The organism is Thalassospira profundimaris (assembly GCF_003326795.1).
Lineage (GTDB): Bacteria > Pseudomonadota > Alphaproteobacteria > Rhodospirillales > Thalassospiraceae > Thalassospira > Thalassospira profundimaris_C.
This window is the reverse complement of record NZ_JPWI01000012.1, coordinates 114,769-166,253: the sequence shown is the minus strand read 5'-3', so window position 1 is coordinate 166,253 and position 51,485 is coordinate 114,769. Positions and strand designations below refer to the sequence as shown.

Sequence of the window (51,485 nt, the reverse complement as noted above, 5' to 3'; positions counted from 1 at the left end):
CGATGGCTGCGGGGTTTTCTTTTGGCTTCGACAAATCGCAGCTATCCGGGCATTCCCGCCACCTTTGTGACCCGTTCAAGCCCATCATCCCAGTTGGCCTTGCTGCCCGTCATGATGTGCGCATCAGGCACATTGGTGACCGGGGTATCAAGGCTTCCTGCTGGCACTACAACCAGTTTGCCGCCCATCTGTTCGCCTGGAACCGCAGAGCCACACGCCGAACAGAATGATTTCGCATGACGGGTTCCGGGCAAGGTGAAGGATGTAACCTTGTCTTTTCCGGTAAGCCAGCTGAGCTTCGCGCCTTGTGAAAACAGGTTGGCCGCATGCGCGGAACCCGTGTCTTTCTGGCAATATTTACAGTGGCACAGGAAAAAGGCATCAAAAGTGCCTGTTACCTCAAATGTCACCTGCCCGCACAGGCAGCTTCCGCTGTGTTTCTCGCTCATGATTTCCCTGCTTCGATCTGCCCTGCCCAATAGCCACAGGGTTGTTCTTTTCTTGTCGCCAACAACAACCGGTGATCGACATTTTAAGACATCACTTAGTGACTTGGTATCCCCTTCCCCTGCCCGCTATGCGGCAAGAAAGACCGTTCCAGTCATAAGTGTGCTCCGGATTCGTTAAAACGGCGCTGGCGGTCCATACAAACGCTCAGGGCGACGCAATCCTTCCGGTGCGTCGCCCTGAAACATTCATTCAGTCTGCGTGCCTAACCGTCGCGACGCGACGAAGCATAGCGTTCCGACTCTTCATAATATTCGTCGAACCCGATACGATTGCGCAGATCAGCCCAGTTCATCAGCTTGTCATCACGCGGTTGCCCTGCCTTCATGGTCTGCAAGGTTTCAACCATCGCCTTCATCGCTGCTGCCATCAAAGACAGAGGATAAGCCGCGATCTGATACCCGATTTCCTTAAGCTCTGCGGGTGACAGATCCGGGGTTTCTCCACCTTCGACGATATTGGCCATTTTCGGCCCCGGTAGCTCGGCGCAAAGGGTACGCATTTCATCAACAGTCTTCGGCGCTTCGACAAACAGAATGTCGGCCCCCAGTTCCTTGAACTTTGCCGCACGGTCAATTGCCTCGGACAGGCCGTGCTGATGACGGGCATCGGTGCGCGCAAGGATCAGGATATCTGCCCCGGCTTCGCGGGCATCAACGGCGGCACGAATCCGGTCGAACGCCTCGTCACGGCCGACCACTTCCTTGCCCTTGGTATGACCGCAGCGTTTTGGAGCCAGTTGATCCTCGATCATCACCGCGGCACAGCCTGCCTTGGCAAAGCCGGTAACCGTGCGTCTGACATTCATGGCATTGCCATAACCGGTATCGCCATCGCCAATCAGCGGAATCGAGATGGCATCAGTAATGTTGCGGGCCTGGTCAAGAACCTCGCCATAGGACATCAGGCCAAGGTCGGGCGCACCGATCCGGGCCGCAGATGTCGCGAATCCTGACATGAAGGTCAGAGCAAACCCTTCCTGTTCGATCAGCTTGGCAGAAAGCGCATCAAAACAGCATGGCATGGTGATCAGATCGCCGGTGGCCAGCAGCGCACGCAAACGATCCGCAGGTGTCATTATATGTGTCATCAGTCTTTACAGTTTGAACGGAATATAGAGTGCAAGGTCGTGCCAGACATAAAGAATGGCCGCACACAGGAACATCAGCATCAGGAACGGTGCCACACCACTCGCGACCTCACCCAAGCGGGCTTTGGCCACAGACTGGATGACATAAAGATTCAGCCCGACGGGCGGTGTAATCAGGGCACATTCGACCATGATCACCATATAGACGCCAAACCAGATCGGATCGAAACCAAGCGCAAGGGCCGCTGGCAACAGAACCGGCGTCATGATCAGAACCATTGATAATGCTTCGAACACAAGCCCCATCACCAGAAGAACAGCAGTTACAACCAGAATGAAGCCAAGGTCGGTATCTATGCCCTGCGTGATCATCATCGAGATGTCTTGAGGGATTCGATAGAGCGTGATCGCCTTGCCAAAGATTTTTGCCCCGGCAATGATCAGAATGATCGCAACCGTGGTTGCCATACTGTCAAACACTGCCTTTTTAAGCGCATCCCATGTCAGAACCCGCATGATCGGGCCGGTAATGATCAGCGACGCGGCAAATCCGATTGCGGCGGCTTCGGTTGGCGTAAAGGCGCCTGAATAGATCCCCGAAATAATCAGAACCGCAAGAATGACAGACGGCAAAGCCTTAAGCGTTGCACGACGACGTTCTGCCCAGCCCTGTTTGGGTTCGCTTTCCTGTCCGCCCATACGGGCATAGATCATCGAGAAAATAATAAAGAAGACCAGCAACGCGATCCCCGGCCCGATTCCGGCAAGGAACAGCGAGATCACCGATTCTTCGGTCACAAAACCATAAATGATCATCGGAATCGATGGCGGGATCAGAATGCCAAGCGTGCCACCCGCAGCCAGAAGACCATAAACGAACTTCTTGTTGTAGCCGCGATTGATCATTTCCGGAATGGCGACCGTCCCGATGGTCGCAGCGGTCGCAACCGACGAGCCCGAAATAGCCGCAAACACGCCACAAGACAGAATGGTTGCAACCGCAAGCCCGCCCGGCCAATGCCCAACCCAGGCACTCACCGCCGCAAACAGGTCATTGCCGACCCCCGCACGCAGCAGGATGTTCGACATCAACAGAAACAGCGGCACCGCCAGAAGGATAAAGCCATCAAGGGTGGAAAGAACGGCTTGCGGGGCCATCAGTGGCGAAAAGCCGCCCAGCAGCAACATCGCAAGACCAAGGCCGCCAAGGGCAAAGGCAACAGGCACGCGCATCAGCAAAAGCGCGAACATTGCCGCAAGGGTCAGAAGAATGGTCATTCATGTGCCCCTTTCGGAATTTCCTTGCCGCGCAGAAGGCCGACAATTTCAATAACGGACTGCACTGCGAGTAACGCAAATCCAAGTGCCACCGGCAGCTCTGCCACCCAGGCCGGAAGATCAAGCATCGTGCCACTGGTCCGGCCGCGCTCGTAACTTTCGTAGAATATTTCCCAGCCCTTGAAAGTCACCATCACCGAAAAGGCAAGGATGCAGGCCATGGCGGCAATTTCGATGCTACGCTGAACCGGTTCGGAAAACAGGCGGGTGACAGCATCCACCGAAATATGGCGACGTGCTGCCAAGGCCCAGGGCATACCAAGCAACGCGCCCCAGATCAGGCAAAGTTGCGAAAGCTCTGCCGCCCAGATCGTCGGACGGACAAAGAAATAGCGCGCAATGACTTCATAGGTCAGCATGCAGCCAGCCAGCACAAACAGGATGGCCGCGACCCATGCCAGACACAGCATTAATCGATCAAACATCTTAAAAACGAATGCCGTTGCTCAGGTGCAAATGATTGTGCGGCCCGACAACAGTCATCTCCTGATCTCAAAGGGGGCGGAAAATCATCATCGTCCCAACCGGCCGGGCGACACTTGGCCGGAAATATGGCCTTGAAGCCCGGGATCAGGACGATGATGCGATCAGATCAAAGGCGATCATCGGGTCATCACACATCAAACCTGTGATGACCCGCTTGATGATCAGAATTTCTGGGCAGCTTCGAAGACCTGTTTGCCAAGGTCACCGGTATGGGCAAGGAATGCCTCGTAAACCGGTTTGGCAGCTTCGCGCCACGCAGCCATTTCTTCCGCAGTCGGATTGTAAATGGTCATGCCGTTCGCTTTGGCTTCTTCATATGCAGCAGCCTCAATTGCCGTCATGCGATCACGAACATCATTTTCGGCATTCACTGCCGCGGTCGAGATGATGTCACGCTGTGCATCGGTCAGGCCGTTCCAGAAATCGGTATTCACAACCACGATGAATTCAATGTCAGCGTCGTTGGTGGTGGTGACGGTGTCCATGACTTCCCAAAGCTGACGGGATTTGACACCCGACATGCCGGTCATGCCAACATCAACCGTGCCGCGCTGATAAGCGATATACTGCTCGGATCCGGAAATCAGGGTCGGTGCACCGCCAGCTGCAGAGATGAAATCACCCTGCGTTTTGGAGAAGACGCGAACTTTTTGACCTTTAAGGCCATCCGGGCCTTTGATCGGGCCGCCATTCGACAGCATGATCGACCCGCCATAAGCCTGCCACCACAAAACCGTCGCACCGGTTTCAGCAATCGCGGCATCAAGCGGCGCGCGGACCGGAGAATCCGGGGAAACGGCCTTGCGGACCTTTTCTTCGTTATCAAGAAGGAACGGCTGATAGAAAACGTCAACAGCCGGAACATCACCAACATAGCGGGTCAGCGACGCCACACCCATTTCAATGGCACCCGAACCGACAGCAGCGGGCACTTCCTTGTCTTTGTAAAGCTGGGCTGAGTCGTAAATCTGAACTTCGATGTCGCCATTCGATTTCTGCTCGACCTCGTTCTTGAACATCAAAAGGTTCTGGCCAAGGTGGCTTTTCATTGGCAGCTGCAGCGAAATGCGCAGGGTCAGATCAGCCGCGTGCACCGCACCGGAAAAGCCGACAGCCGTCATCAGGGCCGCCGCAAGGGCAAATTTCTTCATAATGAGCTTCCTCCAGGAACTTTTATTCTAATTCTTTATGCCGGACGGCAAAGATGCGCCTATTTTCCGTTGGCATTCAACATCTTTTGCGTTCGACAGTGCTCCTATCAGAAAACCCTTAGTGCAACGCACAAGACCCTGAAGCACGGGAATTAAAAGGAATATCGGGAAAGAATTCAGAAATTTGTCGCAATGCAAAATTGCGAATTCTACCGGCAGCTTACCTGCATCCTTTGGTTCTGGCATGCCAGAACCGGCATATTGGATACAATTTCGGGAATCGCCCGTAGTATCAAAAGGCTAGTCTTTCAAGCGCTTAAACATAATTGTGGTTGCGCTGAGCTTGTCGGAAAACGGATCGCGGGCATAGTCCGGGATCACCCCGGCAGTTTCAAAACCAAGAGACGTATAAAGCCGTTCGGCACTGTCCCCTGTGCGGGTGTCGAGTGTCAGCAAACTGCGTCCCAGCTCCCGGGCACGATCTTCTGCCGCCAGCATCAATTCCCTCGCGATCCCGCGACGCCGGCAATCGGGGCGCACCATCAATTTGCTGATATCGCCACGATGGGCCTGATTGGGCATGGTGTCGCAGTCAAGCTGTACGGTGCCGACAATCCGGTCATCGTCAAGGGCCGCAAAAAGTGTTCGTCTGCCACCGGCCATGGCCGGAAGAGTCCGGTCGCGCCAGAACGCCACGGCTTCGCTGATCGGGAACGGCTCAATAAAGCCGATACTCGCCCCGCCATGAACGCAGGCATGGAGCATTTCGCCAAACTGATCAAGACGAGCCTCAAGCGTGTCTGCATTCAGGCGCACAATCAACGGGGCATCAGTGATTTCAGATTTGGTCATGGTGGCGGACTTCCCGGATGGTCATTCGACAATAAACAGGTGATAGCGGGCACCGGAATGCCTAGGGGTCTGGAACACATTGCCACCGCGCAGCTGATAGCGCAGGCAATCCCCGGCCTCCAGATTGTGGCTCTGGTGATTGACCTCCATGATCAATTGGCCCTCAAGCATCACCAAATGATGTTCCAGCCCGTCACGTGGCGTCCCGGCATATTCGATCCGCGTATCCGCATCGATTTCGACTTCAAGCACCTCGCCCGACAGATTGCGCGATGTGGGTGAAACCAGACGGCGACGATATCCGGTTTCCGGATCGGTCCAGACTTCCTGACGGGCACGTGTGATCAGGGGGATAAAATCCTCTTCGACCATTTGCATCAATCGCGACAGAGTGACACCAAAGGCAACGCAAAGCTTGCCAAGAACACTTGCCGTCGGACTGACCTCGCCATTTTCGATGCGTGACAGACTGGCACGGCTAACGCTGCTGCGTTTTGCCAGCTCATCAAGCGACCATCCCCGTTCCGAGCGCAGGGATGACAGGCGTGCGGCAAGTCGTTTTTCGATGTCGTCCATCTTTCACCTTTAATCTCAGTAACGGGATATTTTTCCATTTACGAGAAATCGTCAAGGTAAAAAACCGGCCCCGCCTTATCAACAGGGGGGCCGGTTCACGCATTGATCCGTCTTGTTTCAATGCATTCAGATTGCCCAATCAGGCATTTGACGCGGGAATGCGGGCGATCACCTTGATTTCGAAATCAAAGCCGGCAAGCCAGTTCACGCCAACTGCCGTCCAGTTCGGATACGGGGCCTTGTCAAAGACAGCCCCTTTTACATCCATGATATCTGTAAACTGGTTTTCCGGATCGGTATGAAAGCTTGTGACATCAATGATGTCCGCAAGACCGCATCCAGCAGCGGCAAGAATGGCCTTGAGGTTTTCAAATGCCAGCGCAACCTGTTTTTTAAAATCGGGCTCAGGCGTGCCGTCTTCACGACTGCCAACCTGACCCGAGACGAAAAGCAAGTCACCGGATCGGATGGCAGGGGAATAACCGTGTGCGTCGTAAAGCGCATGACGGTTTGGCGGAAAGATTGCTTCATTTGCGAGGGTCATGAGGACCTCCTTTTCAGGCAAATTCAGATTGTATGGTGTTTTGATTTCATTTCAGATACGCTGCGTATGTGAAATGAGAGATACTCACATACGCAGCGTATGTCAATTAATATACGTCCCGTATGTCAAATTCGGAGTGCCTGATGGCTGCCAAAACCCGTGCTGAAAAAATGGAAGAAACCCGCGTCAAGCTGATCGCCGCCGGACGCAAGGCCTTTGCCGAAAAGGGATATGCGAGCGCATCAATGGATGAGCTGACCGCAACGGCCGGTCTGACGCGTGGCGCGCTTTATCATAATTTTGGGGACAAGCTCGGATTGCTTGGGGCCGTGGTCGATGAAATAGACTCGGCCATGGCCCAAAAGGCCAAGGACGCGGGTGAAGCAGCAGGCGGCGGCTGGAACGGGCTTATGGCCGAAGGCCGCACCTATATTGAATTGGCACTTGATCCCGAAATACAGCGCATCGTTCTTCGCGATGGTCCGGCATTTCTGGGGGATCCGTCACAGTGGCCAAGCCAAAACCGCTGTTTGCAGGCAACAATCAAAACCCTGAACGAGCTGGCAAAGAACGGCGCAATCAAACCGGTTGATATAGAAGCACTCGCCAGACTGCTGAATGGCGTTGCCCTTAATGCTGCACTTTGGGTCGGGACAAGCGAAGATCCGCAAGACACACTTCACAAGGCCATTGCGGCCTTTGAATGCCTTGCATCAGGCGTATTGGTAAAGCCTGCCTCAGAATGACGTCGGCCTGAAACGGGGCGGGAAATTCGGAGTGGTCACGTCACATTCCACCCCCTGCCCCGTCAAAGGAACGGCAGGCTTATTTGCCGCCCTCAAGATCAAACCCGGCACGCGCCCAGCTTTGAATGCCACCCTTAAGGTTGCTGACCGCGCAATCGACATGGGCCAGAACGGCATTGGCCGCCCCAAACGAGCGTTGCCCCACCGCGCAAACAAAAACCAGATCGGTGTCCTGTTCGTCAGTCAGATCAACAAGGGCGGCAATATCAAAATTCGAGGTCGGCATATTGATAGCGGTTTCGATATGGCCGGTTGCAAATTCATCGGGCTCACGGACATCGATCACGGTCACACTTTCCTGCCCGATCATAAGATCGAGTTCATGCGGTTCGACAAACTTTACGGCACCGTCGGTCATTTCATTTTCCCTGTCTGGCGGTCCTCGCCGCCACTGTTCTGACATTCCTGATCAGGGGCAGTGATAGCGCCGGGCAATCGGCTTGTGCAAATGCAAAATAATTTTGCCTCCGCGCATGACGGGCAAGCTCCTTGCTGACAGCCTGCCTTGGTCACTCAACCGTGATCAATCTGGCGGAAATTCCTTGGATAATACTTATGTCTTACCTTGCGGAACCGATTGCAGCTTCCCAAGTCAATTATAAGAACATTTTACAGTGGCGACGACCATGGTCATCCCGACAGGTTGGCGCCCGTTCAGGTCTTAAGTTGATCGAAAGGGTTGCCGCAACGGGGCCCAAATACCGCAACCCAAAGTAGCAAATATTCAATTGTGAAATGGCAAAGACAACAGCTTCAAACTCTTGGCATCTTCTGCCGCACATTAACCTTAAGCTAAATACAGTTCGTTAGAATATTTACTGTCAGGCAAATGCATCGAAACGACTTTTGCTGACGTACACAGAATCAGGCGGCCGCAATCAGGTCTGCTGCACCGCAAAACACGCAGGACAGGAAACGATAGTTCGACACCAGAGAGATAACGTTTGAAAGGAGACCGCGCCATGGCTGAAGAGAAGGATATCTTCGAGCTGTATGCGGAAGGATATGACGGAAAGCAAGAAACCGAACTGACCATCCGTGACTACCTCAATCTCTGTCGCGAAGATCCAACGGCCTATGCCTCGGCCGCTGAACGCATGATCGCAGCGATTGGCGAGCCGGAACTGATCGACACGTCGACAGATTCCCGTCTTGGCCGAATTTTCCTAAACCGAACCATCAAACGTTACCCTGCTTTTGCCGATTTCTTCGGAATGGAAGAAACGGTCGAACGCATTGTCGGATTCTTTAAATACGCGGCTCAGGGGCTTGAGGAACGCAAACAGGTTCTCTATCTGCTTGGCCCGGTTGGCGGAGGCAAAAGTTCACTGGCCGAACGTCTCAAGGAACTGATGGAACGAGAACCCATCTATGTTTTGAAGGCCGGTGATCAGATCAGCCCGGTTTTCGAAAGCCCGCTTGGCCTGTTCAACCCCGCAAAAATGGGCGATGCCATCGAAGACAAATACGGCATTCCCAAACGTCGCCTCACGGGGCTTATGTCGCCCTGGGCTGTTAAGCGCCTTGACGAATTTGGCGGTGATTTGACCAAATTCTCGGTCGTTAAACTGATCCCGTCACGCCTGCGCCAGATTGCCATCGCCAAAACCGAACCGGGTGATGAAAACAATCAGGATATCTCGTCGCTGGTCGGCAAGGTCGACATCCGCAAGCTTGAATATTACAGCCAAAATGACCCGGATGCGTATAGCTATTCCGGTGGTTTGAACCGCGCCAACCAGGGCATTCTTGAATTCGTCGAGATGTTCAAGGCCCCGATCAAAATGCTGCATCCATTGCTGACTGCAACGCAGGAAAGCAACTATATCGGTACGGAAAACCTCGGCGCGATCCCGTTCCAGGGTCTTATCCTTGCGCACTCAAACGAATCAGAATGGCAGACATTCAAGGCCAACAAGAATAACGAGGCCTTCATCGACCGTATCTCGGTGATCAAGGTGCCCTATTGCCTGCGGGTCACCGAAGAAACCATGATCTATGAGAAGCTGCTTCAGGGATCAGAGCTTGAACAAGGGGCCTGTGCGCCCGGAACGCTTAAGATGCTGGCACAGTTTTCCGTCCTGTCGCGGTTGCAGGAACATGAAAACTCCAACCTTTATTCCAAGATGCGTGTCTATGACGGCGAGACATTGAAAGACGTCGACCCCAAAGCCAAATCCATGCAGGAATACCGCGATACGGCCGGTGTGGATGAAGGCATGGATGGTATTTCAACCCGCTTTGCCTTCAAGGTGCTTTCGGAAACCTTCAACCATGACACCCTTGAGGTCGCAGCCGACCCCGTGCATCTGATGTATGTCCTTGAACAGGCGATCCGGCGTGAACAATATCCGGAAGAACGTGAAAAGGACTATATGGACTTCATCAAGTCCGAACTGGCCCCGCGTTATGCCGAGTTTATCGGGGCGGAAATCCAGAAGGCCTATCTCGAAAGCTATTCCGATTACGGGCAGAACCTGTTTGATCGTTACGTATCCTATGCTGATGCATGGATCGAGGATCAGGACTTCAAGGATCCCGATACGGGTCAGCTTCTTGATCGCAAGATCATTGATCAGGAACTTTCGAAAATCGAAAAACCGGCGGGCATCGCCAATCCGAAGGACTTCCGTAACGAGGTCGTCAAATTTGCCCTGCGTGCACGCGCCAATAACAAGGGCAAAAACCCGGCATGGACGTCTTATGAAAAACTGCGCGATGTCATCGAAAAACGCATGTTCAGTCAGGTCGAAGACCTGCTGCCGGTGATTTCGTTCGGCTCGAAAAAAGACAGCGATACCGAAAAGAAACACAACGAGTTCGTCAAACGCATGATCGATCGGAGCTATACCGAACGTCAGACCCGTCGTCTGGTTGAATGGTATATGCGCGTGAACAAGGCCGGATAAGCCACGCCCTCGGCTTTCCGACCCTGCCGGGCGGTTTCTCCCTTGTCCGCCCGGTCTTTATCCCGTCACAGGATGGGCAAAAACCGGCCCACCCTGTGACGCCCAAGGCCCGGACGACCTGCATCTTGCACCATAAAACCCGTTGCAGGGATGCGCCCCGGTCCATGGACGAGATCGCCAAGGATGTGACTGCCCATGCTTTATATCGTTGACCGCCGCAAGAACCCGACAGGCAAAAGTCTTGGCAACCGACAGCGTTTCATGCGCCGGGCCAAGGCTCAGATCAAAAAAGCTGTCGAAAACACCATCCGGTCGCGTGGCATTACCGATATTACCAGCGGCGATCAGGTCACCATTCCCGGCAAAACCCTTAAGGAACCCGGTTTCCACCATGCCAGACGTGGCGGCAATCGTAACTATGTCCTGCCCGGTAACAAGAAATTCGTTCAGGGCGATCGCATTGCGCGCCCGCAAGGCGGGGATTCCGGGGCTGGCGGATCGCAGGCAAGCCCGGATGGCGATGGCGAGGATGATTTCCAGTTCACACTTACCCGTGACGAGTTCCTTGATATCTTTTTCGAAGACCTCGAACTGCCGGACCTTTTGAAAAAGAGCCTGAAACAGACCACCGCATTTCGCAATGCGCGCGCGGGCTTTTCGGTCGAAGGAACCCCGGCCAATCTCAGCCTTGTGCGCACCATGCGCAATTCACTTGCCCGGCGGATTGGCCTGAGACGCCCCAAAACTGCCGAAGTCCGCGAACTGGAAGAAAAGATTTCCGCCCTTCAGGACAAGGCCGAAAAACGCCCGTCAGGCAAACTGACCAAGGCTGATGAAGATACATTGCATGGATTGCTGGCCGATCTGGAAGAAGCCAAACGCCGCATGAAGGCAATCCCGTTCATTGATCCCATCGACACCCGCTATAATCAGTTTCAGCAAATCCCCGATCCCAACACGCAGGCCGTGATGTTCTGTTTGATGGATGTTTCGGGTTCGATGTCCGAACAGATGAAGGAACTGGCAAAGCGGTTCTTCATGCTGCTGCATCTGTTCCTGCATCGCCGCTATGAACATGTCGAAGTGGTGTTCATTCGCCATACATCGCGCGCGTCCGAGGTGGACGAGGAAACGTTCTTCTATTCGCGCGAAACCGGCGGCACCATCGTTTCCACCGCGCTGGAAGAAATGAAAAAGGTCCTTAAGGATCGCTATCCGACCGATCAATGGAACATCTATGCCGCACAGGCATCCGATGGTGACAACTATTCCAATGACGGGGTGAAATGCACCACCCTGCTGGCCGAAGACCTTCTGCCGAAATGCCAGTATTACGCCTATATCGAAATCACCGACGAACGCGAGGCCGAGATTTTCGCCGCCGCCGAAGGCGAAACCGCGCTTTGGAAGGCCTATGCCCCGCTTGCCAGTCACAATCCGCGCTTTGCACTTAAGCGCGTGACCAAGGCATCCGACATCTTCCCGGTATTTCGGGAACTCTTTGCCAAAAACCGCACGGAGGCCCGGGTATGAGCACCAAAGCCAAAACCGACGACACCCCGGCACCAGATACCAGCAAACTTTTATTCACCAGTGCTGACTGGGATTTTGAAACGCTGAAATCGACCTATGACGCGATCGAGGAAATCGCGCTGAATGAACTCAAACTGGATGTCTATCCCAATCAGGTCGAAGTCATCACATCCGAACAGATGTTGGATGCCTATTCATCGATTGGCATGCCGCTGATGTATCACCACTGGTCATTTGGCAAACGGTTCGTGCGCGATGATGTCATGTATCGCAAGGGTTATCAGGGACTGGCCTATGAGATCGTGATCAATTCCAATCCCTGCATTTCCTACGTGATGGAAGAAAACACCATCGTCATGCAGGCTTTGGTCATCGCCCATGCCGCGTTCGGGCATAACCACTTCTTCAAGAACAACTATCTGTTCAAACAATGGACCGATGCTGAAGGCATTCTGGATTACCTGCAATTTGCCAAGAGCTATATCGCCAAATGCGAGGACCGTTATGGCTTTGATGCGGTCGAGCGGGTTCTTGATGCAGCCCACGCCCTGATGGAACAGGGTGTGAACCGCTATTCGCACCCGGAAAAACCCAATCTTGCGGTCGAGCTTGAACGCGAACGCGAACGGGCGAAATACGAAGACGAGACCTATAACGATCTGTGGCGCACCCTGCCCCAGCCTGATCAGGGCGATCAGGATATGGACGAGCTCAAACGCAAAATGCGGATCGAGGAACGGCGTGCGCAGTTCGGCCTGCCGGAAGAAAACCTTTTATATTTCCTCGAAAAGAACGCGCCGTCCCTGCATGCGTGGGAACGTGAAATCATCCGCATCGTGCGCAATATCGGCCAGTATTTCTATCCGCAGAAACAGACCAAGATGATGAATGAAGGCTGCGCGTGCTACGTACATTACGCGATCATGAACAGCCTGTATGACAAGGGCCTGATTTCCGAGGGTGCTATGATGGAATTCATCGACTATCATTCCCGCGTGGTGTTTCAGGCCGATTTTGACGATCCGCGCTATTCGGGTTTCAACCCCTATGCGCTGGGCTTTGCCATGATGCAGGATATCCACCGCATCTGCATTGACCCGACCGAGGAAGATCGTAAATGGTTCCCCGATATTGCGGGCAATAATGAACCTGTGGAAACGCTCAAGGAAGCCTGGGCGCATTACCGCGATGAAAGCTTCATCTTGCAATTCCTGTCGCCCAAGCTGATGCGTGACATGCGGATGTTCATGATCGACGATCAGAACACCACGCCGCATCTGGAAGTCGCCGCCATTCATGATGACAATGGCTATCGCAAGGTCCGCCGGTCGCTTGCCAGAATGCATGACATTTCTGTGCGCGAACCCGACATGCAGGTTGTCGATGTTGATATTCGCGGCAACCGCCAACTTTATATCCAGCACACCGAGCATGACGGCATCCGTCTTGAAAAATCCGACGCCCAGATGACGCTTGGCTATATCGGGCAGCTTTGGGGATATGGTGTTACCCTTCAGGCGGTCGATTACGAAACCGGCGAAATCCTTCATGAGATGAGTTACACGCCAGAAGATCTGGCCGGTAACTGATATTCGTCTTTCACACAGCTCAACCGAAAAGAGCCGCCCTTGGGCGGCTCTTGGTCATTGAAAACGGCGTCTCTGGATGTGATCACTTCACGGTGGTCAAATCCACACCAAACCATTTCTCCGAAAGCACCTTAAGCGTTCCATCGGTCCGCATGGCATCAACAATCTCGGTAATTTTTGCGGAAAATTCCGGGTCGCCCTTGTCCACTGCAACTGCCAGCGGTTCATAAACAAGCGGTTCGCCCACCATACGGAACGGCATGTTGTTTTCAATCGCCGCCGTTGCGGTCGGAATGTTCGAAAGAACCGCATCGACACGCACCCCATCGCCAAGACGCAAATCGTCAAAGGCCATGCCATCAGACTCATAGGTCTGAATACGACCCGGCGTGACTTCATATTCGAACGGTGGCACACCTTCGACATCCATCACCAGCTTGTGGTTCAGATAGTCTTCATAGGAACAGGCTGCACAAGCGCCAACAACCTTGCCGTCAAGATCCGATGCTTTCTGGTAGGTGGCATTGTCCTTGTGCGCGACGAGGATGGCCGGGGTGTAATAATAGACCGCCGGGAAATCGAGAACTTCGGCGCGGGCCTTGGTCGGGGTCATAGAACCAACTGCAATATCCCAACGACCGGCCCAGTTACCGGCAACCTGTGCTTCCCATGACGGCGTGACAGGTTTGAATTCCGCGCCAAGCCGTTTGGCAATTTCGCGGGCAACTTCAACATCAAAACCGGTCAGCTGGTTATTTTCATCGGTAAAGGCGACTGGCGGGTAACCGTCTGCCGTTGCACCGATCAGTGTTTTGGTTTCCATAACCCGGTCAAGCGTTTCACCGGCATGCGCAGGTACAAGCGGTGCCACAACCATCGCCATTCCTGCCAGAAGCATCTTTGTTGCGTTAAAGTTCATTTCACTTGGCTCACTTTTTGTGTAGTTCTGTCGATCTTGTATACAATTCAATGAAATTTGTCAGCGCCGATGAATATGCCCGTGCCCGAAATGCAACCGACCCCGCCGATGCCCCATAAACCGGGCTGGCCGCTTGGCCTGTTTTCGGGAATATGTGCCACAATCCTTCTTTCAGCGCGCCCCGGCCTGTGGTTCGGCTTCGACAGCTACGGGGCAGATATCGCACTTGCCATCGTGGGCGGCATCATTCTGTGGACGCATTTCAGGCTTTTGCACCGCCTTAACTTCAAGCTGCAAACAACCATCATCTGGGCAGAGCTGCTGGTACTTTTCGCCACCTTCTTTCAAAGCTTCGATCTCAGCTTTGAATTCATCGGGTCGCGCATTCCCTATTTGCTTGGCTTGCAACTTCAGGGGGATTTCATTCAGGGCGCGGTCCTGACCCTGTTCATTTCCCTAATTTCAATTTTCTGCGCCACCCTGCTTGCGCTGTTTGCAGCGCTTGGCAGATTGTCAAAAAGTGGTGTATTTTTTGGTCTTTCGACCTTCTACACCTCGTTCTTTCGCGGAACGCCGCTGTTGCTTCAGGTCATGCTGATCTATCTTGGCCTGCCACAGATCGGGATTGTCCTGTCGGCTGTGCCTGCAGGCATCATTGCGCTGTCGTTATGTTATGGCGCCTATATGGCCGAAATTTTCCGCGCCGGCATCGAAAGTGTCCCCGAAGGTCAGACAGAAGCAGCCCTGTCACTGGGCTTGAAGCCCTGGCAGGTGATGCGTCTGGTTGTTTTGCCACAGGCCTTGCGCCTTGTGATCCCGCCCACCGGCAACCAGTTCATTTCGATGCTGAAAGATTCCTCGCTGGTCTCTATCATGGGTGTTTGGGAGCTGATGTATCTTGCTCGCACCCACGGACGATCCGAATTCAAATATATGGAAATGCTGATTTCGGCAGCCATAATCTATTGGGCTATGTCGGGAATATTTGAGTATATCCAAAGCCGGATCGAGAAAAAACTGGGCAAGGGTGTGCGCATCTAACCCGCTGTTTGATCCGTGATGGTCATCCGGAAATCCGCATCAACTACAGTCGCGGATTTTTCGTTACGCATGCGGAATTCATCTATTGCGGTCAGACGATTATTCCTAATTGGATCAAACTACCGTCTCGCGGGTCGCCTGTTCGCTCTGAAATGGTAGACGAGATATAAACTTAACAAACAAACCCCAACCATTGATTGATAGATTGACCAAAATGGCTAAAATGTTTTTGGTTCGATTTTAAGAATAATTGTTCTAAATCAGCCCGCTGTGACAGCTGCCACAGCGCACAATAGCGAAGGTTTATATCTTCGTACAAGAACCAGCCCTCAAACGCAGGGCCAAGAATAATTCGGGCATGAAGCAAACCGGTTCCCGAATACAGCCGGCTTGTTGAGGGAGACAATAAATGGTCACGCGTCGCGGACTCTTGAAGGGGTCGGCCGCAGCAACCCTTGCTGCTGGCATTGGACCTTTGCCATGGCTGGTATCGCCATCCAGCGCCATGGAAACAGTTACAAGCAAATCACCAGTCGGCATTTCGGATGATCTGGCAAATCCGATGGAAATTCATTCGGTTAATGGCCGCCTGAAAGCCGATTTTTATATGGAGGCAACCGATTACACGTTGCCCAGCGGCCCGACCAAACTTCGCATATTCAATGCATCCCTGCCCGGTCCTACCTTGCGTCTTAAACCGGGCGATACTTTGGAGCTGGCATTTGAAAACCGCATGCCGCCCAACAAGGATGCCCGCAAACCGGTCGTAACCAATGTGCCCAACCGGTTCAACACAACCAATGTCCATTATCACGGTTTCCATGTCAGTCCGCGCGGGAACAGTGACAATGTCTATCTTCAGATTGAACCGGGTCAGAGCTTCAACTATGTCGTTCAGCTACCGGTCGATCATCCTGCCGGTAACTACTGGTATCATCCTCACCGCCATGGATCGGTTTCAGCCCAGATCGCATCGGGTGCAGCGGGCATGGCCATCATCACCGGAACCCTTGATGATGTGCCCGAAATTGCCGATGCCATTGAACGTGTTTTGGTGCTTCAGGCGCCAATCGCCGGAATTGACGGATTGCTTGAAAGCGAAAAGCCGATCTGGCCGCTTGATGCCGAACGTGATTTTCTGGTCAATGGTCAATACCGTCCGAAAATCTATATCCGCGAAGGTGAAGTTCAGCATTGGCGCATCCTTAATGCCGGGGATGCCCAGTTCATACCTTTGCGAGCGGACGGACTAGAAATGCATCTGGTCGGCCTTGATGGCAATCCATTGCCAATGGCCCAACAGACCGATGAATTCACTCTTGCACCGGGCAACCGCGCCAACCTTTTGATCAAGGCACCCAAAACGGGTACCTATGCCCTTAAACGCCCAGCCTTCATGCAGGGTAAGGCAAGCCTGCCTGAAGAACATCTTGCCGATATCATTGTTGTTGCCGCAGACGATCCGCGCATCGCACCGGGCATCAAATTCGGCAAGGAGATTCCAACCGGCGAACTGCCCAAAAATGAAATCCTGACGGATATCAATGCCGATGAAGTCACCGTGAAGCGGAAATTCGTTCTGGGTGTCAAGGATGTCTCGGGCTTCTTTGATAACACCGAATTTACCATCAATGGTCGGGGATTTGATCCGCGCCGTGACGATGTGGTGGCAAAACTGGGCGCGGTCGAAGAATGGACTTTGATCAATACAACGCCCTTCCCCCACCCGCTGCACATTCACGTCAATCCGTTTCAGGTCATCGACATCAACGGCGAACCCGATACCCGCAAACCGTGGATGGATACGATTGCCGTGCCTGCGGCAGGCACCGTTACCTTCCGCACCCGGTTTGTCGATTTCACCGGGCGCTATGTCATGCATTGCCACATCCTGCCCCATGAAGACACCGGCATGATGATCAACGTCAATATCGAGGTATGATGATGCGATCCCTTATTCACCGCACCAAAGGTGCAGCAGCCATCATGATCGCATGCTCGGTCCTTGGCATCACATCGGCCAAAGCCGATGACAGCAAGAAAGCCGAAATGCCGGTGGCAGCGTCACAATGCCTGTCGTGCCATGGCACCAATGGCAACCCGGCACTCAAGGATGTTCCGATCCTTCTCGGCCAGCAGCCGCTTTATCTCGAAAACGCCATTCGCGCCTATCAGGAAGGCCGCCGCACCGGTGGTCAGGCGCTGGTTATGCATGAAATCGTAAAAGATCTGAGCGATGCCGATGTAAAGGCCATCGCAACCTGGTTCGGAGGGACTCAATAATGAAACGCGTTATTCTGCCTGCCCTTGCGGGCCTCATGATGATCACCCCGCTGGCATTTGCCAATGCAGACGAACTGATCTATCTGACCGATGCCAAGGGCACCGAGATTTTCAAGGATGCCGAACTCACTGGTCCTTATTTCGAACTGGCAAGCTATCTTGAAAGCGAACATATCCTGACTTTCTGTGGCCCGGCGAGTATTGCTGCCACCATGAACAGTCTGGGTGTTAAGCGTCCGCAGCCCTATCGCCTTTATCCGTGGGGCTTCTTTACGCAGGAAACGGTTTTCACCCCTGAAAACCAGAAGGTCAAATCCTATGCCATGGTCGAACATGACGGCCTGATCCTGAGCCAGATTGCCACTTTCTTCGAAAATCTTGGCGTGAAGGCCAAATACCACCACGCCAATAATTTCGACGAGGCGTGGCTGCGCGATACCATCAAGGCAACGCTTGCCGATCCGAACAAGCGTCTGGTTGCCAACTATTCACGCAAACCGATCGGCCAGGTCGGTGACGGTCATGTATCGCCGATTGCCGCCTATGACGAAGACACCGACCGTGCACTGGTACTGGATGTCGCCAAGTATAAATATCCGCCCGTCTGGATGACGATTGCTGATCTGCGCACCGCCATGGCAACGATTGACGATGGTTCCAACAAGGCCCGTGGTCTGGTCGTGGTAAGCAAATGAACATTTCGCGCCGCGCCCTGCTGGGATCGATTTCGCTGCTGCCTCTTGCGCCGGTTGCCGCCCGCGCGCAAGGGTTCGGTGGCAATGCAGCCTTTTATGACATCGTCCGTCAGATCGGCGGGATTGCCGATATCTCCGACCATCTGATGGACGCTGCCAATACCGAGTTTGTCGCAACTTACGGTGAACTTGCGCAGCGTAACTTTGTCTATGCCCTGCGCACCGGTTCGGTTTCTGATCGCATCAAACAGGCAAGTCCTGCAATTCAGGAACAGGCCGCCTTCATCGCTCGCCTGCTTTATACCGGCGAAGTCATGCGCGATGGTGCCTATAAGGCGGTTTATTATCCGTGGTGTCTTGGATGGAAGTCCCTGACATTTGCCACCGCACCGGGAACGTGCGGCGGACCGGCCTTTGGTCACTGGGCCCATCATCCGGTTGCGGGGGACATGTGATGGAAGCAACTGTCGTCATTATCGGATCGGGCATGGCAGGATCGCATCTGGCCTTTAGCCTTGTGCAGAAAGGCATTGATGTCATCATGCTTGAGGCTGGGCCTAAACGCAGCCGGGCCGAAAACCTCAAGACCTTCTATGAAAACCCGGTCAAGGGGCCGCAATCACCTTATCCGTCGCAGCCTTATGCGCCACACCCCGAAGACGGGAAATATAACGATTTCTACGTTCAGGGCGGACCCGATCAGTTCATCGGGGCCTATTTGCGCCTGTTTGGCGGGACGACCTGGCACTGGACCGGCTTTGCCGACCGCCTGCGCCCGCATGACTTCAAAATGAAATCGACCTATGGCGTGTCACGTGACTGGCCGATTGATTACGATCTTCTGGTTCCCTATTACGTCGAGGCTGAAAAACGCTGGGGTGTTGCGGGCGATCCGGATTATCCATGGGGTGCTCCGCGCGATGGTGCCCCCTATCAGATGCAGCCGATCCCGATGAGCTATATGGATCAACAGGTCACAAAGGCGCTCGATAAGCTCGGCCTGCATTCTGCACCGTTTTCTCATGCCCGCAATTCCGAGATTTATGACAATCGCCCGGTATGCTGTGGCAACAATACCTGTGTGCCGATCTGCCCGATTGGCGCAAAATATGATGCATCTGTTCATGCCCAGAAGGCCGAGGACCTTGGCGTACGCGTCGAGACAGAAGCCCTTGTGACCTTTATCGAGGTTGGCGCGAACAAGAAAATCACCCGCGTAAAAGTCCGCAAACCGGACGGTTCCGAATTTTGGGTCAGTGGTAAGTATTTTGCTGTCTGCTGCCACGCAATTGAAAACCCGCGTCTTCTTTTGAATTCGGCACAGGAAACAGCCCCCAACGGGGTTGCCAACAGTTCCGATGCGGTTGGCCGCAATCTTTTGACACAGGCCAATCAGGACAGTTGGGGCATTCTTGATGAACCGATTTTCCCCTATCGCGGCCCGCAACAGACAGGTGGTCTGGTGGAACTGCGCGACGGAGCATTCCGGTCGGACTATGCCGCGGTTGGCACCAGCTTCATGAATGATGGCTGGTCGGGTAATTCCGATGCGACCAATCTGGCCAAGGATCTGATCAAGAAAGGCATGTTTGGTCAGGAACTGGCCAAAACCATTAATGACCAGATATCGCGTCATTTGCGTCTTAACAGCTCGGCCGAGGTGCTGGCCAACTGGAACAACCGGGTTGAACTGGCCGATGAAAAGGACAGTTCGGGTATTCCGCGCCCCAAAGTCACTTTCACGTTGGATGACTATACCAAAAAGGGTCTGGCAAACGCGCTTGAGGTCAACCGCAAGATTTTTGCGGCCCTTGGCGTGAATGACATGCAAACCGATACGCCGTATCTGTCGAACGCGATTATTGGCGGCACCACGATCATGGGAAGCGATCCGAAGACCTCGGTCGTATCGCCCGATCTGGCGACCTATGATCACGACAATCTCTATATCATCGGGGCAAGTACCCATGTCACAACCCCGGTCAATGCTCCGTCCTTGACCATCGCGGCACTGGCAATCCGTGCTGCCGATCATATGGCCGACGCATTGACCAAATGACTTCACCACTCAAGCAACTGGTACTGATTGAAACGGCACTTCTGGGCCTTTTCATTCTTCTGGGTAACGGGCTTCGGTCCGTTGCCACCATGACGGTTTCTGTTTCTCAGGGCGAATTTGCCAGCTTCCTGAACATATCGGTCGAACGCACCGACATCCTGATCGAGGTTCTGATTGGCGGGGCGGTCATGGCCCTTGCCATTGCCCCGTTTGTGATCAGCAGCAAGACCGCACGTCGCGTTTGCATTGCGACAGCTTCGCTGGCAAGTGCCTGCTATGCCGCCGTCGGTTTGACCATGCATTGGGACCCGGCACTTTCGGTCCGCGAGATCATTATTCTTGCAAGCTTCTGTCTGGGCGGCTTTGCCATTTCGTTTTTCGCCCCGCTGGCACAGCTTGCCATCAGTCAGGCGAAAACCGACCGGGAAAAGTCCCTGCTGACAACAATCTGGACTGCGGCCCAGCCGATTGCCTTCTTGATCGCCCCACAGCTTGTCAAATATGTCGCCTTTGATGTGGGAACCGGAAACTATTTCCTGATCCTTGCGGTATTACCCATGCTGTTCCTTGTCATCATGCCCGTCGTGATGAAGGCGGCAGATCATCATGCGCCAGACGAAACCACGCCAAAGCCCAAGACAAACTGGAAACCGGTTATCCTGTTTCTGCTTGTAGTGATTTCGTTCGAAGCCTGGACAACAGCCAACAGCTTTGCCGGTGTCGAGAGCATGCTGGGTCTTGGCCTCATGGCTGTATTCCTTGCCTTTGCCATCTGTCTTTATCTCGGCGCACGTTCATGGATCCCGCGCGATGCCAATCTGCCCTCGGATGCAATTTTCCTGCTGGCGGTTTTGTTCATTCTCGAAATCCCGACCACCGGCGTCTATGACACCGCTTATCTTGTCCGGCATCTGTGCACGTCATCACTGATTGATGACCGCGCCACACTCGGTGCTGCAAGTCAGGTATTGATGGTTTTTGGGGCCGGGGCCTTGATTGCACGCAATCCGCATTGGCGGGAACGGCTTTGGCTGATTGCCATTCCCTGTCTGATCATCTCGTCGATTGCGACAATCTTCTATCCTTATCCGGCAACCGATGCGCTTCTGTTTTATTGGACCAAGATGCTTTCGAGCATCGGCATAGGGATTGCCACCACGCTTGTCGTCAGTGCCGTGATTGCATCGGCGAATGGTAACAAGCTGATCACCCTGGCTCCGGCCTTTGTGATCATGTTCGGAACCGAAGTCGGGATCGAACTTCTGGAAATCACCTTCCAGGTTTCAAAGCTTGCCGGACTTGATGTCACCAAAGCCTATCAGATGGTGTTTGTCGTACAGGTCGCTGCCGTGTTGCTGGCAACGGTTCTATTGATCTGGCGGCACTTAGCGCCCATGACCAGACCGGCGGCTGCCGCCTGATACATCTTGGTATTGGTTCATTTCGGTCGATGATTATGGCCGGGCTTGGCGGAAAAAGTCGCCACCCGGTCATTTTCCCCTTGACCAAATGTTATGATATAACATAACAAACATTAACTCATCCCTCCTGCAATGAACCGGATTGAACACATGCCCTCCTTCCCCCTTGCGCTTCGTCGTTTCCTTTTGGCTGCCCCGCTGATTGCGGCCGCCCCGATGGCAATGACCTATATCCCGTCTGCTGCGGCTCATGGCGATGACGCGCCAAAGGTTGTGACATCCATCAAACCGATCCACGCCATCACCAGCGCCATCATGAAAGATATTGGCGAGCCGCTTCTTCTTCTTGATGGTGCATCCTCTCCGCATTCCTATTCCCTGCGCCCAAGCGAGGCCCGAGCACTGAGCGAGGCCGATCTGGTGGTTTATGTTTCCCACAGCCTTGAAGGTTTCCTTGAAAAACCGCTTGAGACTCTTTCAAAGAACGGCCACCAGCTTGAACTGATTGCGACCGAGGGCCTTGCCCTTCGCAAGATGCGTGAAGGCGGCACGTGGGAAAATCATGGTCATGACGATCATGACGATCACGACGAAGATCACGGCCATTACGACGATCATGATCACGATGAACATGCACATGATGAAGGCCACGATCACGATCAGGATCACGATGCGCACGGTGAAGAAGATCACCATCATGAACATGGTGGTATTGATCCGCATATCTGGATGGATCCAGCCAATGGTGCAAGCATTGCAACGGCAATCACAGATGAACTTGCCGAAATCGATCCAGAGCATGCCGATGACTATCGCGCCAATCTGAAAACGTTACTTGCAAGCCTGACGTCACTTGGCAATGATCTACGCCAACAGATCGCCCCGATCCAGAGCAAGCCCTATGTCGTGTTTCATGATGCCTATCAGTATCTCGAAACCGGATTTGGCTTGAATGCGGTCGGGTCGATCACGGTATCGCCTGATCAGAAGCCCGGAGCCAAGCGCCTGCATGAAATCGAAGACAAAATCCGTGACACCGGTGCCGTCTGCATCTTTGCCGAACCGCAATTCCGCCCGGCAGTTGTGCAGGCCGTTGTTTCCGATACCGGTATTCGCAGCGGAACCCTTGACCCGCTTGGCGCGGAAATTGCTGCCGGACCCGATGCCTATCAGGAAATCCTTCGTCAGAATGTCGGCGCCCTTGTCGACTGCCTTGGCAACGCTTCGTAAATCCTGCGCGACAGTGCTGGTTGCCGGCTTCGCTTTGCTGGCAACCAGCGTTTCGGCGTTTGCCCATCCCCATGTCTGGATTGATGCCAGCGCCGAATTCCTGTTCGAGAATGACCAGATCACAGGCATTCGCATTCATTGGGTGTTTGATGATCTGTTCAGCATGACGCTGATGGACGAGTTCGACCAGAACCACGACACGCGGTTCTTTGGCGATGAAAACACCAATCTGCGCGATAATGCCTTTGCCGCACTGGCAGAAGTTTCCTGGCTGACACATCTGCGCCGCAATGAAGAGCTGGTGCCATTTTCCGGCGCATCGGACTTCAAGGCAGATGTTACCGATGACCGGCGTGTCAGCTATGACTTCAAGCTGGATCTTGAAAGCCCGCTTGATCCGAAAAAGGACACAATCAGCCTGTCTGTCTATGACGCTGAATATTATATTGATGTCGCTTTCACACAGGTCGACCCTATCCTGTTTTCCGGGGTCAAGAATCTCTCCTGCCATTTCGAGATGAGCGAAGATGAAAAGAATCGCATCTATTTTGACCTTGTTGCGCCGATCCGCGCCGATCTTGTTTGCGCGGGCAAGGTGGCAGATGGCGGCAATGCTGGCAGCCTTGCTCCTGGTGATTTCGTTCGGGTCGATTAATCCGGCCAATGCGCAGTCGGCCAATCTTCTGGGTCGCGGCAGCAATGATAGCACCAACACAGCTCAAAACCCGTCATCTCCCGCCCAAGATGAAAGCCTGATTTCCCTGCCCGGCTGGCTGTCTGATCTTGTTGGTCAGACAATTGTCATTCAGACCAAACTCAACCGCGAAATCACCGCCACCCTGCGTGATGCCAAATCTGATCGCAGTATCTGGCCGGGACTGATGATCATTGCCCTTTCCTTTGCCTATGGCGTGTTTCATGCCGCGGGCCCCGGTCATGGCAAGATGATTACCACCACCTATTTCCTGTCACGCGATGCCGGATGGAGACAGGGGGTTGCCATGGGCAGTCTTATCGCAGGCGTACAGGCGATAACCGCCATCGTGCTGGTTGGTGGCTTGACCCTGATCCTTAATCTTGGCCCGGCGGCAATCACCCAAAACGGTCTGGTCCTTGAGGCTGTTTCATATGCCCTGATTGCGGGTCTTGGCGCGTTGATGTGCCTGCGCATTCTGCAGGGACGGGATGATTGCTGTGATCACGGCGGACACACCCACCATGACCATCATCACCACACGCATGACCATGGTCATGACCACAATCACGCGCATGATCTCGCACATGAACATCAGCACGATCATCAAGACACCGGGCACCATCATGCCCACAGCACCGCTGCACCAGCTCAAACGCGCTGGCAGATGATTGCAAGCGGGATCGTTGTTGGCCTGCGCCCCTGCACGGGCTCTATACTTGTGCTGCTCTTTACGATGGCAAACGGGATGTTTCTGATCGGCATCGGGTCGGCCTTCGCCATGGCCCTTGGCGTTGCCCTTACCATCAGCCTGATCGGACTTGCCGCCATTGGCATCCGGACCGGAACCCGGCATCTGTTTCATCTTTCTGACGGGGCAGCGGGGATCATCCGGCGCGCAGTCGGCTTTGGCGGGGCTTTGATGATCACATTGTTCGGGGTGATGCTGTTGCTGGCATCAGCAAGGCAACTGGGCTGGATTTAAACGATAACAGCCCGCACGGTTGACACCATGCGGGCTGCTGGCATTCCTGAACGGATGCGTTACCGGGCGCTGACAACCTTCATCACCAGTTTGCCGTCCGGCTTGATCGGACCATCTTCCTTCGCACCGAGGGTATATTCAAACACACCGGTTTGCATGCCACCGGCCTCGGAATGCACCATCAGCATCAGCATCTCGCCGGATTTGACCGGCTCCTGCAGAATGGCCGCGACGTCCATATTCTCGCCCTTCTTGATCGGGGCATACCCCACAACCGGTCCCGGCTTCATGTCGCTATCGGTGCGGTGAACAACCAGCCAGCCATTTTCACCAGCCATGATTTTTGACGCGGTGACGGTGCCGCCCGACATGTCCTGATCCATGGCATCGACCATCGGCCCCATCGCAAATGCTGCCGAACTTCCGGCAAAAACAACCCCGGCACCAAGCAGCATGGCACCAGCAAAACCCGTCGCCTTACGTTTGAACGTCATGTGAAGTCTCCTTTGCTTTTGAATGTGAACACGCCTTTTGCGGTTCGCTCGTCTGGTGCGTTGATCGCACACACAGAAGCTACGCAGACAATTCAATCGGGTTTCAAAAAGGTGATTTTTAATGCGCGACCGGGATCAGATGTCCGTGAATGGCCGGTCCGGTCGGAAGTCCGGTCGGCGATCCTCCGGCCGGTTCAAGACTGATCCCGAAGGTCGCCTTGCGCAGCATCGCCGGGTCGAACTGACCAAGTTGCTTGGTGGTCGGGTTTGCAACATTTTCCAGAAGTCCAAGCGATTGTGGCTGTGGCCCGGTTTCATCGGTAACGATCCACAGCTGATAGGTTTTGCCCTCGGGAACGGTTGCCTCGACCGGACGAATGGTGACCTCGCGGGTATCAAGATCGACACTCATGACAAAGGCCGGCTGGGTGTCATCACGATGGAACACGGCGACAAACTTGCCATCGGCAACGGGCAACACCGGATCGGATGTGAACACCGTTATCAGAAGCCCGGCTGCTATCGCAGCAGAACCCAAAGCACCGAGACGCCAGATCGCAAGTTTGCGTTTAAGAGCCGCGAAATCGGCAATCCCCGGCACAGTTCGGGCAATCTCAATCCCCTCTGCATCAATCCGGCTTCGAATATTCGCAAACAAATTTGCCGAGGGTGCGACAGCTTCGTAATGGGTGTTAAGTGGTGACAACCGGCTTTCCCAAGCAATAATTGCCGCCTCAAGATCAGGTTCATTGCCCCGGCGCGCATTCACGGCATCGCGTTGCCGGGCGTCAAGCGTCCCGAGCACATATTCCGCCGCCAGCATGTCCTTGTCTTCGTGATCGGTCATGATCCGAGGCATTCCTTTAATTGTCGCAAGCTGCGATGCAGCCAGGTCTTGATCGTTCCCACTGGCTGGGCAAACCGTTCAGCAAGTTCGGCACGTGACCAGCCTTCAAGATAAGCCAGTTTGACCATTTGCTGACGATCATCTTCCAAGCCGCCCAGACAATGTTCAAGTCGGCGGACTTCACCGGCCCGCGCGACTTCTTCAAAAACGGTATCTGTCGAGGCAAGTGTATCAACATCCACTTCGTCAATGTCGGCTTCCGGACGCTGGCGCCTGACAATATCAATTGCCCGATTGCGGGCAATCGTCGCCATCCATGTGATCACCGATGCCCGTCCCGATTCAAAGTCGCCCGCCTTCTGCCAGATGCGGACATAAATATCCTGAAGAGCATCCTCGCTTTGGGCGCGGTTTCTCAAGATACGCAGAACGATGCCAAAAAGTTTCGCGGAGGTCGCATGATAAAGCTGCTCGAAAGCATCCCTGTCGCCATTGAACGACAGCTTAAGGAGGTTTTCCAGATCCCGGGTTGTCGTCATAACCACCCCCTGCAACATGCGATAGACCGGATCTCAACGCATGATCAAAGACAAACCGGGACAAAATCCCGGAACTGCATTCTCTTACGCTGATTTGCAGGAACCTGATCAATTCAGGCGGGAACAAACCCGATCTTCAGGATTTAAAATCTGCCGGGATGTTTTCGGTTGCCCTGATGAGAGCATCCATCACCATACGAACGCCGGGCGATCTGCGCATATCGGGATGTACCACAAGCCAGACCGGCTTGCTGACTTCACCCAGTTTGTCGTCAAAGATCATCTCAAGGCGATCATCAGAATCGGCCATATAGCGCGGCAACAATCCAAGGCCGTGCCCCGCAGCCACAAAGGCAAGGACTGTTTGCGTATCATCGGCCTTTACGCGCATGGGAAGCTTGGCATCAATCGTTTCCCAGACCCAGCCTTGCTGATAATCGCCAAAGGTATTGCGCCCGTCACTGCAAAATTCCCAATCCTTGCGGGCGACCCGGCTCGTATAGCCCTTGGCAGCGTAAATGGCAAAACGCAGATTTGTCAGCTTGCGCGCGATCAGGCCACTTTGGTCGGGCGTTGCCATGCGGACCGCCACATCGGCCTCACGCCGGGCCAGATTGGCAATCACGCTGGATCCCAGAATTTCATATTCGAGATTTTTCTGATCGCGCAGCAATTCGGCCAGGCGCGGCGCAAACAATAGCCTTCCAGCCGCTGGCGGCACCGCAATCCGGACCACACCATGTGCGGTTTCATCCCCGCGTGCCTGACGTTCAAAGGCCAGAACATCTTCCTCGATGCGGCCAGCCACGGGGACAAGGTTTTCCCCGGCATCGGTCAATTGCCAGCCGGTAGCCAAACGGTCGAAAAGACGGGCACCAAGATCGGCTTCAAGGGCCTCGATCCGTCGGGCGACGGTTGTGTGATCCTTCCCCAGACGGCGTGCTGCCCCGGAAAGGGTACCAGCCTGCGCAACAGCGACAAAAAACCGCAAGTCGTTCCAGTTCATTTATCACCCCTTACAAGCAGTCAATCGAACAATCTCACGCATGACCGCCCTTCCCTATCGCCCGGAGAGCATCAGAACAACTGCGCAAATTTGCACAACTATAGCGCATTTTATCGGAGTTCCATCGCGTTTTTGCGCATGCCATTGTCACTTCATCAAAACAGCCCACACGATCAAGGAGCGTCAGAATGGCTATTTCAAACCAGATCGATTGCAATCCCGTCGTTGGTTGCGTTTCGACAAAATCCGTGCCCGAGATGACGGCGCAATGCCACACATCCCCGTCCTCGCGCCCCAACACCACCAAGGGTATTGGCGCTATCATCCGGAGCATTCTTGATGCCGTCATATCATCCTACAAACGCCATCAGAGCCGGGCGGACCTGAACCGTCTGAGCGACGATCAACTGCGCGATATCGGTTTGGAACGCGAACATGATGGCCATATCATCCAGTCGCGTTTCTAAGCAGATCAAAGCGGCCAAAGGTCCGATCTCTTGCAATCCTCTGGCAATCGACACGCTTTGATAACCGTCATCATGCCGATAGGGGTATCGACATGATGACATGTGCCTCCCTCAGGCATGAAAAGGCTCCCGTTCTGCGGGGGCCTTTTACCTGTTTGATCCGGATGACTAGACCTGAAATTCTTCGGATATTTCGTCAGCGGCCTTGATCAGCGCATCCATCACAAGCCGCACCCCCGGCGATCTGCGCATATCAGGATGAACCACCATCCAGCCGGTTTCACGGCTTTTACCGTCAATATCGGCGTGGATCAGTTCAAGTTGTTCGTCCCTGTCGCCAAGATATCTGGGCAAAACACCAACACCGTGGCCCGCAGCAATAAACTGGCGAACTGTTTCGGTATCATCTGCGCGAAACCGGCATGGTAATTCCCGTCCCAGAACATGGCGTACCCATTCCTTTTTCGAGGCACCATAAGCGGTATCCTCATAGCCACAAAATTCCCAGTCACGGCTGGGAACCCGGTCGCGATACCCCACCGCGCCATAAAGCCCGACACCAAGTTCCACCAGTTTTCGGGTGATCAATCCCGGTTCGCGCGGGGTGACCATGCGTACGGCAATATCGGCTTCGCGCCGGGCAAGGTTAACGATATTGGCCGCCCCGATGATTTCAAATTCCAGACCCTTATGCGCTGTTAGCAGCCGGGCAAGACGCGGGGCAAACAACACACGCCCTGCAACCGGCGGCACCGATATGCGCACCACCCCGTGGGCAGCTTCATCGCCTTTGGCCTGTCGTTCAAAGGCAAGAGCCTCTTCCTCGACCCGCTCGGCAACCGGGACAAGGTTCTGTCCCGCTGTTGTCAGTTGCCAGCCGCGCGGCAGCCGGTCAAACAGTTTGGTTCCAACATCAAGCTCAAGGGCCTCGATCCGGCGGGCAACGGTCGTATGTTCCTTGCGCAACCGGCGTGCCGCCCCGGAAAGACTGCCCTCGTCGGCAAGAACAAGGAAATAGCGCAGATCATTCCAGTTCATCTTTGCACCTTATCTGTCATCGGCTTTTAAGTTCTGGTTATTTTTGCACATTAAATCTGCAAAACAACCGAATTCCTGTTTTATTTTGCATATGACAGGATCGAACCATCAAAGACGCAACTCAACCAGAAATATCAGGAGGCCATCATGGCTCATCAGATTTCTGCACATTCTGCCCGGTTCGATATTGCAACAGACCCCATTGCCAAACGGATGCCGTTCGGCGCGCTGTTCAACCGGATTGTCAAATATTCAGTTGAAGCCCGCAAACGCAAGAACCAGCGCGAAGTTCTCAGCACCCTGAGCGATGCACAGCTTCTTGATGTCGGTCTGGAACGCAAATTTGATGGTGAACGCTGGTATGTTGACCGGATTTCAAAAGAGCTCCCCGCCCGCAAAATCCGCTAACCGCCTCGCGGCCACCAGCAAAAAAGGGACCCGAACGGGTCCCTTTTTTATTTGCATGAGGATTTGTTATCTTACCCGCGCAGGGCATTGACCCGGTCGGTTGCTTCCTGTGCCAGTCGGGTGATGGTTGCCCAGTCACCGGCCTTGACCGCATCCTTGGGCGCGACCCACGAACCGCCCACCGTAATGATGTTTGGCAGGGCAAGATAATCGGCCAGATTGGACAGCGACACACCACCGGTCGGGCAGAATTTAACCTGTGGCAGCGGACCTGAAATCGCCTTGAGCATCGAAACACCGCCCTGCTGTTCTGCCGGGAAGAACTTCAATGTGTCATAGCCATGATCCATCAGGTTCATGATTTCGGACGGCGTCCCGGCACCGGGAAGCAACGGACATCCGGTATCCGCAGCAGCCTTGAGCAAGCTTTCCGTATGGCCCGGCGAAACAGCAAAGGCACAACCGATTTCGGCCATGCGTTCCATCTGTTTGGCATTGACCACAGTTCCGGCACCGGTGATGGCATCGGGGACTTCGGCGATGATGCGTTTGATGCTTTCCTCGGCTGCGTCGGAACGCAAGGTGATTTCAAGCACCGGCAGACCACCGGCAACCAGTGCCTTGGCGAGCGGCACGGCATCGTTAACATCTTCGATCACCAGAACCGGCACCACCGGGGCTTTGGACAGAATTTCACGCGATGAAAGGCTCATAAACTATTCCTCCAGTTTCCCGGTCAGGCCGTCAAAATCTTGGCGCAACCGAGCAGGGCCGGGTATTTCGCCGTCATCAGGCGCACCGGCACATCATTCATCAAATCATGGAAACGGCCCTTGGCGATCATGCGCTCTTTCAGGCCGCTTTGTTTCATATAGTCGGCAATGCGCGGGCCGATGCCGCCACCGATAAAGACCCCGTCAAAGGCACCAAGCGTCAGGACTAGATCCCCTGCAACCCCGCCCATGAACAGGCAGAACCGTTCCAGTACCTTAAGGCAAAGCGGGTCACCATCCTTAAGCGCACCATCGACAACCTCGGCTGCGGTTTTGGGGACCACCGTAACACCATCAATCGCCGCCAATGCACGATACAGGTTTTCAATCCCCATGCCCGACAGGATACGTTCGGCCGACACACGGCCCAGTTCCCGGGTCAGGAATTTGACGATCTCATAATCAAGATCGTCAACCGCAGGCAGGGACACATGTCCGCCTTCGCCCTGAATTGGCAACCAGTGCCCTTCATGGGGCAGCAATCCCGACACACCAAGCCCGGTTCCGGCCCCGATCACTGCCAATGGCAATCCCGGGCGTCCGGGGCCATCAAACAGCGTGATCAGGTCTTCGTCGCCCAGATACGGTACCGACATGGCAAGACCGGTGAAATCATTGACCACAACAAGGCGGTCCAGATTGAATTCGGCCTTGAGTGCCTCTTTGGAAAACACCCACGGGTTATTGGTGAACTTGATCGTGTCGGCCATGGCAGGGCATGCCACCGCGACAGCAAATTCACGCAAATCCGAACAGTCGGTCTTGACCATAAAGTCCCGCATGGCATCGCCGATGGTCGCATATTCGCGCACCGGCAATGTCATCGGTGTATGGGGATTGCCGGCCTCGTCCAGCCAGGCAAAGCGGGCATTGGTCCCGCCGATATCACCAACCAGCATCATTACGCGACTTCAGCCTCCCCCGGGAAGGCGGCACTGGCACCCAATTCTGCCAGACCAACATGTTCGCGGAACACACCGAACATTTCACGGCCAAAGCCGTCCTGATGTTCGGCCTTGTTGTCAAAGGTCGCGAAATCACGCTTTGCCAATTCGGCCTCGGTCACGTTCAAAAGCAACTCGCCGGTTTCAGCATCCAGACGAATGATGTCGCCGTCTTTCACCTTGGCAATCGGGCCATTCATCATGGCTTCGGGCGTCACATGAATGGCAGCCGGAACCTTGCCCGATGCACCAGACATACGGCCATCGGTAACCAGAGCCACCTTGTAGCCAAGATCCTGAAGCACGCCCAGCGGCGGGGTCAGTTTATGCAGTTCAGGCATACCATTGGCTTTCGGTCCCTGGAAACGCACAACACAAACCACGTCACGATGCAGTTTGCCTTCCTTGAAGGCATCCATCATGGCTTCCTGGGATGTGAACACCGCTGCCGGAGCCTCGATCACGCGGTTTTCCGGCTTAACAGCAGATACCTTGATCACGGAACGGCCAAGATTGCCCGAAAGCATACGCAGACCGCCATCGGCACTGAATGCCTTTTCGGTCGGACGCAGGATTTCTTCATCATGGCTGTTTGCCGGGGCATCTCGCCATACAAGCTTGCCATTATCAAGATACGGCTCGGTCCCGTATGCGGCCATGCCACCGTTATGGATGGTTTCGAGATCCGGATGCAGGATGCCGTTTTTCAGAAGATCGGAAATCACAAAGCCCATGCCACCCGCAGCGTGGAAATGGTTCACATCGGCCTGACCGTTCGGATAAACACGGCACAGAAGCGGCACAATACGTGACAGTTCGTCAAAATCGTCCCAGCGCAGTTCGATACCGGCCGCCCGCGCCATGGCGGGCAGATGCAGGGTATGGTTGGTCGAACCACCGGTCGCAAGCAGACCGACGATGCCGTTCACAAAGGCCTTTTCGTCAAGAATCTTGCCAATCGGGCGGTAATCGTTGCCAAGCTTGGTGATCTGAAGGGCGCGACGTGCGGCCTCTTCGGTAAGCGCATCACGCAGTTCGGTATTCGGATTGACAAATGCCGCACCGGGAAGATGCAAGCCCATGACTTCCATCAGCATCTGGTTGGAGTTTGCCGTACCATAGAAAGTACAGGTGCCCGGGCTGTGATAGGATGCGGTTTCGGCCTCCAACAGTTCCTTGCGACCAACCTTGCCCTGAGCATAAAGCTGACGAATGCGGGCCTTTTCATTGTTGGGCAAACCCGACGGCATCGGACCGGCCGGGACAAAAACCGCCGGAATATGGCCATAGGAAAGCGCACCCATAACAAGACCCGGAACGATCTTGTCGCAAACACCAAGATACAGCGCACCGTCAAAGACGTCATGAGACAGGGAAACCGCCGTCGACATCGCGATCACGTCGCGCGAGAACAGGCTAAGTTCCATGCCCGGACGGCCCTGTGTCACGCCGTCACACATGGCAGGAACGCCACCGGCAACCTGTGCGGTTGCGCCAGCTTCAAACACGGCCTTTTTGATCAGGTCCGGATAGACACCAAGCGGCTGATGGGCCGAAAGCATGTCATTATAGGACGTCACGATCCCAAGATTGGCACCCTCGTCCCCATTGATGCGGGCCTTTTCAGCTGCACCACAGCCTGCCGAGGCATGGGCAAGGTTACCACAAGACAGCGAAGAGCGATGCGGGCGATCAGAAGCTGCTGCTTCGATCTTGGCAAGATAGGCTTCGCGGGTTGGTTTGGAACGCTCGACAATGCGTTTTGTAATCTGTTCTATTTCACGTTTCATGGGGCTCAGCCTTTCGGGTTCTCGGCGCTCCACCACAGATCGACGGGGACGTCAGTCTGCTGCAAAATTGCGCGAACTGGCATCTCTTCGATATCTGTGCCGTTTTTCGCGGTTTCAAAGGTCGACCATTTGGACTGTCCGGTAATATGGATACCAATATACCGGGCGTTAAGGATGGCGGGTAAAGTCATGCTGATGCGCGGGACCGGGGATACGGTCGGGCGTGCCGCAGCGACCACCTCGCCATGTTCGGGATAAAGCCCCTTGCGCAGGGCTTCGGGCGTTGAGGACGGGAAAAGTGATGCGGTATGACCGTCGTCCCCCATCCCCAAAAAGACAATATCAAGCGGCCAGTGCATTTCGGTGCGCAGACGGGCGCTAACCGTTGCAATTGCGTCTTCGGGGTTGCTGTCGGATGTTTTCAGCGACACAAAGCGCGCATTCTGGGCTTCGTTGATAAACAGGTTATCGCGCACCAGCTTCTCATTGGACTGGTCATCGTCAAGCCCCACCCAGCGATCATCGCCAAGGGTGACGGTTACCTTTGACCAGTCAAGGCGCGCGGTTGAAAGGGTCTGGAAAAGCGGCTTGGGGAACCGGCCACCGGCAACAGCAATGCTGGCATGGCCACGGGTGGCAATGGCAAATTCCAGCCGCTCGATGGTTTCCTTGACCATTGCCGCAAGCATGTCATCGCCGCTTTTGAAAATGCGTTCGTTAATCATGTTCTCTTCCCGAATTGGGGTCATGGGGAATATGTGGCACCCCGGCATCAAAGCCGGGGCAACATCATTCCTAGAACCCGGCTTCTTCGTTCCAGGTCCGTCCATCACGTTCAATCAGCGCAATGGCTGCTGACGGGCCCCACGTTCCAGAAGTGTAGCCTTTGGGCGTAACATGGTTGTTCTGCCAGGCTTCCTGAATGGCATCGACCCACTGCCAGGCGATGTCCTGTTCGTCACGACGCACAAACAGCGTGTTGTTGCCATCAATCGCATCAAGCAACAGACGCTCATAGGCATCCGGGCTTCGGCCACCAAAGGCCTCGGCGAATGACAGGTTAAGCGCCGTCGGGCGCAAACGCACAAGCCCCGGCCCCGGGTTCTTGTTATTCAGAACCAGATGGATACCGTCATCAGGCTGCAGGCGCAGAACCAGCTTGTTGGCCTGATAGTTGGTCATGGATTTTGCCAGCGGGAAAATCTGGTGGGGCACGTCGCGGAACTGGATCACGATTTCCGAATGACGTTTCGGAAGACGTTTCCCCGTACGCAGATAGAACGGAACCCCGGCCCAGCGCCAGTTATTGAGCTCTGCCCGGATTGCGACAAAGGTTTCGGTGGTGCTATCGACATTGGCACCTTCTTCTTCAAGGTAGCCCGGCACTTCCTTGCCACCGACAGCGCCCTTGCGATACTGACCGCGCACGGTTGCGGTATCGATATTGGCATCCGTGATCGGTTGCAGGGCCTTAAGAACCTTGACCTTTTCATCGCGCACCGCGTCCTGATCAAGGACATAGGGCGGCTCCATCGCAACAAGGCACAGCAACTGCAACATATGGTTCTGGACCATGTCGCGCATCGCACCGGCATCGTCATAATAGGACCAGCGCCCTTCGACACCGACTTCCTCGCCCACTGTGATCTGAACGTGATCGATATGTGCACTGTTCCAGAGCGGTTCGAACATCGCATTGGCAAAGCGCAGAATCATCAGGTTCTGCACCGTTTCCTTGCCAAGATAATGATCGATACGGAAAATCTGGTTCTCGTCAAAGACATCACCGATCTGGCCGTTGATTTCACGGCAGCTTTCAAGATCGTGGCCCAGCGGCTTTTCAAGCACGACACGGGAATTCGGTGTGACCAGACCAACCTTTTTCAGGTTAAAGGCCATATCGGCAAACAACGCCGGGCTGGTCGAGAAATAATAGACACGGTCACGATCAGGCTGATCGGACAGTTTATCATACAGAAGCTTGAAGCCAGCCTCGTCATCGGCAGAGACCTGCACATAGCCGATGCGGCTTGCGAATTTGGTCCAGATTTTGGCGTCAAACTCGCCCTTGGGGATGAATTTTTTCCCGGCTTCTTCCAGTTTGGAGCGGAATTCCTCGTCGCTATGTTCGCTGCGCGAAGCGCCAAAGATGCGGGTTTCATCATCGAAACGCCCGGTACGTTCCATTTCATAGAGTGCGGGGAACAGTTTCCGTAACGCCAAATCTCCGGTCCCACCGAAAATCACGATATCAGCGATACGATGCTTAAGCCTTTGTCTCATTCTGCCCTTAGCCTTCCAACGTTTCCTTCCCGTCGCCAAGGTGGGACCCCGGATCAGATGATCCTGGCAGGCTACCGGGACACGGCATTTGCCGTGATAACAACATCGGGTTTTCCCGATGCGGCTTGTGCTTTCGCCCTTCTGCACAGATATGGACAGGCCATAAATGATGCAAAGCGGGCATATTCGGGATGGTAAACATGATGCATTTCTGCGTCTGAAACATTTCCGGCGGGCAAGCACCCATGGCAATGTTTGAATGTCTGACCTTCCCGACCGTTCCAGACAGCGCTGCTGTGTCCTGATCAGCAAGGCTGCGAAGTGGCGGCTTTAGGCGCACTGTTACACGATCTCTGGGGGCAAGACCACTGCGATCAAACGCAAAACCGGCGCCTTTACCGGAATCTGGTTGAACCGTAACAATTTGTTGCGAAACACGTCCCACAACAGCCGAAATCAAATCCAACAATACAACCTTACAGCACGCAGATGTAAGAAGAAAAAATCAACTATTTGAGTCATTAAAAAATCGGTCACAGGGTTTAGATCTATGCCGCCGTAACCACCACGTAAATGACCGCCCAGATTGCGCAGATCCAAGAGGAGATTAGGCAGCCTGCAGCTACAAACTTCACCCGGTTATTGAGCCAGTAGTAGAATTCTACACGCGACTCATATTTGAGCGCTGATGGCTCGGATGTGTTCACCAACGCAAAGTATTCTTTGGCAACCTTGGGATCAGCATAAATCTGACGCTCCATCACAATCTGGCACATCCACCGGCACCCCAGAAAACATGCACCACCGATACCGGCCAGGCCAATTGCCAGACTGAATACCAGAGATATCTCCTGTGTTACCAATCTCTGCGTGGCTGCATTTGCGAGCAATCCCAAAGTAGCGCCCGAGGCAATGATGCCAACTCCAAGAAATTTCATATACTGCTCCCACAGGAAGCAAAGCTTATCTGAGTAGAACTCGACTTGCGCTTCGGTCAGTTTACTGTCCTTGCCCATACACCACCTCCAGTTTGAGACGCACCGTTTTAAATTTCTAAAGTATGCATAAAGGCATAACAAATTCATAGCGCCCGGGTAAGGCCAGTGTTCCCTTTTCAAGCCGGATATCCCGCCAACCGTTTCAGAAACATGAGGACTCGCGTAGAAGCGCAGTTTTCTGCGCCCTCTGTTCAACCCGAGTCTCAACAATCCAAGCAGATGTTCTCATTCACCCGCCAAAATGAGAACATTTAAGATCGACATAAAATCGTTTATTTTCAATAATATAAAGACAACCACCCCAATTTGTTCCAACTTTGTTCTTGCTGGAACAAAATCAGAACAGTATGTTTTCCCCAGACAGATTGAGGAGGACATCCCATGCACAAATTGATCGAAAACCCGACCCGCCTGAATGAGCTTTGCAGCACCGTTGCGATTGTCGGCAGTACAGGTTTCTTCCTGTTCGTGATCGCCTTGGGCATGGCACAGAGCCTTCGCGGTCTTGTCTGAAAAGTTCCCTATTGAAATCGACTTGAAATCTGTGAGGCCCGGACCTTAAGCCACCGTCGCTTTAGTCCATCACGGGCATCTGGCCGGCAGGCAACCCCGCACCCAAACCCTGTCCCGCCTGTCGGCCAGAGCTTCCCCAATGCCCGACTTCCCTTTTGGGCCTCAGTTACCGCCTATAATGTACTCCGCACGACTTGGCGCTGCCATTCCCTTGGCAGCGCCTTTTCTTTTGGTGACACACAGCATTGGCGAAGGATCCGGAAAGCAAAACCGGATCGACACCGGATCGACAGACGAGTCTTTTGGCGCTTCGACCTTGCGGGTTTGACAGCGGCGCTGACGACCATTTCAAGCTTAAAACACTTATTGCAACGCAACAACTTACGCTGCATTGCAAAATTTAACTCGACAGAACGCCCAAATTTCGTTTGAATCAACGCAGAAAACGATAATTTGGACTTTCATCATACTTTATGGCTATTGCAAGTAAGCTTAACTATCGTAGGCTTTGAAGCAATTATGGGATTTCTGTTGCCAGGATATTCGCACCCTTTGCGATCTATCGGACACGCACCAGTCAAAACGGATGCTGCGCACAGAAGCCCGAAAAGACCAAATCGCATATCGCAGAACAACTGCCTTGCGACAAGAAACAGGATGAAAGCCGTAACCAGGTCGGTGGCGATGCCCAATGGTCCGTCACCCGGGAGTGAGAATAAATGCTGTATCACCTTTACGAATTGCAGCACGCCACAATAAGCCCGCTTCGCATGGCAGCCGATGCCAGCAAAAAGTGGCTGCGCAATCCGGCAAACCCGTTGTCCTATACCCATCAGGGTCGGGCAGCCGCCGCAGCATGTGACGTGTTCACCCATTTCACCCACCGTTATGGCAAGCCGGAATTCGGTTTGGAAAGCACGGTCATTGATGGCGAAACGGTTCCGATCACCGAAGAAATCGTCCACAGCGAAGCTTTTTGCGACCTGCTGCATTTCAAGCGCGAAACCGACCATCTCAAGACCCAGCCCGATGACCCGCGCGTGCTTCTTGTCGCGCCGCTTTCCGGGCATTTTTCAACGCTTCTGCGCGGCACGGTCGAGGCATTGCTTCCCGATCATGATGTTTACATCACTGACTGGATTGATGCGCGCACGGTTCCGGTCCATCAGGGCCACTTCGATCTTGATAGCTATATTGATTACCTGATGCGCTTCCTGCGCAAGCTTGGCCCGAACACCCATATGATCGCGGTGTGTCAGCCCTCTGTGCCGGTTGTTGCCGCCGCCTCCCTGATGGCTGCCGGTAACGAGAAATGCCAGCCTGCATCAATGACGCTGATGGGTGGCCCGATCGATACCCGCGAAAACCCGACCGAGGTCAATAATTTCGCCAAGCAGCACAGCCTTGACTGGTTTGAACACCACGTGCTTTCGCATGTGCCCCTGCCCCATGCCGGTGTCATGCGCCGTGTCTATCCAGGCTTCATGCAGCTGGCCGGTTTCATGAGCATGAACTGGGACCGCCATGTATCGGCCCATCACGACATGTTCCTGCATCTGGTTGAAGGCGACGGCGAAAGCGCTGATGCAAAGCGGTCTTTCTATCAGGAATATCTGGCAGTCATGGATATGACGGCGGAATTCTATCTGCAGACGCTTAAAGTCGTGTTCCATGAACACAGCCTGCCCGAAGGCACCATGCGCTGGCAGGGTGTCCCGGTTGATCCGTCTGCGATTACCAAAACTGCCCTTCTGACCGTCGAAGGCGAGCGCGACGATATTACCGGCATGGGCCAGACCCGCGCGGCACACAAGCTGTGCAGCAACCTGCCCGACAGCATGCGTATGCATCACCTGCAACAGGGTGTCGGCCATTACGGCGTCTTTAACGGTCGTCGCTGGCGCGAACAGATCAGCCCGCGCATCAAGGATTTCATCCGCCGTCACGATCATGAGGGCAAAGGCGCGCGCAGCGCACCCAATGTTACCCATATCAACGCGGCTGAATAATCGCGCATCAGCCAGACCAATGATCAAAAGCCGCCCCTTAAAACGGGCGGCTTTTTTGTTTGGTGCTCTCCAGATTTCCCCCCTGATATGTAATGCCTGACAACAGCCCCAAAGCCCTTCTAAAAAAGCCACCAAAAGCTTGATGCTTATGCGAGAATGCCGTGTTTGATCATCCCGCTTGACCGTGCCGGAGCCTCCTTGATGGAAATTCTGTCCTCTGCTTTCATCTATCTTGTAGCTGCCGTGATTGCTGTGCCGATTGCCCAGCGTCTGGGTCTGGGCTCCGTCCTTGGATATCTGATTGCCGGTGTGATGATCGGCCCGGTTCTGGGTATCGTTGGCGCCGAAGCCGCCGACCTGCAACACTTTGCCGAGTTTGGTGTTGTAATGATGCTGTTTCTTGTCGGTCTGGAATTGCGTCCGGCGATGTTGTGGTCGATGCGCGGACAACTGATTGGCCTTGGTGGTCTTCAGGTACTGGCAACCACCGGCCTGATTGCCGCGGCCTGCATGGTGTTCGGGCTGGACTGGCAGCAATCTGTTGCCATCGGCATGATCCTTGCCCTGTCATCGACGGCGATTGTTCTGCAAACACTTGGTGAAAAAGGCTGGCTTGGCACGGTAGGTGGCAAGAGTTCTTTTGCGGTTTTGCTGACACAGGATGTTGCCGTGATCCCGATGCTGGCAATCATCCCCCTGCTTGCGGTGACAGCACACGGATCAGGTATCGCCCATGATACCGGGCATGGCGGCATATTGCTTGATCTGGTGCCGGACTGGGCGCAACCCGTTGTGATTATCGGTGCGATTGCCTCGATCGTCATTGGTGGACGCTATCTGATCCAGCCGATCTTTCGCTTTATTGCCAAATCACACTTGCGCGAAATCTTTACTGCGGCGGCCTTGTTGCTGGTGGTTGGCACCGCACTTTTAATGAATGCAATCGGCCTTAGCCCCGCACTTGGTACTTTCCTTGCCGGTGTCGTACTGTCTGACAGTGAATATCGCCACGAACTTGAAAGCGACATTGAACCATTCAAGGGACTGTTGCTTGGCCTGTTTTTCCTGACGGTTGGTGCCGGCATTGATTTCAATCTGTTCTTTGATCAACCCGGCACCCTGATCGGTATTGCCCTTGGCATCATGGCGGCGAAGTCTGTTGTGCTGTTTGCGATTGCAACGGTTGTCCGCATGTGTGGTGCGGACCGGATGCTGTTCTCGCTTGGTCTGGCACAGGCCGGGGAATTTGCCTTTGTACTATTTGGCATGGCCTATGGTGTCGGGGTATTGCCATCCGAACTTGCCCAGAAAATGACACTTGCCGTCGCCCTGACAATGTTTCTGACCCCGGTTGCCTTTATCATTCACGAGCGTTTTCTTGCGCCGCGTCTGGTCAATACCGGTACACGCGAGGCCGATAAAATCGAAGCCCCTGGCGATATCGTTGTCGCGGGTATCGGCCGTTTTGGCCAGATCATCACCCGTCTTCTGGGCACCAATGGCTACAATGTCGTGGTTCTTGATCACGATCCCGAACTGATTGAACGGCTTGGCCGGGTCGGGTTCCGCGCCTATTTCGGGGATGCAACACGCCCCGATCTTTTGCACACCACCGGTATTGCCAATGCCAAGCTGTTTGTGGCCGCAATCGATGGCCGTGACAACCTGACCGAACTGGTGACCCACGTCGCCAAGCATTATCCAAATGTGCGCATTCTGGCCCGCGCCCTTGACCGCCATCATGTCTATGAGCTTGAAAATGCCGGGGCCCATTGCGTCCAGCGTGAAACGTTTGAAAGTGCGCTTAATCTTGGACGCGATGCCCTTGTCGAGCTTGGCCTGTCGCCAGCACGCGCAGATCGCAAGAAAACGGCTTTCCGTAAACATGATTTCGAAACGCTTGAAAAACTGCGCACCCGCTGGAACGAACATGGCGTTGACAAAGGCTATATCGACACCTTGCGCGCCCAGAACGAGACATTGTTTGAAATCATGCGCGACGAGCGCGGGGAACCTGAAGAAGCCCCTGATCCACAAGCACAGCAGCACTGATCACGCGAAAACGGGTCGGGCACCTGAAGCCATAAACGCATAATCGAAGGTCCACACAAAGCTTTACCGGCTTATATTGAACCATGCCTGAGACGGGCGCGTATCAAGTCGCGCAACAAGCCAAAGGCAACCCATGTCAGAACAGAACACCTTGTCACTTGAGACATTCCCCGAAAACCAGATCGCCATCGTCACCGGTGCGACCGGGGGGATTGGCAGGGCATTTGTGACCCATTTGAAAGCATCCGGGCACTTTGCCCGTGTTCTGGAATATGGACGGAAAACCGAACCGGGTCTTGATTTCGAGAATGTGGAAACCGTTGCCCGCTGTGCCGAGGATGCCAGGCGACAATCGGCTGATCTGGGATGTGATATCGTTCTGATCATTGATGCGACCGGCTATCTGCATGACGAGGTGTTTCAGCCCGAAAAGTCCCTGCGCCAGATTAATGCCGACTACATGGCCAAGCAGTTTCAGATCAATGCCATTGGTCCGGCCTTGCTGATGAAGCATTTCTGCCCGCTTTTAGCACGCAACGGAAAGTCGGTTTTCGCAACCCTTTCAGCCAAGGTTGGCAGTATTGGCGATAACCGGATGGGCGGATGGTACGGATATCGTGCGGCCAAGGCCGCCCTGAACCAGCTCGTCAAGTGTAGCGCCATTGAACTGGCCCGGAGCAAACGTGATGCGGTCTGTATTGCCCTGCATCCCGGCACGGTTGATACCGGACTTTCCGGTCCATTTGCAAAATCGGGCCTGAATGTTCAAAGCCCCGAGCAGGCTAGTGCAAACATGCTGGCCGTGATTAACAACCTTGCTGCTGACAAGTCGGGTGGTTTCTTTGCCTATGACGGACAGGAACTGCCCTGGTAGGCACGCGCCTATTCGAACAATCCGGTCAAAAGCGCATGCTGAAGCAAGATGATTGTCTTGGCATCGCGGATCCGCCCATCAGTGATCATCGGAAGAACATCGTCATAGCTGACTTCAAGAACGTGGATGTCTTCACCCTCGTCCCTTAGGCCACCGCCGTCTCCTTCGCGGTGATTGCGCGTGACCTCGGCAACGAACAGATGCAGACGCTCAGTCACGGAGCCCGGGCTCATGAAAAGGTCAAAGACCTTTTCCGGCTTGCCGATACGATATCCTGTTTCTTCCTCGACCTCTGCAATGACGGCGGCAGCGGGATCGCGATCATCAAGCAGGCCAGCCGGCACTTCAATCAGCATGCCGTCCGAATTGCCATTCACAAAAGACGGCAACCGGAATTGCCGGGTCAGGATCACTGTCCTGTCCGCACGGTTATAAAGAAGAATGCCCGCCCCGTTGCCGCGCTCATAGGCTTCGCGCGTCTGGTGCTGCCACGTCCCGTCGGATCGTTTCAGGTCAAAACTGACGCGATAAAGGTGATACCAGTTGTCAGACAGACATTCGATATCATCAATACGCACATGGTCCTGGTCGGGGATCAACCAGCCTTTGGGCAGATCTGACATGGTGTCTCCGGCTTTTGCGAACTAGCGGTTCAAAAATGCAGACAGGGTCAAAAGAACCGCATCGGGCTTTTCGGCATGTACCCAGTGGCCCGCCCCCTTGATGCTGGTAAAGGCGGCCTTGGGAAACAGCGATTTGATATGATCGCGATCCTTGGGATCGACATAGTGGGAATTCGCACCCGAGATAAACAGAACATCACCGTCATAGGAACCGGCTACCTCGCCCTCGGGCCAGCCAATAATGTCAGCAAGATGGGCGGCCATGGCATCAATATTGACCTGCCATGACATTTTGCCGGTATCCTTGTCTGTCGTGACATTCTGGGCGAGAAACTGACGGATACCCTTTTCCGAGACACCCGATGAAAGGGCATCTTCGACCTCGGCACGGCGGGTCACCGCATCAAAATCGACACCGCGCATTGCACTGATATAACCGGTGTAATCGTGTTCGTAGCGAACCGGGGCGATATCGACGATCACCAGATCAGCCACCAGACCGGAATCTTTCGACAGCGACAGCACCATCGATGCCTTCCCCCCCATCGAATGCCCGACCAGATGAACCGGTTTATCAGAAACATCGCGGATCAGTTCGGCAAGGTCGGATGCCATCACGGGATAGGTCATTTCCATATCCCAGTCTGACCGGCCATGGTTGCGCAAATCCGCAGTCACCACGTGGTATTTTTCCGCCAGACGCCGGGCAATCGCGGTCCAGTTCCGGGCCTGCCCGAACAGACCATGGACAATTACAATGGTTCCATTGTCGCGATTTTCTTCACCAAAGGCATAATGAGCGAGTTTCATAAGAACCAGTTTCTCCGGAATTCAGGCGGGATATTCCCCCTTAATAACCGGCTCGGCTCCGAAGGTGAAGCATACATACGAAAACACCCCCGCATGGGAGGATTGCGGAGGTGTTTTTCAAGATACCAGACGGAACTGGCACCGGAATTCTTTGGAGGGCGAACTTATGCGCCAGCCGGTACGCCGCCATGCGGCTTACGGTTTGCACCGAACAGTGCAGCAACCTTGCGAACGACTGCCAGAAACATGCTGCGCATTGCAGCCGCACGGAGATGTTCTGCTTCGCGCTGCAGGGCAACCAGGTCATAATCACGATACATTTTCATGTCCGTTTCCTTTCAAAAGCATCCCGCGCATATCGCGTCTGGGTTTTGCGTTACATTCTCTGAAAACCGGTGTACGCCTGTTTTTACATTCCCACGAGAAGAGATTCCTCACTCCACCCATGCACGTTATGCATAACGTGAAACATTACCGCCACAATTACCGCATGCGCATAACGCATGAATGTATCATGACAAATAACAGCTTCGATTTGCTGGATATTTTCAAAAAGCCTCTGCTTCAACCGGACATCAGAACTGGATTAATTAGAGATTTCTGCCCTGTTCAGAGCCTCGTTTCCATAAACCAGTAGAAGAAACCATGCGAAAAACAGCTTTGGCCACCGCGATTTTTTTGCCAAATACGTTAAAATCATCCGGTTTTTTCGCCGGAGTCCGACCAAACAATTTTGCATGGCTTTGCCAAAAGCAAAAAACGGCAAAAGCCAGGAAGGCAATTGCCGTTTTCCGATCTGTGATTTGAGCGGTATTTGGGGTCGCGTCAGTCCACACTAACCAATCGCGTAATTGAGGTATTTGGGTTCAAGATATTCCTCAAGCCCCCAATGACCGCCTTCGCGGCCCTGCCCGCTTTCCTTTACCCCGCCAAAAGGCGCGCCTTCATGGCTGGTGGTGCCGTCATTGATCCCGACAACACCGGTCTCAAGACGATCAGCAATCCGCTGAACCCGGCCGATATCACGGCTATAAAGATAGGATGACAGGCCGGTGCGCACCCGGTTGGCAAGTTCGATCACCTCATCCTCGGTCGAGAAACGGTAAATCGGGGCGACCGGGGCAAACAGCTCCTCGTCAAAACAGTCAGCATCATGGGGAACATCCGTCATCACCAGCGGACGGACGAAATGTCCTTCGCCCGGCATCTCTGCGCCATAAATCAGTGTCGCCCCGGCTTTCTGGGCATTCTCGACCAAACGTTTGACCTTGGCCACCGCCTGACGATTGATCAGCGGGCCGATATCCGTTCCGGGCACGAAGCCGTTGCCGATGGTCTGTGCGTTGCTTGCTGCAATGAACTTTGAAACGAATGCCTCATAGACACTGTCCTGGACAAAGATGCGGTTGGCACAAACGCAGGTCTGGCCGCTATTGCGGAATTTCGAAATCATCGCCCCGGCAACCGCGGCATCAATATCGGCATCATCCATAACGATAAAGGGTGCATTGCCACCAAGCTCAAGCGACAGCTTTTTCATGGTGGGCGCACATTGCACCATCAGCCGTTTGCCAACTTCGGTCGACCCGGTAAAGGACAACATCCGGACGCGTTCATCGCCTGTCAGAGCCTCGGCAATCGGTTGGGGAAGCCCCGTCACCACGTTAAAGACCCCGGCAGGGAAACCCGCCTGCTCGGCAAGCTTTGCTGCGGCCAATGCCGAAAGCGGCGTATCTTCGGCCGGTTTGACAATAACGGTACAGCCTGCTGCCAGGGCAGGCGCACATTTGCGCACAACCATGGTCAGCGGAAAGTTCCATGGCGTGATTGCCGCCACCACGCCCACCGGATGCTTTTGCACCACGACACGGCGGTCGCGCTGGGTGGCTGGCATGGTCTGACCATAGGCGCGCTTGGCTTCTTCGCCATACCATTCGGCATAGGCAATTGCCCCGATCACTTCGCGCAGGGCCTGATCATAGGGTTTACCCTGCTCAAGCGTGATAAGGGCAGCCAGGTCTTCCTGATGGGTTTCAAGCAGATCGCGCCAGCGTCGCACGATGACAGCGCGGTCCTTGGCCAACAGGCGCGACCAGCCCGGAAAGGCATCATGGGCGGCATCGATTGCACGGCGCGCCTCGGACGTACGCATGAACGGAACCGCCCCGATGACATCGCCCCGCGCAGGGTCAATGACGTCAAGGACCTCCTTGCTGTCGGCATCCTGCCAGACACCATTGATATAGGCACGTTTCAGGTCCCAGTCGCGGATAAGACTGCGCGCACGCGCACGGCCTTCGCGGATGGCAGTTTCATTGGCGGTCGAAGCATCATGTGGGGCAGCGGTCGACATATCTGGTAGTTCCTTTGACGCATGTGTCGAAAAAATCTTTCTACTCACGCGCTTGTGATTCCGGTTTTAGGGGCGCAACTGGGACACTAAGCTGAGCGACAGGCATGAAGCAACAAGATGCTTCCAAGAGAGAAAAGAAACAAACGCCTGTTTCGCGATCAGAGAGACCACGCAAACGACAATAGAGAGAAGCCATGAAGCACCTTGTTACTGCAGGACTGTTCGGCGCGATGATCGCCGCGGGCAGCATCATGCCGATCAATGCCAACGCTGACGAGATGATGGATAATGGTGCCGTACAAAACCGCCAGATGTTGATGGACGGGATTGGCGGCGCTATGGGAACACTTGGATGTTACCTTAAGGGACAATGTGATCTTCCTGATCCGGTCTTGCGCAATCTTGCCAATGGCATTGCCTTTGCCGCAGCAAGTGCCCCGGCCGCCTTCGAACCCCAAACAACGGGTGCGACGGTAAAAACCACCGCGACCGAGAAAGTCTGGACCGACTGGGATGATTTTTCCGGTCGTTTCCCGGAACTCAGGGAAGCAGCCCTTGCCGTGGCGGCTGTTGCCGGTGACAAGTCGGCAATGGGTGCAGCGATGGGCGATCTTGGCAAGACCTGCAAAGGATGCCACGACACCTATCGGTCGAAATAATCATATCTGTCTCGCCCTTACCCCGGGGCAAGTGTCCCTGATCCGGCTTTTTCTCCCCCCTGCTGATAGCTCAGCACACCAAAACCCGGATCGGGGGCATATAATCAAAAAGGCCACTAGCGCATCGCACTGGTGGCCTTTGATTTTCATGCTGTGACACGAACAGTTCTAGCCGCGCGCAACCGTAACCATCCCCCAGACGATCAACCCGCAAACAATCAGGATCGCAATTCCGACAACCGGGGACGCAAAGCGGATTTGTGCAAATCTGGCTGCCATCTCTACCGGCACCGTTCGCACACCTGTTACCATCGCACCGATCAGGTTTTCACGCTTTGCCACCAGGTAGAACAGGGCTGCAAAGACATGCAGCCCGACCATTACGTAAATCAGATTGATATTGGTGCGATGGATCCAGTTCATGATGCGTGCAACATCGGAACTGACATGAGCAACAAGCGGCCCGTCAAAGAACAGGAAGGTGTCTTCGCTGGCAAAAAGACCGCTGATCGCCTGAATAGCGACCAGAACGATCAGAACCACAACCATCCAGCCCCCGGCCGGATTATGCCCGGCATAGGTCAGTTCAGCCATCGAGCCAGTCGGGATTTTAACCGCATATCCGATGACCTTGTCCGGTCCCTTTATAAAAGACCCGAACCGCGCGTTCGAACTTCCGACAAATCCCCAGATGATGCGAAACAGAACAAGTGCCAGCACGCTGTATCCGGCAATGGCGTGGATATCGATCATCAGTTGCCGGTTGGTCCACCATGCGGTGACAATGGCCACAACCAGTGCCCAGTGGAACAGGCGCACCGGGAAGTCCCAGAGTTTGACTTTCTTTTGATCTGACATCTGATGGCTCATCTGGTCCCTCCTGGCGTAACGAAATTCTGGTCCGGTCTGTTGCACAACTTAAACTGATAATGCCCTGCCATTTCTTTAAGACCAGATCAATTTGCGGGTATCACATTCAGAAAACGTGAATATTTCGCAACAAACCCATTCTTCAATTGAAAATCATTATCATAAGCAGTATCACTTGGACTGAAAGCATCTGGATCGGGGCGAAGATCGGGGACCAGATTTCTTCGTTTGCAAAGATTCACTCGCCTTTTGATCCGCAGGGCACTGCCCTTGGCTCACTTTCAGGGATAGATGGGAACTCCTATGAAAATCGCAAAAATTCTCGGGACGGCCGCTTTGGTTTCGACCCTTGGCGTGCAGGCCTATGCCGCACCGGGCGCCAAAGACGTTCTGACAACCTATGCCGATATCGCACATGCCGGTTACGAAGACTCACTGATCACGGCCAAGAAGTTACAATCCGCAATTGATGCACTGATCGCGCAACCCTCGGCCGAGACCTTTGGCGCGGCAAAGTCTGCATGGCTTGCTGCACGGGTGCCATATCAGCAGACCGAAGTTTATCGTTTTGGCAATGCCATCGTCGATGACTGGGAAGGCAAGGTAAATGCATGGCCGCTTGACGAAGGTCTGATCGACTATGTCGAAACCGGCCTTTACGGCGAAGAAAGTGAAGAAAACCCGGCCTATACCGCTAATGTCATCGCAAATCCGAGCCTGAACATTTCAGGCACGACCATTGATGCATCAATCATTGATGCCGCCCTTCTTGAAGACTTGCATGAAATCGACGATGTCGAATCAAACGTTGCGACCGGCTATCATGCGATTGAATTCCTGCTTTGGGGTCAAGACCTTAACGGGACCGATGCCGGTGCCGGTGCACGTGAATGGACCGACTATGCAGGCGGTGATGCGTGCACCAACGATAATTGCGACCGCCGTGGCGCATATCTCAAAGCGGCGGGCGAGCTTCTGGTATCCGATCTGGAATGGATCACCGAACAGTGGGCCGATGGTGGCGAAGCACGCGAAACCGTTCTTGAAGGTGATGGTGTTCCGGGCCTGACTGCGATTGTGACCGGTATGGGGTCGCTGTCTTATGGCGAACTGGGCGGCGAGCGCACCAAGCTTGGTCTGCTGCTTCATGATCCGGAAGAAGAGCATGATTGCTTCTCGGACAACACCCACAACAGCCACTTCTATGACGCACTTGGCATTCAGAACGTTTATCTTGGCCGTTACACGCGCGTTGACGGTTCGGTCGTTGAAGGTCCGGCACTTTCCGATCTGGTAGCCGCCAAGGACGCCGCTCTTGATACCGAACTGCGCGGCAAGCTTGCGACGTCGGTTCTGGCAGGCAAAGCCATGGTTACCCGTGCACAGGGTGGTGAACATTTCGATCAGCTGATCGCCATGGGCAATGACGACGGCAACGCTGTTGTTCAGACCTTTGTTGATGCACTGGTTGATCAGACCAAATCGATTGAACAGATCATTGCTGCTGTTGGCATTGACGGCATTGAATTCGAAGGCTCTGACAGCCTTGATAATCCGTCTGCAGTCAACTGAGCCTGATGACTCGACACCTGCCTTGATGGCACTGAACGGCGGGGGATTCAGTCTCCCGCCGTTTTGCTTTTACAATAATCATAAGACCAAAATCGTCATGAAACGTTTCGTTCCTGCCCTGCGCCATCTTGCCTTGTCCGGTCTTGCCGTGATGACGGTTAGTGCCCTGAACCCGACAGCCTTTGCCCAACAGGTTGATGACCCTGCCTTTCCGGGGGGCAATACCAGTTGGTCAAATGCCGACGGGCGGAATGTCTTCACCCATTATTCAGCCAACATGACCTTTGAAAAGCGGCTTGATTTCAAGCTTGGCGAGGCCCTTTTTCAAAGGCTTTGGGTCACCGCGCCGACACGCACCAAAACCGCAGACGGTCTTGGCCCCCTTTTCAATTCGCGGGCCTGCAATGGATGTCATATCCGCAATGGTCGCGGCCATCCGGTTGATGACAACAATCCCGAAGAAGGCGCAACATCCATGTTGCTGCGCCTTTCAATCCCGCCGCAAACAGCCGGTCAGCTACGCGATCACCTTGATGGCAAGATCGCAGCCATTCCCGACCCGGTCTATGGCGGCCAGTTTCAGGATTTCTCGGTCGCGGGCATCAATGCCGAAGGACGCGTGAAGGTCAGTTATGAAAATATCGATGTCACCCTGTCTGATGGAGACGTCATTACACTACAAAAGCCCGATTATCAGATGACCGATCTGGCTTATGGACCGCTTCATCCTGATGTGATGGTTTCGCCACGCCTTGCCCCGCCGATGATCGGGCTTGGATTGCTCGAAGCCATTCCTGACGAGTTGCTGCTTGCGCGCGCTGATCCACAAGACGCTGATGGCGACGGGATTTCCGGCCGGGTCAATCATGTCTGGGATATTGCCAAGGGACAACTTGCCATCGGGCGGTTTGGCTGGAAGGCAGGAATGCCAAGCCTTGACCAGCAAAACCAGAATGCGTTCCAGTTTGATGTCGGATTATCCACCCCGCTTTATCCCGCTGGATCAGGCGATTGTACCAGCGCCCAAACGGCTTGCCTGAACGCACCGAACGGCAATGATCCGGAATTTGAAAATCTTGAAGCCCATTCGCAGGTCACTGACCTTGTGCTTTATTACACCCGAAACCTTGCCCCGCCGGTGCGCACCAATGCCGACGATGCGGATGTCGTGGCCGGGCAGAAGATTTTTGACTCCATCGGCTGTGCATCCTGTCATACGCCCCGTTACCAGCTTCCGGAACGCACGGATATGACGGAGCAATCCGGTCAGGTGATCTGGCCCTATAGCGACTTGCTTCTGCATGACATGGGAGAAGGCCTTGCAGATCATCGGCCCGAAGCCCAGGCATCAGGCCGCGAATGGCGGACACCACCGCTTTGGGGACTGGGGCTGGCCAAACAGATCGATCCACGTGCCGGTTTCCTTCATGACGGCCGGGCACGAACCATCCTTGAGGCCGTCCTGTGGCATGGCGGCGAAGCGGAGCCTGCGCGCCATTCTGTCACAATGCTGCCACCATCCGAGCGCAGGAAACTGCTTGCGTTTCTAAAGTCGCTTTAAGCCTGTATAAGTGTTTCAAATCCCGTGAATATTCGGAAAAGACATATGCCGCAAAAATCGTTCTGGCGTATCACGCTGCTTTCAGTCACGACCGTACTGGTTACCGGTTTTGGTGCTCCTCCTGCCCATGCCGATATCCCCGAAAGGAAATACAGTGCCGTATTGTCGCATCTTCTGAATACGGTGATGCCGCCCAAGCTTGATGAATTTCATGACGCGGCATCAGAGCTGACCAAATCCATCAAGGATTTCTGTGCCGATCCGGATGCAGATGATCTCAAAGACGTTCAGAACGAATTCAATAGTGCGATGGATATCTGGCAGGAAATCCAGCCCTGGCGCATGGGGCCACTGGTTGCCAATGGCCGGGATCAGCATATCGAATATTGGCCCGACAAACATGGTACTGCTGCACGGCAATTCCGGAAACTGCTGTTTAGCAAACCGGCAAGCTATACCGATCCGGCCCAGCTTGCCGAAGCAAGTGCGGCCCTTCAGGGGTTCCCCGCACTTGAGGAAGTCCTGTTTGATGACAAGAATGCCGACCATCTGAGCAAGGGTGACGAAGACGGTGTCTTCCTGTGTCAGTACGGCTCAGCCATTGCCACCAATCTTCAGACCATCACCGGCGAGCTGCTTGACGAATGGCCGGAATTTGCCGAAGCCATGAGCACAGCAGGCCCCGACAGCATAGATTACCCGACGGCGAAATTTGCCGCGACCGATCTTTATCGTGCCCTTCACGAAGGCTTGCTGATTATCTCGGCCCAGAAGCTTGGCCGTCCGCTGGGCGAAAATGAACAGGATGCCAAGGCCAGCCGTGGCGAAAGCGAAGTCGCCAAGCGGTCCTTGCGCAACATTGTCCATAACCTGACTGGGCTATTTGCCATTTATGACGGCAAATGGGGCGGTGTCGGCACCGAGGGTGCGGGTATGGCATCGCTGATCGACAACAGCCTTCTGGATCGGTCCTTCCGCCTGAACTGGCAAACCGTCATTGACGCGGCAAATAACCTGCCGCCGTCAATCGATGAACTGCTAGCGCAGCCAGATGGCTATGCCAAGCTTTCCGAGTTCAAATCGCAGATCGATTTCCTGATTACGCTGGTCGAGAACGACATTGGCGGCACCACCCAGCTTGGTGGCGGTTTCAATGCGCTTGATGGCGACTGAGCAATCAAAGCGGAGCTCTCATAACCGGAGAAGAAAATGAGACATCAACGTCGCGAGTTTTTGAAACTCATGGGTGTTGGCGGGGCATTTACCCTTTTGCCGCTTGATATCGCGCGCGCGG

The 51,485-nt window shown here is 54.3% G+C and carries 52 protein-coding genes (1 of these 52 running past the window's edge); 25 read left to right on the top strand and 27 right to left on the bottom strand.

The window, feature by feature from the left end:
• Positions 1–41: 41 nt before the first annotated feature.
• The 8 genes from TH30_RS17375 to TH30_RS17340 form a co-directional block, all read right to left on the bottom strand.
• Positions 42–449 (bottom strand): GFA family protein, encoded by a 408-nt coding sequence (locus TH30_RS17375; protein WP_114099349.1) that lies wholly within the window; start codon positions 447–449, stop codon positions 42–44.
• A 263-nt stretch (positions 450–712) separates the two neighbouring features.
• Entirely contained in the window at positions 713–1,585 is an 873-nt protein-coding gene (locus TH30_RS17370) for an isocitrate lyase/PEP mutase family protein (protein WP_181850367.1), read from the bottom strand.
• An 18-nt stretch (positions 1,586–1,603) separates the two neighbouring features.
• On the bottom strand, positions 1,604–2,875 hold the full coding sequence (locus tag TH30_RS17365) for a TRAP transporter large permease (protein ID WP_114099348.1): 1,272 nt from the start codon (positions 2,873–2,875) through the stop codon (positions 1,604–1,606).
• Positions 2,872–3,360, bottom strand: a complete 489-nt coding sequence (locus TH30_RS17360) for a TRAP transporter small permease (protein WP_114099347.1) — start codon at positions 3,358–3,360, stop codon at positions 2,872–2,874. The genes TH30_RS17365 and TH30_RS17360 overlap by 4 nt, the downstream gene beginning before the upstream one ends.
• A 222-nt stretch (positions 3,361–3,582) precedes the next feature.
• Positions 3,583–4,572 carry a TRAP transporter substrate-binding protein gene (locus tag TH30_RS17355; protein WP_114099346.1) on the bottom strand — a complete coding sequence of 330 codons (990 nt, stop codon included), beginning with the start codon at positions 4,570–4,572 and terminating at the stop codon, positions 3,583–3,585.
• Between the two features lie 300 nt (positions 4,573–4,872).
• Entirely contained in the window at positions 4,873–5,424 is a 552-nt protein-coding gene (locus TH30_RS17350) for a GNAT family N-acetyltransferase (RefSeq protein WP_114099345.1), read from the bottom strand.
• Between the two features lie 21 nt (positions 5,425–5,445).
• Positions 5,446–6,000, bottom strand: a complete 555-nt coding sequence (locus TH30_RS17345) for a helix-turn-helix domain-containing protein (RefSeq protein WP_114099344.1) — start codon at positions 5,998–6,000, stop codon at positions 5,446–5,448.
• Positions 6,001–6,139: 139 nt separating this feature from the next.
• Entirely contained in the window at positions 6,140–6,544 is a 405-nt protein-coding gene (locus tag TH30_RS17340; RefSeq protein WP_114099343.1) for a RidA family protein, read from the bottom strand.
• 143 nt (positions 6,545–6,687) lie between these two features.
• Between TH30_RS17340 and TH30_RS17335 the strand changes: the two genes are divergently transcribed.
• Entirely contained in the window at positions 6,688–7,290 is a 603-nt protein-coding gene (locus tag TH30_RS17335) for a TetR/AcrR family transcriptional regulator (protein WP_114099342.1), read from the top strand.
• Between the two features lie 79 nt (positions 7,291–7,369).
• Here TH30_RS17335 and TH30_RS17330 read toward each other — a convergent pair whose 3' ends face one another.
• Positions 7,370–7,708: a rhodanese-like domain-containing protein gene (locus TH30_RS17330; protein WP_114099341.1), complete on the bottom strand. Its 339-nt coding sequence runs from the start codon at positions 7,706–7,708 to the stop codon at positions 7,370–7,372.
• Between the two features lie 604 nt (positions 7,709–8,312).
• Between TH30_RS17330 and TH30_RS17325 the strand changes: the two genes are divergently transcribed.
• From TH30_RS17325 to TH30_RS17315, 3 genes are all read left to right on the top strand, one after another.
• Positions 8,313–10,259: a PrkA family serine protein kinase gene (locus TH30_RS17325; protein ID WP_114099340.1), complete on the top strand. Its 1,947-nt coding sequence runs from the start codon at positions 8,313–8,315 to the stop codon at positions 10,257–10,259.
• A 195-nt stretch (positions 10,260–10,454) separates the two neighbouring features.
• Positions 10,455–11,792, top strand: a complete 1,338-nt coding sequence (locus TH30_RS17320; protein ID WP_114099339.1) for a YeaH/YhbH family protein — start codon at positions 10,455–10,457, stop codon at positions 11,790–11,792.
• Positions 11,789–13,381 carry a SpoVR family protein gene (locus tag TH30_RS17315; RefSeq protein WP_114099338.1) on the top strand — a complete coding sequence of 531 codons (1,593 nt, stop codon included), beginning with the start codon at positions 11,789–11,791 and terminating at the stop codon, positions 13,379–13,381. The genes TH30_RS17320 and TH30_RS17315 overlap by 4 nt, the downstream gene beginning before the upstream one ends.
• Positions 13,382–13,463: 82 nt before the next feature.
• Here the strand turns inward: TH30_RS17315 and TH30_RS17310 are convergent, their stop codons facing one another.
• Entirely contained in the window at positions 13,464–14,300 is an 837-nt protein-coding gene (locus tag TH30_RS17310; RefSeq protein WP_114099337.1) for a transporter substrate-binding domain-containing protein, read from the bottom strand.
• A gap of 90 nt (positions 14,301–14,390) precedes the next feature.
• On the opposite strand from TH30_RS17310, the gene TH30_RS17305 reads away from it, so the two are divergent.
• From TH30_RS17305 to TH30_RS17260, 10 genes are all read left to right on the top strand, one after another.
• Positions 14,391–15,341, top strand: coding sequence for an amino acid ABC transporter permease (locus tag TH30_RS17305; RefSeq protein WP_258548775.1), 951 nt, complete (start codon positions 14,391–14,393; stop codon positions 15,339–15,341).
• 409 nt (positions 15,342–15,750) lie between these two features.
• On the top strand, positions 15,751–17,283 hold the full coding sequence (locus TH30_RS17300) for a multicopper oxidase family protein (protein ID WP_114099335.1): 1,533 nt from the start codon (positions 15,751–15,753) through the stop codon (positions 17,281–17,283).
• Positions 17,284–17,285: 2 nt separating this feature from the next.
• Positions 17,286–17,624, top strand: coding sequence for a c-type cytochrome (locus TH30_RS17295; RefSeq protein ID WP_258548773.1), 339 nt, complete (start codon positions 17,286–17,288; stop codon positions 17,622–17,624).
• Positions 17,624–18,319: a phytochelatin synthase family protein gene (locus TH30_RS17290; RefSeq protein ID WP_114099333.1), complete on the top strand. Its 696-nt coding sequence runs from the start codon at positions 17,624–17,626 to the stop codon at positions 18,317–18,319. Before TH30_RS17295 ends, TH30_RS17290 begins: the two co-directional genes overlap by 1 nt.
• A complete protein-coding gene (locus TH30_RS17285; protein WP_114099332.1) occupies positions 18,316–18,774 on the top strand; it encodes a hypothetical protein in 459 nt (152 codons plus the stop codon). The genes TH30_RS17290 and TH30_RS17285 overlap by 4 nt, the downstream gene beginning before the upstream one ends.
• Positions 18,774–20,378, top strand: a complete 1,605-nt coding sequence (locus tag TH30_RS17280; protein WP_114099331.1) for a GMC family oxidoreductase — start codon at positions 18,774–18,776, stop codon at positions 20,376–20,378. Before TH30_RS17285 ends, TH30_RS17280 begins: the two co-directional genes overlap by 1 nt.
• Entirely contained in the window at positions 20,375–21,799 is a 1,425-nt protein-coding gene (locus TH30_RS17275) for a hypothetical protein (RefSeq protein ID WP_114099330.1), read from the top strand. The genes TH30_RS17280 and TH30_RS17275 overlap by 4 nt, the downstream gene beginning before the upstream one ends.
• Before the next feature lie 150 nt (positions 21,800–21,949).
• On the top strand, positions 21,950–23,029 hold the full coding sequence (locus TH30_RS17270) for a zinc ABC transporter substrate-binding protein (protein ID WP_114099371.1): 1,080 nt from the start codon (positions 21,950–21,952) through the stop codon (positions 23,027–23,029).
• Complete coding sequence (locus TH30_RS17265) at positions 22,989–23,684, top strand: DUF1007 family protein (protein ID WP_114099329.1); 696 nt, start codon at positions 22,989–22,991, stop codon at positions 23,682–23,684. The genes TH30_RS17270 and TH30_RS17265 overlap by 41 nt, the downstream gene beginning before the upstream one ends.
• Positions 23,632–24,708 (top strand): nickel/cobalt transporter, encoded by a 1,077-nt coding sequence (locus tag TH30_RS17260; protein WP_258548772.1) that lies wholly within the window; start codon positions 23,632–23,634, stop codon positions 24,706–24,708. The genes TH30_RS17265 and TH30_RS17260 overlap by 53 nt, the downstream gene beginning before the upstream one ends.
• A 59-nt stretch (positions 24,709–24,767) precedes the next feature.
• Here the strand turns inward: TH30_RS17260 and TH30_RS17255 are convergent, their stop codons facing one another.
• The 4 genes from TH30_RS17255 to TH30_RS17240 form a co-directional block, all read right to left on the bottom strand.
• Positions 24,768–25,202: a DUF7282 domain-containing protein gene (locus tag TH30_RS17255; protein WP_114099328.1), complete on the bottom strand. Its 435-nt coding sequence runs from the start codon at positions 25,200–25,202 to the stop codon at positions 24,768–24,770.
• A 118-nt stretch (positions 25,203–25,320) separates the two neighbouring features.
• Positions 25,321–26,049 (bottom strand): anti-sigma factor, encoded by a 729-nt coding sequence (locus TH30_RS17250; protein WP_114099327.1) that lies wholly within the window; start codon positions 26,047–26,049, stop codon positions 25,321–25,323.
• Positions 26,046–26,588, bottom strand: a complete 543-nt coding sequence (locus TH30_RS17245; RefSeq protein ID WP_114099369.1) for a sigma-70 family RNA polymerase sigma factor — start codon at positions 26,586–26,588, stop codon at positions 26,046–26,048. Before TH30_RS17245 ends, TH30_RS17250 begins: the two co-directional genes overlap by 4 nt.
• A gap of 136 nt (positions 26,589–26,724) precedes the next feature.
• Positions 26,725–27,594, bottom strand: coding sequence for a LysR family transcriptional regulator (locus TH30_RS17240; protein WP_114099326.1), 870 nt, complete (start codon positions 27,592–27,594; stop codon positions 26,725–26,727).
• A gap of 188 nt (positions 27,595–27,782) precedes the next feature.
• On the opposite strand from TH30_RS17240, the gene TH30_RS17235 reads away from it, so the two are divergent.
• Positions 27,783–28,061, top strand: a complete 279-nt coding sequence (locus TH30_RS17235) for a DUF1127 domain-containing protein (RefSeq protein ID WP_220150334.1) — start codon at positions 27,783–27,785, stop codon at positions 28,059–28,061.
• Positions 28,062–28,229: 168 nt separating this feature from the next.
• Here TH30_RS17235 and TH30_RS17230 read toward each other — a convergent pair whose 3' ends face one another.
• Positions 28,230–29,099, bottom strand: coding sequence for a LysR family transcriptional regulator (locus TH30_RS17230; protein WP_114099325.1), 870 nt, complete (start codon positions 29,097–29,099; stop codon positions 28,230–28,232).
• A gap of 147 nt (positions 29,100–29,246) precedes the next feature.
• On the opposite strand from TH30_RS17230, the gene TH30_RS17225 reads away from it, so the two are divergent.
• Positions 29,247–29,507 (top strand): DUF1127 domain-containing protein, encoded by a 261-nt coding sequence (locus TH30_RS17225; protein WP_114099324.1) that lies wholly within the window; start codon positions 29,247–29,249, stop codon positions 29,505–29,507.
• A 71-nt stretch (positions 29,508–29,578) separates the two neighbouring features.
• On the opposite strand, the gene TH30_RS17220 is transcribed toward TH30_RS17225, so the two are convergent.
• From TH30_RS17220 to TH30_RS17190, 6 genes are all read right to left on the bottom strand, one after another.
• Positions 29,579–30,220 carry a bifunctional 4-hydroxy-2-oxoglutarate aldolase/2-dehydro-3-deoxy-phosphogluconate aldolase gene (locus TH30_RS17220; protein WP_114099323.1) on the bottom strand — a complete coding sequence of 214 codons (642 nt, stop codon included), beginning with the start codon at positions 30,218–30,220 and terminating at the stop codon, positions 29,579–29,581.
• A 23-nt stretch (positions 30,221–30,243) separates the two neighbouring features.
• Positions 30,244–31,182, bottom strand: a complete 939-nt coding sequence (glk, locus tag TH30_RS17215; RefSeq protein ID WP_114099322.1) for a glucokinase — start codon at positions 31,180–31,182, stop codon at positions 30,244–30,246.
• The gene (edd, locus tag TH30_RS17210) at positions 31,182–33,014 is read right to left on the bottom strand and encodes a phosphogluconate dehydratase (RefSeq protein ID WP_114099321.1); all 1,833 of its coding nucleotides are present in this window, start codon (positions 33,012–33,014) and stop codon (positions 31,182–31,184) included. The genes glk and edd overlap by 1 nt, the downstream gene beginning before the upstream one ends.
• A 5-nt stretch (positions 33,015–33,019) precedes the next feature.
• Positions 33,020–33,739 carry a 6-phosphogluconolactonase gene (pgl, locus tag TH30_RS17205; protein ID WP_114099320.1) on the bottom strand — a complete coding sequence of 240 codons (720 nt, stop codon included), beginning with the start codon at positions 33,737–33,739 and terminating at the stop codon, positions 33,020–33,022.
• 70 nt (positions 33,740–33,809) lie between these two features.
• Positions 33,810–35,297: a glucose-6-phosphate dehydrogenase gene (zwf, locus tag TH30_RS17200; RefSeq protein ID WP_114099319.1), complete on the bottom strand. Its 1,488-nt coding sequence runs from the start codon at positions 35,295–35,297 to the stop codon at positions 33,810–33,812.
• Positions 35,298–35,845: 548 nt separating this feature from the next.
• Positions 35,846–36,313, bottom strand: a complete 468-nt coding sequence (locus tag TH30_RS17190; RefSeq protein WP_114099317.1) for a hypothetical protein — start codon at positions 36,311–36,313, stop codon at positions 35,846–35,848.
• A 363-nt stretch (positions 36,314–36,676) separates the two neighbouring features.
• On the opposite strand from TH30_RS17190, the gene TH30_RS22575 reads away from it, so the two are divergent.
• From TH30_RS22575 to TH30_RS17175, 4 genes are all read left to right on the top strand, one after another.
• On the top strand, positions 36,677–36,808 hold the full coding sequence (locus TH30_RS22575; RefSeq protein ID WP_255355705.1) for a hypothetical protein: 132 nt from the start codon (positions 36,677–36,679) through the stop codon (positions 36,806–36,808).
• A 719-nt stretch (positions 36,809–37,527) separates the two neighbouring features.
• Positions 37,528–38,817 carry a polyhydroxyalkanoate depolymerase gene (locus tag TH30_RS17185; RefSeq protein ID WP_114099316.1) on the top strand — a complete coding sequence of 430 codons (1,290 nt, stop codon included), beginning with the start codon at positions 37,528–37,530 and terminating at the stop codon, positions 38,815–38,817.
• 201 nt (positions 38,818–39,018) lie between these two features.
• On the top strand, positions 39,019–40,869 hold the full coding sequence (locus TH30_RS17180) for a monovalent cation:proton antiporter-2 (CPA2) family protein (RefSeq protein WP_114099367.1): 1,851 nt from the start codon (positions 39,019–39,021) through the stop codon (positions 40,867–40,869).
• A 133-nt stretch (positions 40,870–41,002) separates the two neighbouring features.
• Entirely contained in the window at positions 41,003–41,743 is a 741-nt protein-coding gene (locus tag TH30_RS17175; RefSeq protein WP_114099315.1) for an SDR family NAD(P)-dependent oxidoreductase, read from the top strand.
• Between the two features lie 8 nt (positions 41,744–41,751).
• Here the strand turns inward: TH30_RS17175 and TH30_RS17170 are convergent, their stop codons facing one another.
• The 5 genes from TH30_RS17170 to TH30_RS17155 form a co-directional block, all read right to left on the bottom strand.
• The gene (locus tag TH30_RS17170; protein ID WP_114099314.1) at positions 41,752–42,366 is read right to left on the bottom strand and encodes an NUDIX domain-containing protein; all 615 of its coding nucleotides are present in this window, start codon (positions 42,364–42,366) and stop codon (positions 41,752–41,754) included.
• A 21-nt stretch (positions 42,367–42,387) separates the two neighbouring features.
• On the bottom strand, positions 42,388–43,176 hold the full coding sequence (locus tag TH30_RS17165; RefSeq protein WP_114099313.1) for an alpha/beta fold hydrolase: 789 nt from the start codon (positions 43,174–43,176) through the stop codon (positions 42,388–42,390).
• A 164-nt stretch (positions 43,177–43,340) separates the two neighbouring features.
• Positions 43,341–43,502: an RSP_7527 family protein gene (locus tag TH30_RS22160; protein WP_181850366.1), complete on the bottom strand. Its 162-nt coding sequence runs from the start codon at positions 43,500–43,502 to the stop codon at positions 43,341–43,343.
• A 264-nt stretch (positions 43,503–43,766) separates the two neighbouring features.
• Positions 43,767–44,012, bottom strand: coding sequence for a hypothetical protein (locus tag TH30_RS17160; RefSeq protein WP_114099312.1), 246 nt, complete (start codon positions 44,010–44,012; stop codon positions 43,767–43,769).
• A complete protein-coding gene (locus TH30_RS17155; protein WP_114099311.1) occupies positions 44,012–45,529 on the bottom strand; it encodes an NAD-dependent succinate-semialdehyde dehydrogenase in 1,518 nt (505 codons plus the stop codon). Before TH30_RS17155 ends, TH30_RS17160 begins: the two co-directional genes overlap by 1 nt.
• A 194-nt stretch (positions 45,530–45,723) precedes the next feature.
• Here TH30_RS17155 and TH30_RS17150 point away from each other — a divergent pair, with 194 nt between their 5' ends.
• Positions 45,724–46,188: a c-type cytochrome gene (locus tag TH30_RS17150; RefSeq protein WP_114099310.1), complete on the top strand. Its 465-nt coding sequence runs from the start codon at positions 45,724–45,726 to the stop codon at positions 46,186–46,188.
• Between the two features lie 168 nt (positions 46,189–46,356).
• On the opposite strand, the gene TH30_RS17145 is transcribed toward TH30_RS17150, so the two are convergent.
• The gene (locus TH30_RS17145) at positions 46,357–47,058 is read right to left on the bottom strand and encodes a cytochrome b/b6 domain-containing protein (protein ID WP_114099309.1); all 702 of its coding nucleotides are present in this window, start codon (positions 47,056–47,058) and stop codon (positions 46,357–46,359) included.
• 303 nt (positions 47,059–47,361) lie between these two features.
• Here TH30_RS17145 and TH30_RS17140 point away from each other — a divergent pair, with 303 nt between their 5' ends.
• The 4 genes from TH30_RS17140 to TH30_RS17125 form a co-directional block, all read left to right on the top strand.
• Complete coding sequence (locus TH30_RS17140; RefSeq protein ID WP_114099308.1) at positions 47,362–48,630, top strand: imelysin family protein; 1,269 nt, start codon at positions 47,362–47,364, stop codon at positions 48,628–48,630.
• A gap of 97 nt (positions 48,631–48,727) precedes the next feature.
• Entirely contained in the window at positions 48,728–50,191 is a 1,464-nt protein-coding gene (locus TH30_RS17135) for a di-heme oxidoreductase family protein (protein WP_258548771.1), read from the top strand.
• 45 nt (positions 50,192–50,236) lie between these two features.
• On the top strand, positions 50,237–51,364 hold the full coding sequence (locus tag TH30_RS17130) for an imelysin family protein (protein ID WP_114099307.1): 1,128 nt from the start codon (positions 50,237–50,239) through the stop codon (positions 51,362–51,364).
• Positions 51,365–51,400: 36 nt separating this feature from the next.
• Positions 51,401–51,485, top strand: partial view of a DUF1513 domain-containing protein gene (locus tag TH30_RS17125; protein ID WP_114099306.1) — the 5' portion only. Its footprint extends 1,055 nt past the window's final position; only the first 85 of its 1,140 coding nucleotides appear in the window; its start codon is at positions 51,401–51,403; its stop codon lies off the right edge, out of view.

Excerpts from the sequence above, each read along its gene's own strand:
- TH30_RS17185 (WP_114099316.1), top strand. The coding sequence starts at position 37,528 with ATGCTGTATCACCTTTACGAATTGCAGCACGCCACAATAAGCCCGCTT.
- TH30_RS17305 (WP_258548775.1), top strand. The coding sequence starts at position 14,391 with ATGCAACCGACCCCGCCGATGCCCCATAAACCGGGCTGGCCGCTTGGC.
- TH30_RS17140 (WP_114099308.1), top strand. The coding sequence starts at position 47,362 with ATGAAAATCGCAAAAATTCTCGGGACGGCCGCTTTGGTTTCGACCCTT.
- TH30_RS17290 (WP_114099333.1), top strand. The coding sequence starts at position 17,624 with ATGAAACGCGTTATTCTGCCTGCCCTTGCGGGCCTCATGATGATCACC.
- TH30_RS22160 (WP_181850366.1), bottom strand. The coding sequence starts at position 43,502 with ATGAAAATGTATCGTGATTATGACCTGGTTGCCCTGCAGCGCGAAGCA.
- TH30_RS17250 (WP_114099327.1), bottom strand. The coding sequence starts at position 26,049 with ATGACCGATCACGAAGACAAGGACATGCTGGCGGCGGAATATGTGCTC.
- TH30_RS17360 (WP_114099347.1), bottom strand. The coding sequence starts at position 3,360 with ATGTTTGATCGATTAATGCTGTGTCTGGCATGGGTCGCGGCCATCCTG.
- TH30_RS17330 (WP_114099341.1), bottom strand. The coding sequence starts at position 7,708 with ATGACCGACGGTGCCGTAAAGTTTGTCGAACCGCATGAACTCGATCTT.
- TH30_RS17245 (WP_114099369.1), bottom strand. The coding sequence starts at position 26,588 with ATGACGACAACCCGGGATCTGGAAAACCTCCTTAAGCTGTCGTTCAAT.
- TH30_RS17145 (WP_114099309.1), bottom strand. The coding sequence starts at position 47,058 with ATGAGCCATCAGATGTCAGATCAAAAGAAAGTCAAACTCTGGGACTTC.
- TH30_RS17335 (WP_114099342.1), top strand. The coding sequence starts at position 6,688 with ATGGCTGCCAAAACCCGTGCTGAAAAAATGGAAGAAACCCGCGTCAAG.
- TH30_RS17235 (WP_220150334.1), top strand. The coding sequence starts at position 27,783 with ATGGCTATTTCAAACCAGATCGATTGCAATCCCGTCGTTGGTTGCGTT.
- TH30_RS17190 (WP_114099317.1), bottom strand. The coding sequence starts at position 36,313 with ATGGGCAAGGACAGTAAACTGACCGAAGCGCAAGTCGAGTTCTACTCA.
- TH30_RS17230 (WP_114099325.1), bottom strand. The coding sequence starts at position 29,099 with ATGAACTGGAATGATCTGCGCTATTTCCTTGTTCTTGCCGACGAGGGC.
- TH30_RS22575 (WP_255355705.1), top strand. The coding sequence starts at position 36,677 with ATGCACAAATTGATCGAAAACCCGACCCGCCTGAATGAGCTTTGCAGC.
- pgl (WP_114099320.1), bottom strand. The coding sequence starts at position 33,739 with ATGATTAACGAACGCATTTTCAAAAGCGGCGATGACATGCTTGCGGCA.
- TH30_RS17355 (WP_114099346.1), bottom strand. The coding sequence starts at position 4,572 with ATGAAGAAATTTGCCCTTGCGGCGGCCCTGATGACGGCTGTCGGCTTT.
- TH30_RS17175 (WP_114099315.1), top strand. The coding sequence starts at position 41,003 with ATGTCAGAACAGAACACCTTGTCACTTGAGACATTCCCCGAAAACCAG.
- TH30_RS17240 (WP_114099326.1), bottom strand. The coding sequence starts at position 27,594 with ATGAACTGGAACGACTTGCGGTTTTTTGTCGCTGTTGCGCAGGCTGGT.
- TH30_RS17165 (WP_114099313.1), bottom strand. The coding sequence starts at position 43,176 with ATGAAACTCGCTCATTATGCCTTTGGTGAAGAAAATCGCGACAATGGA.
- TH30_RS17370 (WP_181850367.1), bottom strand. The coding sequence starts at position 1,585 with ATGACACCTGCGGATCGTTTGCGTGCGCTGCTGGCCACCGGCGATCTG.
- TH30_RS17275 (WP_114099330.1), top strand. The coding sequence starts at position 20,375 with ATGACTTCACCACTCAAGCAACTGGTACTGATTGAAACGGCACTTCTG.
- TH30_RS17220 (WP_114099323.1), bottom strand. The coding sequence starts at position 30,220 with ATGAGCCTTTCATCGCGTGAAATTCTGTCCAAAGCCCCGGTGGTGCCG.
- TH30_RS17130 (WP_114099307.1), top strand. The coding sequence starts at position 50,237 with ATGCCGCAAAAATCGTTCTGGCGTATCACGCTGCTTTCAGTCACGACC.
- TH30_RS17280 (WP_114099331.1), top strand. The coding sequence starts at position 18,774 with ATGGAAGCAACTGTCGTCATTATCGGATCGGGCATGGCAGGATCGCAT.
- TH30_RS17150 (WP_114099310.1), top strand. The coding sequence starts at position 45,724 with ATGAAGCACCTTGTTACTGCAGGACTGTTCGGCGCGATGATCGCCGCG.
- TH30_RS17135 (WP_258548771.1), top strand. The coding sequence starts at position 48,728 with ATGAAACGTTTCGTTCCTGCCCTGCGCCATCTTGCCTTGTCCGGTCTT.
- TH30_RS17375 (WP_114099349.1), bottom strand. The coding sequence starts at position 449 with ATGAGCGAGAAACACAGCGGAAGCTGCCTGTGCGGGCAGGTGACATTT.
- TH30_RS17155 (WP_114099311.1), bottom strand. The coding sequence starts at position 45,529 with ATGTCGACCGCTGCCCCACATGATGCTTCGACCGCCAATGAAACTGCC.
- TH30_RS17170 (WP_114099314.1), bottom strand. The coding sequence starts at position 42,366 with ATGTCAGATCTGCCCAAAGGCTGGTTGATCCCCGACCAGGACCATGTG.
- TH30_RS17310 (WP_114099337.1), bottom strand. The coding sequence starts at position 14,300 with ATGAACTTTAACGCAACAAAGATGCTTCTGGCAGGAATGGCGATGGTT.
- TH30_RS17325 (WP_114099340.1), top strand. The coding sequence starts at position 8,313 with ATGGCTGAAGAGAAGGATATCTTCGAGCTGTATGCGGAAGGATATGAC.
- TH30_RS17265 (WP_114099329.1), top strand. The coding sequence starts at position 22,989 with ATGTCGGCGCCCTTGTCGACTGCCTTGGCAACGCTTCGTAAATCCTGC.
- TH30_RS17295 (WP_258548773.1), top strand. The coding sequence starts at position 17,286 with ATGCGATCCCTTATTCACCGCACCAAAGGTGCAGCAGCCATCATGATC.
- TH30_RS17260 (WP_258548772.1), top strand. The coding sequence starts at position 23,632 with ATGGCGGCAATGCTGGCAGCCTTGCTCCTGGTGATTTCGTTCGGGTCG.
- TH30_RS17255 (WP_114099328.1), bottom strand. The coding sequence starts at position 25,202 with ATGACGTTCAAACGTAAGGCGACGGGTTTTGCTGGTGCCATGCTGCTT.
- TH30_RS17270 (WP_114099371.1), top strand. The coding sequence starts at position 21,950 with ATGCCCTCCTTCCCCCTTGCGCTTCGTCGTTTCCTTTTGGCTGCCCCG.
- TH30_RS17320 (WP_114099339.1), top strand. The coding sequence starts at position 10,455 with ATGCTTTATATCGTTGACCGCCGCAAGAACCCGACAGGCAAAAGTCTT.
- edd (WP_114099321.1), bottom strand. The coding sequence starts at position 33,014 with ATGAAACGTGAAATAGAACAGATTACAAAACGCATTGTCGAGCGTTCC.
- TH30_RS17365 (WP_114099348.1), bottom strand. The coding sequence starts at position 2,875 with ATGACCATTCTTCTGACCCTTGCGGCAATGTTCGCGCTTTTGCTGATG.
- TH30_RS17315 (WP_114099338.1), top strand. The coding sequence starts at position 11,789 with ATGAGCACCAAAGCCAAAACCGACGACACCCCGGCACCAGATACCAGC.
- TH30_RS17225 (WP_114099324.1), top strand. The coding sequence starts at position 29,247 with ATGGCTCATCAGATTTCTGCACATTCTGCCCGGTTCGATATTGCAACA.
- TH30_RS17350 (WP_114099345.1), bottom strand. The coding sequence starts at position 5,424 with ATGACCAAATCTGAAATCACTGATGCCCCGTTGATTGTGCGCCTGAAT.
- zwf (WP_114099319.1), bottom strand. The coding sequence starts at position 35,297 with ATGAGACAAAGGCTTAAGCATCGTATCGCTGATATCGTGATTTTCGGT.
- TH30_RS17180 (WP_114099367.1), top strand. The coding sequence starts at position 39,019 with ATGGAAATTCTGTCCTCTGCTTTCATCTATCTTGTAGCTGCCGTGATT.
- glk (WP_114099322.1), bottom strand. The coding sequence starts at position 31,182 with ATGATGCTGGTTGGTGATATCGGCGGGACCAATGCCCGCTTTGCCTGG.
- TH30_RS17340 (WP_114099343.1), bottom strand. The coding sequence starts at position 6,544 with ATGACCCTCGCAAATGAAGCAATCTTTCCGCCAAACCGTCATGCGCTT.
- TH30_RS17300 (WP_114099335.1), top strand. The coding sequence starts at position 15,751 with ATGGTCACGCGTCGCGGACTCTTGAAGGGGTCGGCCGCAGCAACCCTT.
- TH30_RS17285 (WP_114099332.1), top strand. The coding sequence starts at position 18,316 with ATGAACATTTCGCGCCGCGCCCTGCTGGGATCGATTTCGCTGCTGCCT.
- TH30_RS17345 (WP_114099344.1), bottom strand. The coding sequence starts at position 6,000 with ATGGACGACATCGAAAAACGACTTGCCGCACGCCTGTCATCCCTGCGC.